Consider the following 57,671-nt stretch of genomic DNA (forward strand, 5'->3'; position numbering starts at 1 on the left):
TTTTTATGGAGTAAACATGCATGTCCAGGCCAATCATTACGCTTAATGGATTAAAGATAGTCATCATGTTGGGCATGTTGGTTCTCATTTTTACCGGTATCCGTTTTGCGGCTGAAATAATTGTCCCTTTTGTGTTAGCCGTGTTTATTGCCGTGGTACTTAACCCTATCGTCCAACTGCTGGTGCGCTGGCGAGTGCCGCGCGTTCTGGCTATCTCACTGCTTATCGGGGTGATTATCCTCGCGGCGGTTCTGCTGCTGGCAAGCCTGGGCACGTCACTTAATGAACTCACGCGTACCCTGCCACAGTACCGCTCTTCGCTGGCGGTTCCTTTATATAACCTTCAGCCGTGGATGCAACGCTTTGGGATAGGCGTCAGCCCTGACGAACTCATTAAGTATATTGACCCCAACGCCGCCATGACGCTGGTTTCCCGACTGTTAACCCAGCTTTCAAACGCGATGTCGTCTATTTTTCTGCTGTTACTGACGGTGGTATTTATGCTGCTGGAAGTCCCGCAGCTACCGGCAAAATTACAGCAAGTGATGTCGCGACCGACAGAAGGCATGGCAGCGATTCAGCGCGCACTCGACAGCGTTTCGCACTATCTGGTGCTGAAAACGGCGATCAGCGTGGTGACTGGGCTAGTGGTATGGGCCATGCTGGCGCTATTAGAGGTTCGCTTTGCTTTTATTTGGGGGATGCTGGCCTTTGCGCTTAACTATATTCCCAATATCGGTTCGGTGCTGGCGGCCATTCCACCGATCTTACAGGTACTGGTATTTGGTGGCTTTTATGATGCGTTAATCGTACTGGCGGGGGATTTGGTCATTAACCTGGTGTTCGGCAATATTCTGGAGCCTCGCATTATGGGACGCGGGCTGGGATTATCAACGCTGGTGGTATTCCTGTCGCTGATATTTTGGGGCTGGCTGCTCGGGCCGGTAGGAATGCTGCTCTCCGTCCCCCTGACAATTATTGTCAAAATTGCGCTGGAGCAAACCGAGGGCGGCAAAAGCATTGCCGTCTTACTTAGCGATCTAAGCAAATAACCGACTCAGAACAGCGATAACAATAGCGCGACGGGGAAACTAAACGGCCACGTTGCGCCAATTAAAAAGGCCGCAATCAGACGAATAGTCTTGCTTTCCTTGGTGAGAAACCAAGTAATTAACGCACAAATGACCGCCATCACAGCGTAAAAAATCAGCATTTGTTGATAGAGCGTCATCAATTTAGTCCTTACAATTGATTGTAAAAGCCGCGCAATATGCAATGTTTTTTGATGCATATCAAGTTTCACGCCGCTTTTCGCTTATGTTTTTTCCGAGTAGAGGGTTCGACTCCAGCCGAACTATACGCTTACACCAATTAATATCACGGTAACGGTACGCTACTATGGATTTTAATTCTGTGATAAGGCTTACGCTTAGCGTTTTGGTAGGGATGCAGCAAATTCCACAACGGCGGGGATCCTCGCACGTTGCCCTGGTGATGTCAAAAAAGGAAGGAAAAAACGGAAAGGTTCTTTCATCGTGCGAATAACGTATTTGTCATACAGCGCACAGACTATCCATCGGGGACTCATCGGTTTCAGCAACTCTGGTTCTGGCTATTCATTCAAAGACCGCACTGACGTGGGTGGCGTCTGAATCGCCGAAGCGTTCTCTGGAGGCCGGGGCAGCCCACAGGGATGTGGGCTGAGGGCGCGGCTTTACAGGGATGTTGCCTCGCGCCCGACCCGAAAGCCGCAAGAGATAAGCTGAGGGCATCGCGAAGCGACGATTTTGCCGCCAGAGCCTGGGGGTGCAGGGGGCGGCGGCGACTGGCCGCCCCTTGCGCGCTCTTTGCGCCTGTGCATGTTATAGGGCATGGCGTAAAAAAAGAGCGCAACAGGCGGCGATACTAAAAGTAGAAATCCCCTTAACTGACAAGCATGACATCACAACGAGGCTTTCTCTCTTTAGGCAATATTCGCTTAATGCTTAACCATGACATGGCGCACCACGGTGTAATCCTCCAGCCCGTACAGCGACATATCTTTGCCGTAGCCAGAGAGTTTTTGCCCGCCGTGCGGCATTTCGCTCACCAGCATAAAATGGGTATTAACCCACGTACAACCGTACTGCAAACGAGCGCTCAGGCGGTGCGCACGCCCGACGTCCTGCGTCCAGACAGATGACGCCAGCCCGTATTGCGAATCATTGGCCCACGCCAGCACCTGCGCTTCATCGTCAAACTCGGTCACACTCACCACAGGGCCGAACACCTCGCGCTGCACGATATCATCCCCCTGCCGCGCCCCGGCGAGCAGCGTCGGCTGGAAGAAATACCCCTTGCCCGCCACTTTCTCGCCACCGGTCACCACCTTAATGTGCGGCAACGCTTTCGCCCGCTCGACCGCCTCACTCACCCGGTTCAGGTGCGCAAGCGAGCTTAACGGCCCCAGTTCGGTGGCGCTGTCTTCCGGCGCACCAGTCTTAAGGCTGGCAACCGCTGCGCCCAGTTTTTCAACCAGCCGAGGGTAAATCCCCTTTTGCGCGTAAATTCGACAAGCAGCAGTACAGTCTTGCCCGGCATTGTAAAAACCAAACGTTCTCACCCCCTCGACAACCGCATCAATATCCGCATCATCAAACACAATCACCGGCGCTTTACCGCCCAGTTCCATATGCGTGCGCTTAATCGACGGTGCAGTATGCGCCAGAATATGTTCGCCGGTAGCGATTGAACCGGTTAACGACACCATCCGCACTTTGGCGTGGCCGGTAAGCGGGTCGCCAACGGTTTTACCGCGACCAAAGAGAATATTCAGCACTCCGGCAGGGAAAATGTCTTTCGCCAGTTCTCCCAGCGTTAGTGCGGTAAGCGGCGTGATTTCCGACGGTTTCATCACCACGCAGTTCCCCGCCGCCAGCGCCGGAGCCAGCTTCCATGCCGCCATCATAAGCGGATAGTTCCACGGCGCAATCGAGGCCACCACGCCGCACCGGCGAAAAAGCGAAACACATCCGCCACCGCCGGAATTTCATCGTTGACCACACAGTGCAACGGTTTGCCGCAGTTAAGCGACTCCAGCCGTGCAAAAGTATCGGCATGAGCGTCAATCACATCCGCCAGTTTTAACAAGCACTCGGCTCGTTGTTTAGGCGTGGTTTGCCCCCACTGAGCGAACGCCCGGTCGGCGGCGGTTACCGCCGCCTCGACTTGCGCCGCCGTGGCCTCGTTAATATTCAGCAAGACCTCTCCGGTCGCTGGGTTATAAACGGGTTGCGATTCGCCCTCACCCACGACCAGTTCACCATTAATCAATAAGTTATGTTGCATAGCACCGTCCTGTTATCGAATGTCGTTGGCGGTTCGTTAAAAATATCTTCTTGTTTAACCATAGACGTCGCGATGGCGACCACCTGTACGGCCAAAAACTATTTGCACAGGTTGTGACAAAGTGCGCATTCCGCAAAAATGGCCCGTGGAGCACAGATAATATGGATTATAGACAAGGAGTTACCAGCCACAGGTGATATCGATTTTTCCTATGATCGGCAGACAGAAATCCCCCGTTAAATACGGGGGAAATGACAAGAGGAATAAGTGAAAGGAATTAGTCCAGCATCTGGCGAATAAGTTTACCCAGCGTTTCTACCGCGCTGTCCTCACGTTCTCCCCAACCCCAGGCGGTGTTAAAACGGAAGAACGACGCCCAATTATCGGTGGTGGAGAACATTTTGCCCGGTGCAATACTGATGTGGTGCTCCAGCGCCTTCGCACTCAGCCGCCCGGCATCCACGCCCGCCGGTAACTCCAGCCATAAGAAATAGCCGCTGTCATTGTGATGAATGTGGACTTCCGGCGGCAGCGCACGCAAAAGCGACTGCCAGGCGAGCTGTTTACGCTCCGCAAGCTGGCGGCGCAGGCGTCTTAAATGGGCGTCATAACGTTTCGTTGCCAGGTAATCGACCAACGCCAGCTGCATAGGCGAGCTGGTAGAGAGCGTGCTCATCAACTGTAAATGCTGAATGCGCCGCGCGTGTTTCCCCGCCGCCACCCAGCCAATGCGAAATCCCGGCACCAGGCATTTTGAAAACGAGCTGCAATGCAGCGTCATATCGGTTTTATCCCACGCCTTCGCCGGCAGCGGTTTTTCACGGCCAAAATAAAGCTCGCTGTAGACGTCATCTTCAATCAGCGTGACGTTATGTTCGCTGAGAATGGCAATCAGCCGCGCTTTCTTTTCCGCCGTCAGGGTAAAGCCCAGCGGGTTCTGGCTATTGGTCATCAGCCAGCAGGCTTTTACCGGATACGTTTGCAGCGCTTGCACCAGCGCATCAAGATCGATGCCCTCTTTGACATCGGTCGCCACCGACAACGCTTTCAGCTTCAACCGTTCCAGCGCCTGCAACGCACCGTAAAAACAGGGATTTTCGACAATCACCCAGTCGCCAGGCTCAGTCACCGCCTGTAGGCTGAGGTTCAGGGCTTCCAGCGCACCGGCGGTAATCACAATTTCATCCGGCGAAATCGTCATCCCCTGCAACGCATAGCGCCGCGCGATGGCGTGGCGTAGCTCATCGTTACCCGGCGGCAGGTTTTCAATCACGCTCATGGCGGTCGCGGTTTTACTCACCTGCGCCAGCGAGCGGTTAAGCTGCGGCAAGGGGAACAGTTTCGGGTCAGGGAATGCCGAGGCGAACGGCAGCACCGAGGCATTGCGGCTCGCCTGCAAGACTTCAAAAATATAGGTGTTAATATCAACGGCGTTATCCGGCATCACCTGCGCCGGAGCGGCAAGCGGGCGCTGAGTCACCGGGCGTGGCGCAACGTAATAGCCCGACTGCGGGCGCGCGACGATTCTTCCCTGGCTTTCCAGCAACTGATACGCATGGCTTACGGTCATAAAACTCATGCCGCTATTCACCACCTGCTCACGTAGCGACGGCAGTTTGTCTCCTGGCTGCCAGACTCCGTGGGCTATCTGTTCCGTCATCTGCTCGGCGAGCCGCTGGTACTTTTTCATCCGCTATTCCGGTTACTCTTAATTAACGCCTATAGTATATCAGCGTTACAAAACATGCATTTTTATGTAACTGATATAGTCTCAGCCGCAAATGACGCCGCGCGCAAATAAAGGCGCAAAACCGAGAGAAAAGCGATAAACAGGAAGCTATTTACCGGAAACCAGCGTAGTGTGGCTTACCTCCCATAACCGGGCAAAATATATGCTTTATCTTAAAGGTATTAAAGCGCTGATCTCTCGAACGCTCGATCTCACCTGCCCGCACTGCGCACGACACTCGCCTCAATTATCATCGAAAGTGAAAAAAAACCGGGCAATGGTCTGCCCTTACTGCGGGACACTATTTCTCCCTTCTGAATGCCAGCGTTTAGGCTGACGAAAACGGCGGCTTTGTGAGTTCCCCCCCGTTCAAACACTGCAAAGCTCATAAAACTGTTATCAATTAATAGCGTCCTACTGTCTCTGCAACCCTGCGCTGGCGCGGCTTAGAATCTGGCTGAGTTATTTTTCCCTGCGGAGTGTGCATGTTCGGTCTTGATGCGTTTCACCTGGCGCGAATTCAATTTGCGTTTACTGTCTCGTTCCACATTATTTTTCCCGCGATCACCATCGGGCTTGCCAGCTACCTGGCAGTACTGGAAGGGCTATGGTTAAAAAGCCGTAACCCCGTCTGGCGATCGCTGTACCAGTTTTGGTCGAAGATTTTTGCCGTCAACTTTGGTATGGGCGTGGTGTCCGGGCTGGTGATGGCCTACCAGTTTGGCACTAACTGGAGCGGGTTTTCCGAGTTTGCGGGCAGCATTACCGGCCCACTGCTGACCTATGAAGTGCTCACCGCCTTCTTCCTTGAAGCCGGTTTTTTAGGCGTAATGCTGTTTGGCTGGAATCGCGTGGGGCCGGGGCTGCACTTCTTTGCGACCTGCATGGTGGCGCTCGGCACGATTATTTCAACCTTCTGGATTTTAGCCTCCAACAGTTGGATGCAGACGCCGCAAGGTTATGAAATCATCAACGGCCAGGTCGTACCAGTCGATTGGTTTGCAGTGGTCTTTAATCCGTCCTTCCCCTACCGCCTGCTGCATATGTCGATAGCGGCCTTCCTCAGCAGTGCGCTGTTTGTTGGCGCGTCGGCGGCGTGGCATCTGCTACGCGGCAATCAGTCGCCCGCGATTCGGATTATGTTTTCGATGTCGCTGTGGATGACGCTTATCGTTGCCCCCATTCAGGCGATGGTCGGTGATATGCACGGACTGAATACGCTTCAACATCAACCGGCAAAAATTGCCGCCATCGAAGGTCACTGGGAAAACCCGCCCGGTGAGCCAACGCCACTGCTGCTGTTTGGCTGGCCGGATATGCAACAAGAACGCACCCGTTTTGCTCTGGAGATCCCCGCGCTTGGCAGCCTAATCCTGACTCACAGTCTGGAAAAACAAGTTCCGGCATTGAAAGAGTTCGCCAAAGAGGACAGACCCAACTCCACCATTGTGTTCTGGTCATTCCGCATTATGGCGGGGCTGGGCATGTTGATGCTGTTGTTAGGCGTTGTCGCGCTGTGGCTGCGCAAACGGCAAACTCTGTATACCTCGCGGCCCTTCTTATGGTTTGCGTTGCTGATGGGGCCATCTGGGCTGATAGCGATCCTCGCCGGTTGGGTCACAACCGAAGTGGGCCGCCAACCGTGGGTGGTATATGGCCTCCAGCGCACGGCGGATGCCGTTTCCGCTCATGGCGACCTGCATATGAGCGTCAGCCTGCTGGCTTTCTTCGTGGTCTATAGCTCGGTATTTGGTGTCGGCTACAGCTACATGGTGCGTCTGATTCGTAAAGGGCCGCAGCCTTTCTCCCCACAACCGCACGGCACGCCTTCACGTCCACTGTCTGCCGCTATAACGCCAAATCCGCACCACGAGGAGCGCCCATGAACCTTGACCTCTCCATCATCTGGTTTGTGATTATCGTTTTCGCCACCCTAATGTATATCGTCATGGATGGCTTTGATTTAGGGATTGGTATTCTGTTTCCCTTCACCCGCCGCGCACAGGATCGTGACGTGATGGTCAACAGCGTTGCGCCCGTCTGGGATGGCAACGAAACCTGGCTGGTGCTGGGCGGCGCAGGGCTGTTTGGCGCCTTCCCGCTGGCCTATGCGGTGATTATCGACGCCCTGACAATTCCGTTATCGCTGATGTTGGTCGGCCTGATTTTCCGTGGTGTGGCGTTTGAGTTTCGCTTCAATGCCACGCCGTCGCATCGCCCGTTCTGGGATAAAGCCTTTATGGGCGGCTCCATTCTGGCGACCTTCTGCCAGGGTGTGGTAGTTGGCGCGGTGATTAACGGTTTTGAAGTCACGGGCCGAGCGTTTAGCGGCGGCGCGTTTGATTGGCTCACTCCGTTTACTCTGTTCTGCGGCGTGGGGCTGGTCATCGCCTATGCGTTGTTGGGCGCGACCTGGCTGGTGATGAAAAGCGAGGCGGCGCTCCAGACACAAATGCGCCGCAACGCCCGCTGGCTGCTGCTAGCACTGTTGGGGGTGATTGCGGTAATTAGCCTGTGGACGCCGCTGCGACATGCAAACATTGCCACGCGCTGGTTTACGCTGCCCAATTTTTATTATCTGCTGCCCGTGCCGTTGCTGGTTCTCACGGCAAGCGCCCTGCTGTGGCGGCAGTTGGGGGCTATCGACAGCCATGCGCAGCCGTTTCTTCTGACGCTGGTGCTGGTATTTCTCGGCTTTAGCGGGCTTGGGATCAGCATCTGGCCAGCCATTATTCCGCCATCAATCACTCTGTGGCAGGCCGCCGCACCGGTGCAAAGCCAGGAATTTATGCTGATCGGCGCGATTTTCATCATCCCGATTATCCTGGTGTACACCTTCTGGAGCTATTACGTTTTCCGTGGCAAAGTGCCGCAAGATGAGGGGTATCACTGATGAAAACAGCGTGGCTCACACGTATTTTCTGGCTGGTAACATTATGGGGCGGCAGCGTGCTCGCGCTGGCGGCGGTGGGCGGTTTATTCCGTTTATTAATGACCGCCGCAGGGTTTAAATCCTGACGGCTTTCATCGGGTGGCCAATGGCCACCCGATTGACATAGCCGCTACTTGCGCTTTGGCAACGTTTTTAGCAACTCATCCGCACTGACCGAGGCCACCACGCTTCCTGGCAGCGGCATTTTCAGAATGTGATTTTTGATTTTGCCAATCACATGCATTTCACACGGGCGGCAATCAAAACGCAGCGTCAGCACTTCATCCCCGTTAATCAACTGCATTGGTGTCGCCTTCCAGCTTTTAATCGAGCCTTTGGCCTGTTTCGGGCACAGGTTAAAGGCAAAGCGCAGACAGTGTTTGGTTATCATCACCGGCACATCGCCCTTTTCCTGATGCGCTTCGTAGGCGGCATCAATCAACTGAACGCCAAAGCGATGATAAAACTCCCGTGCCTTATGGTTGTAGACGTTGGCAAGGAAGCTCAGATGGCTTTCCGGGTACACCGGCGCAGGCTCCGCCACCGCTTTACGACGCCCACGAACGTAGGCCGCAAGGCGCGCGTTATCGAGCATTTCTACGGTTTCACGGCGCAGTTGGTTGAGCATACTGTTCGGCACAAACAGCGCTTCCGGCAGCATCACCTCGACGTGACGCGCGTAGTAGATCGTTTGCCCCAGTTTGGCGACACCGTCTTGCAGTTGGCTGAGCGCTTTCTCGGCGTTATTGGCCGCCGCGAATTCACCGTCCAGCGTCTGCGTCACGCTCACGCCGTCTTCACTGGTCATGGTCAGCACCAGTTGTTCCTGCCAGCCGGAAAGCGCAATATCGACCGCCACACGACGCTCGCTGGAGGTTTTCAGCAGCGCCTGCTGCCAGTTATGATCCAGGTTACGGTTTAAAACCTGGTGCGGGCGCACTTTAAACAGGTCAGCCGGCATTTCATTGGGCCACACGCGATAACGGTTTTCGCCGATTTTCTCTACCGTATTGGCACGAAAGCCCACCACTTCACGTTTGATAAGCACATTCAGGCCATCGCCGTTCGCCAGCGGTTCACTAACCTCAACGTCCAGTGAATCTTTGTTGACCTTTAATACTTCCCCCACCGGCAGACCAATAAATTTCGGCGAGTCGAAAGCACCGATATTCATCTGGCGCTGATTCACAAAGTAATCGGTGCTGCCACGATGGAAGGTTTTATCGGTTGACGGGACAAAGAAATGTTCCGTTCGCCCCGCCGACGCGCGCGATAAATCACCGCGTTGCTCAAGTTCGGCATCGAGCATTTGACGATAATGCGCGGTGATATTTTTCACATAACTCATGTCTTTATATCGTCCTTCAATTTTGAAGGAACGCACACCGGCATCAATCAATGCGCCCAGGTTGGCGGTTTGATCGTTATCTTTCATCGACAGCAGGTGCTTTTCAAACGCCACTACACGGCCCTGATCGTCTTTCAGGGTATATGGCAAGCGACACGCCTGTGAACAGTCACCCCGATTGGCGCTACGCCCCGTTTGCGCATGGGAAATATTGCACTGACCGGAATACGCCACGCACAGCGCGCCGTGCACAAAGAACTCAATGGTGGCGTCGGTGGCATCGTGGATAGCTTTAATCTGCTGAAGGTTCAGCTCGCGCGCCAGCACAATCTGGCTGAAGCCAACGTCAGAAAGGAATTTCGCTTTTTCGACGCTACGGATATCGCATTGGGTACTGGCGTGAAGCTCAATCGGTGGGATATCTAGCTGCAAAATGCCCATATCCTGAACAATCAGCGCGTCGGCGCCAGCTTCGTATAATTGGGTAATCAGCTTTTGCGCGGGTTCCAGCTCGTCATCATGCAAAATGGTGTTAAGCGTAATGAAAATTTTGGCCCCATAACGATGGGCAAACGGAACCAGTTCCGCAATGTCCTGCAAGCTATTGCTGGCGTTATGGCGGGCGCCAAAACCAGGGCCGCCAATGTAAACGGCGTCAGCACCATGAAGGATCGCTTCGCGGGCGATAGCCGTATCGCGAGCCGGGCTGAGTAATTCAAGAAGATAGTTCTGCTGGCGCATACAATCGAGGTTATCCAGTAGGGTCACAAAATGGCGGCTATTGTAGCCAGAAGCCGCCGGAACGAAAACAGTTTCACCGCCACATCGCGCTCATTTCCGGCAACACTTAGCCAAAATGAGCATTTCCGCAGGCGGCAGGCGTGGGTTACAGTCAGCCGGTATTTCGGACCTCCTCGTAACGACCACGTTATGATTCATTGTTGTGATTTGCCGCAGGCTTGCCTGCGGCTTTTTCTTTGGAATAATGAATAATAGAGTGGAAATGCACGGTCTGCTCGCCGCTGTTGCGATAAGCATGGGCTTCATCACCGGCAAAACGCAGGCCTTGCCCCGCCGCCAACGTGCGCCATGCGCCGTTGATGCGCATATCCAGCGTGCCGCTAATCACCACGACATGTTCAATAACGCCTTTTTCATGCGCACTAGACTCGCTGAGCGCCCCCGGTGCGAGGGTAATGGAGAAATGGTCAAAACACAGCTCCGCATCCCACGGGAAGACGGGCGTGACCACCATCGCCTGTTGCTGCGGGTCAAACGCCTGCTCATCGGACGGCTCTGTCGGGGTGATAAACAGCGAAAACGGTACGTTCAGACCAGTGGCGATTTTCCATAATGTCGCCACCGTCGGGCTGGACTCATTTCGTTCAATCTGCCCCAGCATGGCTTTCGACACGCCGGTCTCTTCTGCCAATTTTGACAGGCTCCAGCCGCGCTGCTGGCGCTGGGTTTTTAGCGTCGTTGCCAAATGTTGCGCAATATTCATTCAACCTCCCTTTCTTGCCTTGCCGAAGTATACCCCACTCAATCCTTGCAGGCTTAGTTCATCAGCTTCTGGTTGTGCGCTATAACGCACAATGCTACATTCTGCGGATGTTATAACGCACAAGAGATGATTATGCGCACCGCTTTTGTTCCTTTTCCAACCCTTCTGGCCGGATTTGTCGCCGTGCTGGTAGGCTACGCCAGTTCAGCGGCGATTATCTGGCAAGCGGCGGCAGCGGCAGGAGCCAGCGCGCTGCAAATATCCGGCTGGATGACGGCGCTCGGCCTCGCGATGGGCGTGAGCACGCTACTGTTAACCTTGTGGCGCAAAGTGCCTATTCTCACCGCCTGGTCAACCCCCGGCGCGGCGCTATTGGTTGGCGGGTTGCAAGGCGCGACGCTGAATGACGCCGTGGGAATTTTTATCTTTGCTAATGGCCTGATTGTGCTTTGCGGCCTTACCGGTTGGTTTGCCCGGTTGATGAAGCTGATACCGCATTCTCTGGCAGCGGCTATGCTGGCGGGTATTTTGCTGCGCTTTGGTTTGCAGGCGTTCGGCACGCTTGAAGGGCACTTGCTGCTGTGCGGCAGTATGTTAGCAGGTTGGCTGCTGTTTAAGGCGCTGGCCCCGCGCTACGCGGCTGTGGCGGCGCTGGTCGTCGGTATTGTGGTGGCAGCATTAAAAGGTGACGTTGTCACCAATTCATTAGCGCTGACCTTCGTGACGCCGCAGTTTATCGCCCCGCACTTCTCCCTGACCCAGTTATTGAGTATTGGCGTGCCGTTTTTCCTCGTGACGATGGCATCACAAAATGCCCCCGGGCTTGCCACATTGCAGGCTTCAGGTTACGCAGTGCCGGTTTCACCGTTGATTGTTATTACCGGTGCATTGGGTTTGTTACTCGCCCCTTTTGGCGTTTATTCGGTATGTATTGCCGCCATCACCGCCGCGATTTGCCAAAGCCCGGATGCCCACCCAGAGCCGCACAAACGCTGGCTAGCCGCAGCGGCAGCCGGTGTTTTTTATCTGCTGGCGGGGATCTTTGGCGGCTCGATTACGGCCTTAATGGCAGCGCTACCTGCCGTGTGGATCCAGATGCTGGCGGGACTGGCACTGCTGGGAACGTTGGGCGGTAGTCTGTTTCAGGCGCTGGCGTCGGCTCATGAACGCGATGCCGCGATGGTGACTTTCTTAGTCACCGCCAGTGGCATTACGCTTGCGGGCGTCGGCTCGGCATTTTGGGGGCTGATCGTGGGCGGCGTCAGCTTTGCGCTACTGTCCCGCAAGACCACTGCGTAACTGCGAAGGCGTGGCACCGGTGACCGCTTTAAAACGGTTGCTGAAGTGGCTGGCTGAGCTAAAGCCGCATTGCAAGGCAATATCGGTCAACGACTGCGTTGAGTGGCGCACCAGTTGTTGGGCGCGGGCGATGCGCCGTTGCATAACATACTGGTGCGGCGCGACGCCCGCCGACTGGCGAAACATGCGGGCAAAGTGATATTCGCTCAACGCCGCTTGCCCTGCCAGATCCGCCAGCGTTAACGGCTCTGCGAGATGCGCCTCAATATAGTCCAGCGTATTACGCAGTACGGCGGGAGCCAGCCCGCCGGTAACGGTAGGCAGCCGCCATTGCACACTGGAATAATGCTCTAACAGATGCGTCAGCAGCAAGGTGCTGGCACTGCTTAACGTGAGCTGATTCGCCGCCTGTTGCCAGTCACAACTGAGCAAAAACTGGCGGTACAGCAAGGCGATTTTCGGGTCGTCGCCAAAACTTTGCTCGTCCAGCGTCACCGCCGCCGGGCTACGATCCCAGATTTGCTCCCCCACGTGACGCAGGTGTTGATCGGTGCAATAAAGATGCACAAACGATAAGTCGCCGCGAATATCCCACGTCGATTCGCAATCTTTTGGCATCAGGCAGAAACGATCCGGCCCGCCGCCGTTTTTCCAGCCATGCGGCGTTTTTTGGTAGCTTTCGTAACCGTCGGCAACATACAAACTCAGGGTGTGATGATCGCTTTGCACCGTCAGGGTATCGAGTTTGTTGTACCAGGCCGCTAGCTGGATCCCGGAATTGAGCGCGACGGTTTCTCGCAGAACCGCTTTTTGACTCTGTAATCTTTCAAACGTCGCGTAGGAGGTAGTCATTCACATATCAGTCACGATTATCGATAGCCTCAGTCTAGGGGCTGTCGCCGCCGGATACCAGCCCTCACAGACCATCAGCACAAAAAACCGCAAGAATGTGTAAGTCACTCGCAACCTCCTGCAAGCCCAGGGGCTAAAAGCACGTCAGAGTATCGTTTTAGCGAAAGTGAAGTGAGGAACTATGAACGCGCTGCTGTATGCCCTGGTCGTTGTCATCTGGGGAACCACCTGGATTGCTATTTTCCTACAGCAAGGGCCAGTGCCTGAGGCTGTCTCTATTTTCTGGCGGTTTGCCATTGCCAGTATCACCATGATGACCATTTTGCTGGCGATGCGCCGCCTGCGCCCACTCACACTGCGTGATCATCTGTTCTGTGTGCTGCAAGGCTGCTGCGTATTTGGCTTTAACTTTCTCTGTTTCTATACCGCCGCCAAATGGATTAACACCGGGCTGGAGTCAGTGATTTTCTCAATGGCGGTGCTGTTTAACGCCATCAACAGCTTCCTGTTTTATCGCCAGACGCCGCCAAAGCGCTTTTATTTCGCGGCGCTGCTGGGGCTAAGCGGCATTATCACCCTGTTCTGGCACGACCTACGCGACGTAGGCATCAGCAGTACCCTGCTGGCCGGTATTTTACTGAGCGCGCTGGGGACTTACGGTTTCTCGCTGGGGAATATGCTCAGCCTGCGCCACCAGCGCCGTGGCCTGGAAACATTGACCACCAACACCTGGGCGATGCTATACGGCACGGTGATTATTGGCGTGATTGCCCTGCTGCGCGGCGATGATTTCACGCCGCAATGGACGGTCAGTTATCTGGGTGCGTTGCTCTATTTAGCGCTGTTTGGTTCGGTGATTGCGTTTGGCGTCTATTTCACGCTGGTAGGGCGCATTGGCGCCAGCAACGCCGCTTACAGCACCCTGCTGTTCCCTTTGGTGGCTTTGACGCTCTCAACGATTTATGAAGGTTATCAATGGCACGCTAACGCCATTATCGGGCTGGTATTAATTTTGCTCGGTAATCTGGTGATGTTCGCTCGACCATTCGCATGGCGTATTGCATTTACCCGTCACGCTTAAAAAAATAAAGGGCGACACCTTTGTGCCGCCCTTTTTTATTTAGCCAACGCTACCGCTATTTATTTCTGGTTTGGATTAAACTTAACGGCGTCAACCGCCATATCGTCAATAACCTGTTTCAACGTATCCAGCGTCAGTTGTGTACTTTGGTTAGAGAGGTCTTTCCCTTCTCCTTTACGCACTACTTTAATCACTGGCTTATTGGTTGCCGCGTCGATTAACTCAGCTTCGAAATATAAATTAGTATTCATCGTGCGGTGGCCCGTTGCGGCCTGAGTCCCTGCAACCACCATCGCAATTGGCACAACTTCGTAGAATTGCAGACCTTCTTTGCTGGAATCTACCGCCGTAATCGCCCCACGGAAGATAAGGCTACGCGGGCCAGCGGTGGCGACTAGCGTTTTACGTTCAGAAATCGATTTTTTCAGTTGCGTGTTGGTGTAATTCAGAATATCAGCCAGCGCTTTTTGCCCAACCTGAGTCGTCGGTTTCGGCACTGGGTAGTAGGTTACTGGGTTATAGACGACATTTTCATAATTGTTAGGGTTATAATCTGGAGAAATCCAACGTAGCTCCGTTTTTCCCGACGCTGTTGTTGCCTGTTTTAAACCCGAATAATCTTTTAAAAAGCCAGAATATTGCTCGGGCGTGGTGGTTTTTGACGCACAACCCGCTAATGCCAGAATGCCCACGAGGGCTGCTGCTTTGAAAAACACTTGAGTACGCATGAGGATAATCCCTGGTAAATGCACAGATGCCAGTAAGTTATAGCAAAGGAATCCGTTGTTTGTCGTAGCAAAAAATGGGGTAATTCTCATTATAAAAAAAAAAGCATTCATAAAATAACGGGCGAAAGCCCGTTATATAATTTTTATTTATGATTCTTTGCGTGCCAGCAGGGTTGCAAAACGTAATTTAATCCGATTGCCGTTTTCATCCGTGCGGTGTAATTCCCCCACGTCTTCGTTATATTTTAACAATTCCCAACCGGCGTAATAGTTTTTCAACTCTCCGGCTTTAAACGCAAATGGGAAGCCCACAGTGCACGGATAATCTTCGGTATCCATCGCGGCGACAATCAGGTTATAGCCACCGACTTTGGTGCAACGCTGCATGTTATCGATAAGCCCAGGAATGGTATCGGCGTTCAGGAACATCATCACCACGGTAGACAGGATAAAATCATACTCGCCGTCAAAGGTCAGCGCATTGAGGTCTTTCACCGCCGTTTGCAGGTTATCCAGCCCTTCCGCCTCGCGAATCGCTTGCAGGTTCTGAATGCTCATCGGGTTTTTATCCCACGCCGTCACATTATAACCGTTCGCCGCAAGGTACAGACTATTGCGCCCGTTCCCACAGCCTAAGTCCAGCGCTTTACCCGGTTTGATAATCGTGGCCGCATGAAGCACCTCTGAATGGGTGCGGGTCAGGCCGTATTTTTCAGTAAAGTAGTTTTCGTCACGAGTGGTCATTATTGATCCTTCGGTTTCATCAGCGTTGACGCGGCAACGCGCGTTAACAGTTTACCCTGAAGTAGCAGCAGCACCGTGCGCAGCAACAGCAGGCCAATCACAATATTGGTGAAGATAAACAGCGGCAGCGCCAGCGTATGGTAAAAGCCCGTGCCGCTCGCGTGACCAAGATGTAGCCCAGTGGAAGCCAGCGCGGAAATGCCGAATGAGAAGCTCCAGAACGAGGCATTAAATGCCTGACGTAAATACCACGGCATCAGGCGTAGCATAAACAGCAGTTGCAGTAAGCCGTAGCCGAACAGCATTTTGGCGAAAACATCGGCGTGACCGCCGTTAACGCTAAGCCAGGCATTACAGGCAACTAAAGCGGGAGCCAGTTGAATGCCGAGCGACGTCCGTAACGCCAGCGACAGTTCGCCGCCGCTGCGTAAGCGCTGGACGATAGCCGGTTCCAGCGTCAGCCACGACACCACGCCCGCCCCCAAAAACGCCAGCCCCGCATCATTAAAGCCAAGCGCACCACAGGCCATCGCGCTGATAAAGTTGTTGGCAACCGTCGGCAGATACAGCCCCGGCGTGGTGGCCTCCGCCGGATGCGCACCGCGCCACAACCCCGCCGTTTGCCAGGCGGCATAACTTAGCTGTAGGGTCACGCCCAGCGTAAACAGTACCAGCGCCAATGGCCGCAGCCACGGCGTGACCCCCATCGCCACCAGCATAGTGGTCGCCGGGAAAAGGCTGACAAAACTGCTGGCAATCGGATGGTGCATTTCCTGCCAGACGCTGTAGGGAAAACGCAGCGCACGAGTCACAAACGCCAGCGCTAATAGCGCCCACATCACTATTGCGAGTATCACCAGCCCTTCGCCAATATGCGGGCTTACCGGCCAAATCGTGCTGGCGTAACGCCACGCGAAGCCCATGCCAATCGTCCCCAGCACCATGCCAAAATAGCCCGCTGGCAGGTTAAGTACCTGGGCTTCGTCTTTTTCTTTATGCATTTTGTTTATTTATTCAAAAATTCTTTAAGTTGCATTTTAGATGATTCTTTAAAGCGGCGCTAGCGAGAAAATTTGCTACATTTACTTTACCCATTTGCCCAGAGGCTGCCATGAAAAAATACCGTCTTAGTGAGGATTCGCGCACTGTTCACGTTGGCACGCCAGGTGCAACAGAAAGTATCGTAGTACGCCAGATTATCGCACTACGTGACTTTGCCGATGTTTCGGCAGGTGCTTTCGGCGGTTGGGTCGATACGGAAAATGCGCTCAGTCAGGAGGGCGACTGCTGGATTTACGACCAGAACAGCCTGGTCTACGCTGGCGCGCAGATCAGCGGCGACGCTCGTTTAACACGCACTTGTGAAGTCAGCCAGGGGGCGCAAATCAGCGGTCACGCCTGGGTAGACGCCAGCCGTATCAGCCAGCACGCGAGGATTAGCGACCAGGCCTGCGTGCACGATTCACAAATTCACGGCAGTTGTCATATTTTTGGTGACGCCCAAATAGACGCGCAGTGCCAGATTGTGGGCGCAAAGGGGTTAACCGCTGACAACGACCGTCTATTACAAATCTACGACCACGCGCACCTCAGCCAATGTCGGGTGGCGCATCAGGCGCAAATCTACGGCAATGCCCTACTGCGTCATGCGTTTGTCGAACATCGCGCTGAAATTTATGACTGCGCAAAACTGGAAGGCAACGAGGAAAATAACATCTGGGTTTGCGATTGCGCCAAAGTGTACGGCAACGCGCACATTATCGCTGGGCTGGAAGAAGATGCGATCCCCACGCTGCGCTACAGCGCGCAGGTGGCTGAGAACGCAGTGGTGGAAGGCAACTGCGTACTCAAACATCACGTTTTAGTCGGCGGTAATGCACACCTTCGCGGCGGGCCAATCTTGTTAGACGATCATGTGTTGATTCAGGGCGAGGCGCGGGTGTCTGGCGATGTGTTGATCGAGTATCACATTGATATCACCGACCGCGTAGTGGTTGAAGCGTTGCCCGGCGAGGCCATTCACCTGCGCGGGCGAAAATCGCTTTCTGGGGCGCAGCGAATTACCCGCACCCCGCTGTTTGGCGCGCTATGACGCCGAGGGGTCGATAATGCGCGCGTAGATATTTTGGTCGTAGTACACGTCGTTGAGAAACTCAGCCTGACGCAAGCAGCCTTCAAGCGTAAAACCGTTACGCAGCGCCACCTGATTACTGCGCAGGTTATCGACCCGACATTTAATCACAAAGCGACGGACCACCCCACGCTCGGCAAAATAGTCGATAAACGCCTGCAACGCCGCCGACAAAATGCCCTTGCCCTGCGCGTGTTCATCCAGCCAGTAGCCGATATAACCGGTTTTGTTCGACACTTCAATCTGGTTAAACGACAGCACGCCCACCATCTCATCATGGGCAAAAATCAGGAACATTTTAGCGATACCGCGCTGGTGCAGCATCATATTGCCCTGCACGTTTTGCTGCGTGTCTTGTTCGCTTTTCACCCATTGCGGCCAGTTGAGCGTTTGCTGTAGCCACGTTTTATTGCGCATCACCAGTTGATGCAGCGCGGCAACGTGATCTTCGTTAACCGCATGTAGGCTAATTTCCGGCGTCGCAGTGATGATTTCAGCAGTGGTCATGGCGGGAGTCTCTTATTCGAAAACAAGCCCGGCGACAGGCAGCCGGGCTTTGGGCGGTTATTTCATAATGCGGTCGTCAACGTACTGACGTTTATCCGGCGCAGGCGGGAAATACTGATACAGCCAGGTTTCGCTGATAGCATCGCCACGGCAGCGCAGGAACAGGCGCATATCAACCGGCTCGGTGGAATCTGAGGTTGGATACCAGTCGAACAGAATGCGATAGCCGTCGAATGGCTCGACATACAAGATTTCTATCTGCTTCGCTTCACCACTGGAGAGCGTAATGACCGGTTCAATGCCCTTCGGCGCAGCGGCTTTCAGGTCGCCGCCGACGAAATCAATGGCAAAACGACGTGACCATTTTTCCGGGTAGTGCTCGCCCGGCGCCCAGCCTTCCGGGAAGCTGCCCATCCCCGTGCGTGTTGCCAGAACGCGCGCCAACGGTGAACGTACCGGCGGCATCGCACTCCAGTACAGACGATAGCTAAAGTTCAGCGTATCACCCGCTTTCATTGGTTTTTCCGGCTGCCAGAAGCAGACGATGTTATCCAGCGTTTCGCCCGTGGTCGGGATTTCCATCAGGCTGACGGCCCCTTTCCCCCACTGATTGCGCGGCTCGACCCACAGGCTCGGACGTTTGTTGTACCAGCCCATCACGTCCTGATAGTGGGTGAAATCGCGATCTAACTGGAGCAGGCCAAAACCTTTCGGGTTTTTATCCTGATAAGCGTTGAACTGTAATTTCTGCGGGTTATTCAGCGGGCGGCAAATCCACTCGCCGTTGCCCAGCCACATCGCCAGCCGATCCGAGTCGTGGATTTGCGGGTGAAGGGTGTCACAGACGCGGCGCTCATTGTTACCACAGCTGAACATACTGGTCATCGGCGCGATGCCTAACTGTTTGATATCTTTGCGCGCATAGAGGTGGTTTTCCACATCCATAATCACCTGGCTCTTGCCGCAGTCGACGACGAACTTGTAGGCTCCGGTGATGCTGGCGCTGTCGAGCAGGGCGTACACCGTAAAGCGAGTCGCGCCGGGTTTCGCCGTTTCAAACCAGAAGGAGGTGAAGTCCGGGAACTCTTCCAGGCTGTCGGTGTAGGTGTCAATTGCCAGGCCGCGCGCCGAAAGTCCGTACTGATAGGTGCTGTCTACCGCGCGGAAATAGCTCGCGCCCAGGAAAGCGACGATATCGCGGCGCGCCAGTTCGGGGGCTTTAAACACACGGAAACCGGCAAAACCGAGATCGGTCTGCCCTTCTAACTGTTTGGTGTCTACACCCGCATCGTTGTACTGGAACAGCTCAGGGCGGAAGTGAATTTCACGCGCCTGCTGGCTTGCGGGATCCAGTGAGAACATGCGCACCCGGCGGCGGAAACCCATTCCGACGTGGAAGAACTGGATATCTAGCTGACGGTCGCTGACGTTGTTCCACAGCGAATGTTGTGCATCGTACTGAATGCTGTTGTAAGCCTGCGGTGTTAAATTTGCTAGCGTTTCCGGCAGCGCGCGCGGCGCACCGCTCCACGGTTGGCGCGATAAATCGTGCGCCATAGATTGCAGCACGCCAAAGTCGAAGCGACGGGTTTGTCCGTCGGCAATATCAGACTCCTGCGCCAGTGCGGCCTGGGAAAACAGCGATGCAAAACCGGAAGTTCCGCACACGGCGGCAACAGCCATTGAAGATTTAATAAAGTGTCTGCGGTTCATGCCTGGCAAAGCGTCCTTTTATAGTCGGAATGCTGCAAAAGAAATACGGCGTTAACTGCGCCCACTCTAGACAAAATTGACTGATAATCCAATCGGTCACGAAACAAAATCTGCTAATCCAGGCTGACGTGGTGTTTCATGACGCGTTTAAACAACGCCATCCGCGCGCGCATAAAGCGGTTTTCGACCTTAAAGCCCGCCTGTTTATGCAGCCCGATGCGCAGCAACCTGTCTCGCCCCCGCACCGCCGCAGGCCAACGAACCGGCCCTGTCAGCACCGTGTGGTGCGCGCTGGCATCCCGCGCAAAGCTCAGCCAGTAGTCTGCCACCTTCGCGGCAAAATCGAGGTCACTGGCGGTAGCGTATGCGCACGACGGCATTATCTGCCCTAGCGTATCAAAGACATACGCCACTTCATTGCCGTGCCACGCGCCGTGCGGATAGGTGTCGTGTTCAGCCTGCGCGACATAATCAAACCAGTAGCGCCAGCAGGGTTGGTTAATTCGCTGTTGCGCCTGCATCACCACATACCCAAGCGTAGTGAACGCCATATCACGGCACACCTGTCGCCCCAACTCTTCATCCCCTTTCACGCCAGGATACAGCAGCTTGATAAGCCCTAAGCCAAAACGGCGCTCGCGACGCAGTTTTTGGATTTGTCCGGCTAAATCGATACCAAATACCGCCATGACGCTGGCTTCGTCACTATTAGAGCCGACCATCAACGGCATGGCGTGTTGTTTACCGGCAAAAAAGACATCGAGCATCGGCTGCGGCAGCACTGCATCGCCCGCAATCGGCGTGGGGCCAATGCTATACGGTGCTGCCAACGGCCAAAAGGCATCGGCAGGAATATCGCGTAGTTGTTGCGCCGTCGCCGACGGCAGATGGAGATGCTCGGCAATTTGCTCACCGCGCAACAACGCCGCTTCACGCGGGGTATCAGGCAAGGTATAGCCGCTCTGGATAATCGCTTTGTGGAATAGCCCCTTCGCTTTCGGTGACGCCAGTAGCGACAGCACACTACGCGCACCGGCAGACTCACCGAATAACGTGACGTTGTCACTATCTCCGCCGAAAGCCGCAATATTTTGCTGTACCCAACGCAGTGCGGCTATCTGGTCGAGCAAGCCAAAGTTATACAGCCGCTCGCCGTCTTCGCCTTCCAGCGCCGGATGGGCGAAAAAACCGAGATGCCCAAGACGATAATTGAGCGTCACCACCACTGCGCCACGCCTGGCCAGCGCTTTGCCGTCGTACGGCGGCAGGCCGCCCGCGCCAATGGTAAACCCGCCGCCGTGCAGCCACACCATCACCGGCAGCGAGGCGCTGCGTTCGGCGGGCGACCAGACGTTAAGATACAGGCAATCTTCCGAGAAATGCCCCGGATTACCGCCGCCAACCTGCTGGCAGTCGTCGCTGTTCTGCCAACTGGTGGCCGAGAACGCATCCGCCTGGCGAATACCTTGCCACGGCGTTACTGGCTGCGGCGCTCGCCAGCGTAAAGCCCCTACGGGTGGCGCGGCGTAAGGAATGCCGCACCACAGATGGATATCGTTGTCTGTGCGCCCTGCTAATGTCCCCTGTTGGGTGGTCACTGGCGTCGGGGAGTTCTGCATGGTCTTTTGTCCTTATGACTTTTTCCATGCAGAGTACGCGATTCAGAGCAGACCGCAACGCCGTTTGCTGCGCATCTCTGCGTCTTCGTACAGGCTAAACTCGTCCAGCACCGGGCGCCCCAGCGCCTGTTCAAAGGCGCTACGGCTGGCGTTACCGTGGCGATGCGTCTGGGTATCACCACCAAGATTCGACTGGAAAATCCCCGCCGCGCTCACCGGTAAAAAATCCTCGTAGGTAATCGTCTGCGCCACAATCCAGCCGCGTTCAATCAACGGCTGTGGATCATCACCTGGGTGAATAGCCTGGCGATGGGCATCGCCAGTGGGCGTGAGGCGGTAGCGGAACCATGCCAGACCTTGCTGGCGCAGGAGAAATTCGCTGTCCGGGAAGGCTTTGAAAACCGCCTGTAAATGCTGCTGATGGCTGAGATTGTCTTTACCGACGCCCGCTTCATTGAGCAATTTGTCGTACAACGCGCGGCCTTTTGGCGTTAGCGCCACACCACGCTGCTCTATCTCACCAAAACGGGCAGTATGCGTACCGCTCAGTTCACCGGCAAACTGCACCGGTTCTTCCAGCGCTTTAAAACTGGTCTGGCGTAACAATAGCGGCACTGCGCGCCGTGGCGGCCCTTCAATAACCGCTTTTGGCTCCATACCGTATTTCGCCATCAGCGATTGCACCTGGTCGATATCCAGCGTGCGCGGGGTGAGATGGTTAATATGGCAGCCCGGAAAGCAGACCACATCGGCAATCAGCCGATGTTGTTGATGCAACGCCTGGTAGGTGGCTTTATCCACCGTGGTGTGGCGATGCCAGCGGAAGGTTTCCACCGCTTCGCGCACGAATTCGCGGCCTTGCGCGGCGGTGAATGCCCCCTGCTGGTCGTGGATCGCCATCAGCGCCCGACAGCGTGCGGTAAAAATATCGCGCCGGGACAGGATTTGCGTCGCCTTTTGCCGCAGCGCTGGGTCATCAATCAATTCCAGACGCAGCAGCGAGGTAAAAATCCGAAACGGATTACGTAACAGCGCGGCGTCATCGATCGGGCGAAACGCGGTGGAATGCACCGGAACTCCCGCCACCGACAGGTCGTAATAGCCGACCGGTTGCATCCCCATAATGGCAAACATCCGGCACAGCGTGGCAAGTTCCTCCGCTGTCCCCACGCGAATAGCCCCATGACGTTCAACGTTCAGGCGCGCCAGTTCATCAGCATTCGCCAGTTGTTCATATAAGCGCGTGTTATTTTCCAGTACCGCCAGATTTACGTCAGCCACTAATGCCAGCAAAGTGCCATATTGCGGTACTTCTTGCTGATACATCGCCGACATTGCTTGCGAAAAATCTTCCCGAATATCATCTGCCGAAAGGGTGTGCGCCATGATGTCATGTCTCCTGTGACTATATTTGCAGTGTAGGAAAGGCCATGACGCTATGCGGTAAGAATTTACAAAGTGTGATCCCTGCTACTGAGTTGATTTAGCGAGTGAATATTTCTTAACCATAACTTTTGATTATTGAAAACACACCTTAAATTCACTTTAAATTAACAATACATTTACACACACTGTGCGTGGCAATAATAAAATACCCTACACGGAGCCACCTATGAGCACAAAATGGTCACCGCAAGAAGTGATTCATCGGGATTACAACAATCACCCTCCCGCCTACGCGCCGGGTTATAAAACCAGTGTGCTGCGTTCACCGCGTAATGCGCTGATCTCGCTGCAAAACTCGTTATCAGAAATCACTGGCCCGGTCTTTTCCCAGCAGGATATCGGCCCGCTGGATAACGACCTGATCCTAAACTACGCCAAAGATGGCCTGCCGATTGGTGAACGTATTATTGTTCACGGTTATGTGCGCGACGGCTTTGGTCGCCCGCTAAAAAATGCGCTGGTCGAAGTCTGGCAGGCCAATGCCGGTGGCCGTTACCGCCATAAGAAAGATCAGTATTTAGCGCCGATTGACCCGAACTTTGGCGGCTGTGGCCGTGTACTCACTGACGAAAATGGTTACTACTTCTTCCGTACCATCAAGCCAGGTCCGTACCCGTGGCGTAATCAGGTCAGCGACTGGCGTCCATCGCACATTCACTTCTCGCTGTTTGGCGAAGCCTTTGCCCAACGGCTGATAACCCAGATGTACTTTGAGGGCGATCCGCTGATTAAGCAGTGCCCTATCGTCAAAACTATCAATAACGATGATGCCGTTCGCACCCTGATTGCCGAGCTGGATACCCACGCTGCCGTGCCGCTGGACTGCCTGGCCTACCGTTTTGACTTAGTGCTGCGCGGCCAACGCGCGACGTTATTTGAGAACCGCACTCAGGGGGCTGCGCGATGAAAGAGTATTTGCCGGAAACCGCATCACAAACCGCCGGGCCGTATGTGCATATCGGCCTCGCGCCCGACGCCGCTGGGTTTCATATTTTCGAGAAGAATTTTGGTTCAAACCTGACCAACAGCCACACGCCGGGTGAACGTATCGCTATTGAAGGCCGAGTGTTTGATGGCTCCGGCACGCCAGTGCGCGATGTACTTATCGAGATTTGGCAGGCCAATGCCGAGGGGCGCTATCAGCACGTTGCGGATAACCAACAGGAAAAAGCGCTGGATGCTGATTTCCGTGGCTGGGGGCGCGCCTGTTCTGACTTTGACAGTGGCGTGTGGCGTTTCGATACCATCAAGCCAGGCCAGGTAGTGGGCCGCGATGGCCGGATGATGGCCCCGCACGTGAATCTGTGGGTGGTGGCCAGGGGGATCAACATTGGGCTGAATACGCGGATGTACTTCTCTGATGAATCCGAAGCGAACCAAAAAGATCCGGTACTTAACCTTATCGAATGGGAAGTGCGCCGCCAGACGCTGATTGGCCGTAAAAAGACGCGTGGCAACGAGACGGTTTATTGTTTCGATATTTACCTTCAGGGTGAGAAAGAAACCGTCTTCTTTGACGTGTAACTCGCCCGCCCCGATATCGTATAGCCTGCCTGCCCCAGGCCACCAGCAATACGATATCGGGTTCTTGCTATATACTAGCTCAGCGAACGCCTACGGCCCCCCACTTCAGCTACGATGAAGTTCAGCCCCATAACGGCGGCATGATATTATCCAGCTCACCTGCAAATTTGCTTCTGATAAAGGAGACCATGCGTGCTGATAACGTCGCTGTGCAGCTCAAAGCACCGTTCAGCCCCAGCAATCTGTTTCTCCAATCCTGCATGCGAGAAGAGAAAATGCCTGCATCCAGGTCATACGCTTTTTTCATTAGCGCATAGGCATAGAATCTCAACATTTCTGGAGATTCATACTCTGTGCCAAAAAATGCACTGGAAGAATATCGGGTAAATACCGCTGCCAGACACAACATTTTTTTTGCTTTCTGAGTGTCACTGGCCGAAGCAAGATCATACATATTTATGATTGCATTATAATGCGCGCTGTTCAGACTGTATTCGCCAGAAGCTGGTGAATACATAAGTTTGGGCGAGAATATTTCCCTAAGTTTTTTCTGATCATTTTCACTAACGAATTTTTTCCTTGAAAAACGGGTATTAAGAGCAGATAAAAAATGCGTCTCCATTGCCCCCAAATTTAGCATTCTAACCAACCGAGGAAATGTACCTGACATTTTCGTATACTGATAAGGTACATTGAACAACGGGAAATACACAGAAAAAAGCTTGTCTGCTGGAGGAGTTTCATTGCCGGCCAGGCAACAATTCCCCGCCCCCTTGTACAGATAGAATCGGCTCCATGTATCATTCTCAACTCTACCACGCAACATATTATCAAGCACCGCCTGAGATAACATCATAGCAGTTACATCATTAGTCTTTCCTGAAGACATAAGAATATAATTATCTGCGACCGGAGTTGACCAGTCAGGTTTTCCGCAATAATCACCAAAGTCACCATTATCACAGTAAGGCTTGATTTTTTCATGCTGCAAATAAATATCATAAAGCGAAGAGGATTTTTCTCGCATCTCCGGAGTACTATTTTCAGCCATTCCCTGAGCAATAATCTGGATAAAACCCCCATTAAGCCCAAACATTAACTCAGGCTTACAGCTAAATAATTTAACAGCCTGATTAAAAACACCTTCAGCATATGGAATCACCCTTCCCTCGTATTTCCTGAGGTTATTTTCGCAAAGAGTATTCATCGATTCAGAAATATAGCTATCAGATGTGTAAATATCCTTACTCAAAACATCCAGTATCGAAGTAACATTACCGGTGAGGTCAACCTTTGATTCTTTCAGAATTGTAATTAGCTCACGCGCCATTTGTAGTTTAATGTCAACGTACTGTGCATCAATGCTGTCTATCGCGGTCAGAATACTACCACTCAAAGGATTATTGATATGGTTTAAGTAACGGTCCAGAGATTCTAAATGCCTCAAGGAGAATTCCAGCAGAGGAGTCTTCATTTGGAGATGGCTCAGACGGGCTCCATTCAGCTTGGCTCCTGCCAGGTCAACACATCTGAGGCTGGCGCCATTCAAATCAGCGTCTTGCAGATTTGCATGATAAAAATTTACTCGGGACAGATTTGTGCCTGCCAGATTTGCCCGTTGTAGGTCGGCCCTCTGCAGTTGAGCACCTTTCAGATTGGCCAGCCTTAGATCGGCATCTCTCAGGACAACTCTCCCCTGTGCGTTACTCAGGTTCGCTCTACTCAGGTTTGCTCCTCTCATGTCTACACTATGCCTGAACATAACGTTGCTCATATCCACGTCGCTCAGAATAGCCTGTATTAGTTTTACGTTATCCAGACAAACATTCTGGAAATTTGCCCCACTCAGGTCAGCTCCAGACATATTTACGTCAGTCAAATAACGAGTACACGTTCCACCAAATATATTTTTTAGCCGAAAATCAGCCCCACTCAGATTAGCACCCTTCAGGATAGTTCCGTCAAGATTAGTGTCTTTCAGGTCAGCCCCTCTTAGGTCAAGCTCGCTTAGGTTCATGCCACTGAGATTAGCACCCCGCAATTTCATACGATTATCATCGGTTAATACCGCCGATGCAGGAGGAAGCCCACCCCAGGAACGCAAAAGAAGAGCGGTACAGATACGGTTGAATTCGCCTTTATCAATATCGGCACTTATATTTTCGCCGTTCCCGCTAACCTTAACCGTCACAGGACCGTCACTGTTATTTTCCCCCGGCTGTAAAAAGGTGATGGTATAACCTGAGAAATCAACGATGAGTGTCTCTGGAATATTAACTGGCTGGTGTTTTGTTGACGTCTGAAGAAGCGCCTGAGCCAGCGTTTTCGAGAAATCTTCATACGGCTGAGCATAGTGACTGCGTACAGCACCGCAAAAGAAAAAATTTAAAATATACTCGAGGATATTTCTCGGGTTGGTTAAATTATTCCGTGCTTTTTCGGTGGCGTTAGCCGCACAGTACTCAGCTATTCTCAGCATATCGCCAGAATTATTTATGCTATACGACATGATATTTTCCTTTAGTGTATGGCGTGCGTTGTCTATTCAATTCGAGGGAAGTAAAATTTCGCGGGAGAATTATTTAATAGATTCTTCTGTCTGGGGATAAATTTACACATATTCAAAATACTTTAATTCATTAAAATATTTGACAAGTCAGGTAATAAATGTATTTTCATTATCCGTTTACTGAGAATTTATTTGATAACCCTCGAAGCAGTATGTCGCTAACCATCAGGCTGCATCAGTGCCTGTTTGCTACGGTGGTGTTAATTTCGGGCATCGTCCACCAACCTGTCCATCCTGGCGTGCCGAACAAAGACACCCCTTGTTAAAGTAACGGCTAAACCAGCTGAGCATCTCCCCCCACACAATTGTTTAAAAAATGCACTGACGTACATTTTCGTACGGTTGGGCTTCAGACCCCTGTACAACAAAATGCTTGCTGGTTAAATGACATAAATGTTAATAATAATTTGCTAGCAAGTTATCAAATTTAAACAACTTCACTTGTCACCCATGCGGCTCTGTTTTTAACATCACTTATGGAAAAAAATGTTCTCTTTAGTCAGCGCATTCGTCTGCGCCATCTGCACACATTCGTGGCCGTCGCCCAGCAAGGAACTTTGGGGCGTGCGGCTGAGACTCTTAATCTAAGCCAGCCTGCACTTTCCAAAACACTCAATGAACTGGAGCAGTTAACCGGTGCCCGCCTGTTTGAACGTGGCCGTATGGGGGCGCAATTAACCTTGATGGGCGAACAGTTTTTAACCCATGCAGTGAAAGTTCTCGATGCCGTGAACACGGCCGGTCAGGCGTTAACACGTAAAGAAGGTGTTAATAATGATGTGGTGCGTATTGGTGCGCTTCCCACTGCGGCGCTAGGCGTGCTGCCTGCCGTCATTGGTCAATTTCATCAGCAACAAAAAGACGTCACCCTTCAGGTTGCCACCATGAATAACACCATGCTGCTGGCGGCGCTGAAATCCGGTGATATTGACCTCGGCATTGGGCGGATGTCTGATCCAGAACTGATGACTGGGCTGAACTACGAGCTGTTGTTCCTCGAATCATTAAAACTGGTGGTACGCCCCGATCACCCGTTATTGCAGGAAAATATCACTCTGAGCCGAGTGCTGGAGTGGCCGGTAGTGGTGTCGCCAAAAGGCACTGTGCCCCGGCAAAACGCCGAAACGCTGCTGCAAAGCCAGGGCTGTAAAATGCCGCCAGGCTGTATTGAAACGCTGTCAGCGTCGCTCTCACGCCAACTCACGGTAGACTTCAACTATATTTGGTTTGTTCCTTCCGGGGCGGTCAAAGATGATTTACGTCGTGGTACGCTCACTGCCCTGCCCATTGCAACTCAAGGCCAGGGCGAACCGATTGGCATCTTAACCCGTGTGGACGCGACGCTTTCTTCCGGTGCACAAACACTGCTGAGCGCGGTACGGAAATCGATGCCCGCCTGAGCCACCGCCTGGCCTCACGGGGGAGGCTCCCGTGGGGATTAAGCCGACTTATCGACGCGATCCCAGTTTAATTTCGGGAAAGCGTTAATCGCACTGGTCGGTGATAAATTAATGACGCGAATATTATTCTTTTTACAATATGATTGTGCGGTATCAAACGAACGACTAATATCATCGAAATCCAGATCAAGCCGGGTCGATAATTTGTCTTCAGGCGTTTCATAAAAACGCGGCGTGGAAAAATTATTCATATCTAAACCCGCAATATAGATCTCTTTATAGCCCAGAATACAGGCAATTTGCAGTGCCGGATAGGCGACCGTGCCATAATCAAATAAGCAGCGGTCAAGATCGTCGGAGAACCCGATTTCATTATACCAGTAATAATGTTCGTCATTCGGTTCAATCGCCATGGTCGGCTCCATAAATCGACGAATTCGGGTGCTTGAAGAGGTTTCAAAAATCTTGAACTGGCAGCGAATCTCATCCCAGGGGATGTATGAACAAATAGACTCCAGACTGGTGTATGCGCAAAACACAATCATGTCAGCCCGCGCCACCAGCGACTTGACCAGCTCCAGACGTTTAATCACAAAGTTTCTGTCGATTATCACGTACCATGAAAATGAGACTGACGGCATCGACAGCGCACCATTAACGCCTAAATAGTCAAAACGGTCGTTGAAAAAACTCGGCTCAATATTATTCACCGATGGCCCCGTCGCCATAATCACTAAAGGTTTGCTTCTTTCAACTCTATCCACAGCGACAGTATTTATTTTCTTATGTTTAAAATACACCGCTTCAATTGTGCCTGCGGGCGTTCTCTCTACTTTGAAATAGGGCCACAGATTTTTATTGTGTTTATATTGATGAGTATGGGTGAGTCGGTACGTTGTCTTACAAATCCATTTTGCAAATCTATCAATTCTTGTCATAAGAAGAGATTCCATTATGTTCCACTTATAGATAACGATAATGATTTAATACTTAAAATATTAAGTCGGCGTTATCTTACTGAGAACCCTAATGCCTGGATATCAGCGGTCTAGAAATTCAGAATTTAGCCCGATTCTGTACTGTATATGACCGCTAAAGCCCTACCAGCCCGCTCTCGCCCTGCGCAAAAATGCCCTGACTCACCTTTACGCCACCAATGTGCAATTAATGCGAAATTATTCATTAACAATTGCGCAATGTAATTTAACAGTTCTATCATAGCCATAAGTTAACCAAATGGTTCACATTGCATTTCGGATGTGCGCCTGAAACCGCTTTAGAAGCAAATATTCGTTTCATTCAAAATAATTACGCGACTACAACAACCCATTTGGTTCAGTCGCGAGTGTTTTTTGCTGTCGTAAGGAGAACAGCATGGCAACTGGCAACGTGCCGCGAGGATTCCCCCGAGTCCTTCAGTGGCTTCTTATTGCGCTGATGTTAATCATCGGCCTGGCTATCGGTGCGCTGGGGGCAAAGCTCGCCAGCGTAGGCGGTAGCGTCTTCTTTGCCCTGATGGGGCTGGTGATGGTCATTAGCGCCATTTTGATCGCGCGCAACCGTCGCGCAGGCATCGTGCTGTACGGCCTGGCGTTTATTGTCGCGGTCATCTGGTCGGTTAGTGACGCGGGCTGGGAATACTGGCCGCTGTTCTCACGGCTGTTTGCCTTTGGCGTGCTGGCGATGCTTTGTGCGCTCGTCTGGCCGTTTATGGCGAAAGTACAACCCGTGCAAAAAGGCCCTGCCTTTGCGCTGGCGGCGGTTTTCGCCGTGGTGCTGCTGACGAGCCTCGGTTGGATGTTCAAGCCGCAAACGCTGGTTTCTGCCTCTGAACCCGTACCGGTAAAACCGGTTGTTGCAGGTGAAGAACAGAAAAACTGGGAGCACTGGGGGAACACGACCCACGGCGACCGTTTTGCCGCGCTGGATCAAATCAACAAACAGAATATCGATAAACTTCAGGTGGCCTGGGTTGCCCATACCGGCGATATCCCGCAGAGCAACGGCTCTGGAGCGGAAGACCAGAACACCCCATTGCAGGTAGGCGACACGCTGTTTGTCTGCACGCCGTACAGCAAAGTGCTGGCGCTGGATGTCGATAGCGGTAAAGAAAAATGGCGCTACGATTCAAAAGCGACTGCGCCAAACTGGCAGCGTTGCCGTGGGCTGGGCTATTTTGAAGATACCCAGGCGCTGGCCTCACCGGCAACGGCTTCGCAGCCTGCCGCCTGCCCGCGTCGTTTGTTCCTACCAACGACCGATGCGCGTCTGATTGCAATCAACGCCGACAACGGCCAACTGTGTGAAGACTTTGGCGATCACGGCGTGGTGGATTTAAGCGTTGGGATGGGTGAAATCAAGCCAGGCTACTATCAGCAAACCTCGACACCGCTGGTAGCGGGTAATGTGGTGGTAGTTGGTGGACGCGTTGCCGATAACTTCTCCACCGACGAGCCTCCGGGCGTGGTCCGTGCCTACGATGTGCGCAGCGGTAAGCTGGCGTGGGCGTGGGACCCAGGTAATCCAGACATCACCGGCCTGCCGCCGGAAGGCCAAACCTACACCCGTGGGACGCCTAACGTCTGGTCAGCCATGTCTTATGATGCGAAGCTAAATCTTGTTTATTTACCGACCGGTAACGCCACGCCTGATTTCTGGGCTGGGGAACGTACTGCGCTGGACGATAAATACAGCTCGTCAATTGTTGCCGTGGACGCGACCACCGGTAAAGTGCGTTGGCATTACCAGACCACCCACCACGACCTGTGGGACTTTGACCTGCCTTCACAGCCGCTGCTGTACGACCTGCCGAACGGTAAAGGCGGTACAACGCCGGTGCTGGTACAAACCAGTAAACAGGGCATGATTTTCATGCTCAACCGTGAAACCGGTGAGCCAGTGGCGAAAGTCGAAGAACGTCCGGTTCCTGCGGGCAATGTCAGCGGCGAACGCTACTCTCCGACCCAGCCGTACTCTGTTGGGATGCCGATGATCGGCAACGAGACGCTGAAAGAGTCCGACATGTGGGGTGCAACGCCGGTTGACCTGCTGCTGTGCCGTATTCAGTTTAAAGAGATGCGTCATCAGGGCGTCTTTACCCCGCCGGGTGAAGACCGCTCTCTGCAATATCCTGGTTCGCTGGGTGGCATGAACTGGGGCAGCGTCTCGGTTGACCCAAACAACAGCCTGATGTTCGTCAACGATATGCGTCTGGGGCTGGCAAACTATATGGTTCCGCGCGCTAAGGTCGCGAAAAATGCCAGCGGCATCGAGATGGGGATTGTGCCAATGGAGGGGACGCCGTTCGGTGCGATGCGCGAGCGTTTCCTGTCTCCGCTGGGTATTCCGTGCCAAAAACCGCCGTTCGGTACGATGTCTGCGGTTGATTTGAAATCCGGTAAGATTGTATGGCAAGTGCCGGTAGGCACGGTGGAAGATACTGGCCCACTGGGGATCCGTATGCACATGCCGATTCCGATTGGTATGCCTACGCTCGGTGCGTCACTGTCTACACAGTCTGGCCTGCTGTTCTTCGCCGGGACTCAGGATTTCTACCTGCGCGCCTTCGATACCGCCACCGGTAAAGAAATCTGGAAAGATCGTCTGCCGGTCGGTAGCCAGTCTGGCCCGATGACCTATGTTTCGCCGAAAACAGGCAAACAGTACATCGTGATTAATGCCGGGGGCGCACGTCAGTCGCCGGATCGCGGTGACTATATTATTGCCTACGCATTACCGGATTCGAAATAATCCGTGGCCCCGCAGCCGTTCTGGTCGCGGGGCTTTTCCTGCCTTAGAACGTCTCCCAGTTATCTGTGCCCCCACTGGCTACCGCCGGGCGCGTTGGCGTAAACGCGGTTTTGACTGTGGCGGTTTTCGCTTCATTACGCTCATGACGTTGAATACGAAACGCGCCTACCGCCTGGGTTAAGCGCGCTGCTTGTTCTTCCAGCGAGGCCGCTGCCGCTGAGGCTTCTTCCACCAGCGAAGCGTTTTGCTGGGTGACATTATCCATTTCGGTTACCGCCTGGCTTACCTGCTGAATGCCACGGTTTTGTTCGTCGGACGCCGCCGCAATTTCCAGCATGATATCGGTGACGCGTTTTACCGCATCAACAATATCCGTCATCGTGGTTCCGGCGCGCACCACTTCGTCGGAGCCGCGTTCAATCAGCGTGACCGACTCGCTGATCAGCCCTTCAATCTCTTTCGCCGCCTGCGCGCTGCGGCTCGCCAGCGTGCGCACTTCGCTGGCGACAACCGCAAACCCACGCCCCTGCTCGCCCGCACGCGCGGCTTCCACCGCCGCGTTCAGCGCCAGAATATTGGTCTGGAAGGCGATGCTATTAATAACCGAGGTGATTTCCGAGATTTTCTTCGAACTGCTGGAAATACTACCCATAGTAGACACGACGCCAGACACCAACTGCCCGCCGCGCGTGGCTTTGCCAGAGGCATCTTCCGCCAGTTTGCTGGCGTGATGAGCGTTGTCGGCGTTTTGCTTCACCGTTGCGGTTAATTGCTCCATGCTGGCAGCCGTCTGTTCAATGGCAGCTGCCTGCTGCTCAGTGCGGGAAGAAAGGTCTGTGTTACCTACCGAGATTTCGCTGGTTCCACGATAAATTTCGTCAGCCCCCTGGCGCACCGTAGCGACGGTTTTCACCAGCTCATGCTGCATTTTTTGCAGATTCGCGTTCAGCATGCCAATTTCGCTACGCCCTACGGCCTCGTCGGGCATGGTCAGATCACCACTGGCGATTTGCGCGATCCGCGCTCCGGCGCGCTGCAACGGCACAATCACCACCCGATGCAGCGTGGTGAAGGTGATAATCGTCATCAGCAGTGCCAACACAAATGCGCCAATCATAAAGATAATGCCCAGGGTGGTGCGGCTGTGCGCCTGCTCTGCAAGGTGGTTCGCGCGCGCGGTACGAATCTCAATCACTTTCAGGCGCACATCGTTATAGGCGTCATCCAGCGTGCGGGCCTGTTCACTTTCGTAATTGATAATGGCCTCAAACATGCCGTTTTGAGCATATTTGAGCATCGGTTTCATTCCTTCAACATAGGCGCTATAACGCTGGTTCATTTCGGCGTCCAGCGCTTCATCCGCAGCGGTTTTCACGCCACGGTCGGTGTAGATTTTGAAGCCATCCTGCGAGCGTTTAATCCATGTTTGTGCCGCCGCGATGTTTTTCTTCATGCTCTCCATTTCAGCGATCCGGCTGTCTGCCCCAGCGTGAATCATCATCAAACGCGCTTCACGCAGATAGTTAGCGCTGTCGGATAGCCCCACGCGCACCTGTAGCTCATGGGTAACATCACGCTGGTCAATATCCGCCTGCCACATAAAGTAGCCCGCCAGCCCCGAACTCAAGCCAAACAGCAGCAAAACCCCACCCAGCACCAAGCCAAAAAACGGCACTAACCGAATGTGATGTAAAAAACTGACTTTTTGCGCGCGAGGCTGCGCAGCTTTTATTTCCATGAGGTCACTCTCTTGTACTTGGGGTAAGTAGAAGAGTCATCGGCCATAGCCGCTGTTTTGTTATCAGGAAAGTAGCAAAACGTAGGACGGGTCACACTTCAGAAAACCAGCGGGAAGGCTCCCGCTGGTGGCAAGCATTATTTATCGCCGAAATGAATAACGGTGCGGATAGATTTGCCTTCATGCATCAGATCAAACGCGTCGTTGATCTTATCGAGCGGCAGACGGTGCGTGATAAACGGGTCGAGCTGAATTTTGCCCGCCATCGCCTCTTCAACCATCCCCGGCAACTGGGTGCGGCCTTTTACGCCGCCAAACGCAGAACCACGCCAAACGCGACCGGTCACTAACTGGAACGGACGGGTTTTGATTTCCTGCCCTGCACCCGCGACACCGATAATGATACTTTCGCCCCAGCCTTTATGACAGCATTCCAGCGCAGAGCGCATCACATTGACGTTACCAATACATTCAAAACTGAAGTCAACGCCGCCGTCGGTCAACTCGACAATCACATCCTGAATCGGCTTATCGTAGTCTTTCGGGTTGATAAAGTCGGTCGCGCCCATTTCAGCCGCCAGGGTAAACTTCTCTGGGTTGGTATCCACCGCCAGAATACGGCCAGCTTTCGCTTGTACCGCGCCCTGAATCACCGCCAGACCAATACCGCCGAGGCCAAACACCGCCACGGTATCGCCCTCTTTAACTTTTGCCGTGTTGTGAACTGCGCCGATACCGGTAGTCACGCCACAGCCCAGCAGACACACTTTGTCCAGCGGAGCCTGTGGGTTGACCTTCGCCAGCGAAATCTCTGCACATACGGTGTATTCACTAAACGTACTGGTTCCCATGTAGTGATAAATCGGCTCGCCGTTATAAGAGAAACGGGTTGTGCCATCCGGCATTAGCCCTTTGCCCTGGGTGGCGCGAACGGCCTGGCAAAGGTTGGTTTTACCGGATTTACAGAACTTACACTCGCCGCATTCAGCGGTATATAACGGAATAACGTGGTCGCCGGGTTTCAGGCTGGTGACGCCTTCACCGACTTCAACCACCACACCACCGCCTTCGTGGCCCAGCACCGCCGGGAAAACGCCTTCCGGGTCATCGCCAGAGAGTGTGAACGCGTCGGTATGGCAAACGCCGGTATGGGTGATTTTGACCAGCACTTCGCCCTTTTTCGGCGGCGCGACATCAATTTCAACAATTTTCAGCGGCTGACCGGGGCCAAACGCAACTGCAGCACGTGATTTCATAGCTGTCTCTTCCGTTGTGATAATTATTTTAAATAGGATCGTAGCAGTTGGCCGACTTCAGCCATGCGAACCGCTCGCTGATCTGGCGTAGTTTCTCCACTCACCAGTTCATCTTTGAGATGCATCTCGACCATTTCGCCCATCAGGCCATTGGCCGCCCCGCGAATAGAGGCAATTTGTTGCAGGATAGTCAGACAAGAGTCACCAGACTCCAACGCGCGTTCCAGCGCCTCGACCTGCCCCTTGATACGGCGAACCCGGCCTAATGCCCTTTTTTTGTCTTCAGGTGAATGCGGCATAGCCCCTCCGATAATATAGGGGGGTATACTATCAAAGTTTGCATCATTGTAAAACAGGCGTTAGCGCTTTTGGATTGTCTTTAACCTTCACCCGCTCCAGCGTTCTGTTCCCTCATCAGCAATCCTTGCTGAACCTCAGGTCAATAGCTGATTGGCTTTAGGGCCTCAGCACGGTTATCTCATTATCCTGCAATATGCGGCTAAACGGCTCTCTCAGCGGCTTTTTATCTGAACAAACATATTGTGATGACAGCTCTGAATGCATTCCAATATCGCATCAGTAATCATCTGATTTAAAAGATGTTTATTGATATAAAACCGAATAGTTATGCCTCGGGGAACTTATTTATTTTTTTGACACAAGGATGATGGACATGAAAAAACTTTTCTTAGCGGCGACGTTAAGCGCGTTATTAGCCAGCCATAATGCGCGCGCCGGAGAAAGTTATCTGGTCTATAACCCACAAAATGTCGCTGTCTTTCAGGTACGCTTCTTTGACATTAACGATGGCCCATTTATTCTGGGTTGGCCGCAGCCTTTTGAGTCCACCTGGAATCTGAATCAGCAGCAGAAAGAAAAAATACTCAATGCCATGCTTTACTGGGCTGAAGTTATCACCCCCTGGGAGGGACAATTGCCCGCCGTTATCAATGTCGGGACGTTTGACATTGAGAACGCCGCAGGATTCAGCCCTTCGGCATCTAATGACGTTATCAGCCTGACGCAGTTACAGGGGGCTTTAAACGGTATTGATACCGGAGATTTACTCTTCGACTCCCATGCCCAATTCATTATGGGGAAACTGGATTTCGATACCATTCCTTATCTGCCCGCGCAAATTCCGCGCACCGGAAAGACCGATTTAGCCAGCGTCGCCATTCATGAACTGGCCCACGGCTTGGGTATCGCCAGTATGGTAACCGAGCGCATGAATAAGCCATATACCCCCCTCTTCGAGTCCATGCCTTTCGATACCTGGACCCGCCATCTACGGGATGATAACGGCAATCCAGCCCGTCCAGGGCAGGTGATACTGTGTACGGGGTGCAATAACCCGTTTGATCCGCAAGGCTTTGATGTCCGGCTCGATAAAGGTTATTTCGCCGGTAAACACGTTGATGAAGTGCTGGCAGGCGCGATGCCTGGCGTACCGGTAAAAATATTGTCGGAGAGTGGTTGGGTTGATACTAACTATATGAGCCATATCGAGCTGAAAAACAGCATGATGAGCCACCAGAACTACCGCAATTACACCGTGTTTATGGAGGCGGAACTGGCGTTGCTACAGGACATGGGGTATCTGATTGACCGACGTAACTTCTTTGGTTTCTCGCTCTACGGCGATGGACAAACGTTGGTTAACCACAATGGCTATTCGATGCGTAACTCGCAAGGCGATGGCTATCTGCCAGGCTTGTATAATACGGCGACTTTAGGGCTTGGGCTGCATGTTTATGGCAGCAATAACCACATCTTCCAGCAAGCAGATCTGTTGACCATAGGGGCCGGCGGGGCCGGTATCCGTATCGATGGGCAACATAACACGCTGAACATAGAGCCTGGAACCCATGTTTATGCCGATGGGATCAATGGCCGTGGCGTGATGTTTACTTACGGCAAACTGCATAATCTTATTCAGCGTGGCGACGTTCAGGCACTGGGAGCCAATGGCATCGCTATTAGCTTTGATTTTGGCAATAACCTCCTGGGAAACGAGGTGGATTATCGTGGTTCCTGGATCCATACCGTGGATGAGAATGCCGTCGAATTATTACCTGAGTTGCAGGGCGCGCTGGTCAATAACGCCAATATTAGCGGGCGGGTTGCCGGTAAAGGCGCGGCAATTTATATGTCGCCAAATGCGCTGGTCAGCAATATCAATATATTAAATGGCGCCCGGCTGGAAGGGAATATTTACTCAGATTATAACCAGCGGGATGACAATGGGCAGCAGCGACTGACGCAGTTCTCTTTTGGGCGCCTGGCCAATGCATATGGGGTAGCAACGGATAAGCCGGACCCTAATTTCAGTTTGCACTACAGTGGGAATATTGAAGGTATCAATAACCTGGCATTGAGCGCTGTCGGCGGTAAGACCTCACTGAACGGTCAACAACAGATTTACAGTATGTATATCGCCCCCGGAGCCACATTATCCGGCAACAGTAGCTACGCCCTGAACCCGGAAGGACGCTTTATCAATGACGGTACCCTTTCGCCGGGTAATTCATTTGGGCAAATCAATATCGTGGGCGCTTATCAACAAGGCGCTAACGGGCAGTTGCGGTTGGAGATCGATGGTCACGGTGGACATGATACCCTGGTGGTTGACGGTGACGCGCAATTTAACGGTCAACTGACGTTTGCACCGCAGCCGGATTGGTATGCGCCAAACTGGCAACTGGATACGCAAGAGATGTTAAAAACCGCCTCACGCAGCGGCACATTCAGTGAGGTGAACAGCGAGCTCCACTCCCCTACACTCATGCTACAGCCCAAGCCTTTGGGAGAGGAGAGCTGGCAGCTATCAATACTGCGCGCCGCCAACGCTTACAGCCAGTACGCAGCGAACAATAATGCGCACCGCGTAGGCCAGGCATTAGACAAAATTGTCTCGACCGCCGATGCAGATATCCAGCCATTGTACCGCGCGCTGGATTTCTCGGCCTCCGATGGCTCAAGCATCAGCAATGCCTTACAGCAACTGACTCCCGCCGCTTACAGCGCGATGTTCACCAGTTCGCTTAATCGTGAACATCAGATATCGCAGATAATCAGCGGGACTCGCTCTATTGGGACGCCAACACCATCGGCACAAGGCGAATGGCGCAGCTTTGCCATTCCCTTTGGCAGCGGCTTCTGGCAACAGCGCCAGGGTAACAGCGTCGGCTACGACGCCAACAGCTATGGCATCGTATTTGGGGCGGAAAAACAAAACGATCGGGATAACAACTGGGTTTATGGCTTCCACGGCGCGGCCAGCGGCCAGTCGGTAACGGTAAAATCGCCTGAAACGGCGAGTGGCAAAACCTCCGCCTTCAATCTGGGTATTCAGGCGCGTTATGGCGCTGAAAATCCTGAAGGGGTCTACCTATTCGGCAATAGTCGATTCGGTATTGAAGACAGCCATCTGGATCGCCGCCTTCATGTTGAAAGCTACAACGCAAGCCACTCTGCCAGTTGGACGGGATTGTCCGGTTCTCTTATGGGCGGCGGGGGATATCGTTGGGCGCTGAATGATAATGTGAGCGCCGGGCCAGTCACCGCGTTAAATTACACCACCTTACATCGCCCAAGCGTGACGGAACAGGGCGATGATGGCAGCAGACTGCGCCTGGGCGTGAAAAACTTCAACTCCCTGCAATCGAGTATCGGTGTGAACGGTAACGTGAATATGCCCCTCGCGTCAGGCGAGGAACTCGCCGCCAGAGCGCAACTGACCTGGGATCATGAACTCCTGGATGACGATGTGGCGCAACAGGCCTCTTTTGCCCACTACCGCAGCAGCGGGTTTAGCGCCAGGAATCAGGTGTCAGGCCGCGATGCTATGGGGGTTAAGGCTGGAGTGAGTTATAAAATCAACGCGGATGTCGAACTAGGCGCAGAGGTTGAAAGCGAAGTCTTCCGATCCGGCTATGACTCAATCGCGGGTAATCTTTCCGCCAACTGGCGTTTCTGATAGCGAAGGATAAGCGCCCTGTCCGGCCTACACGGTCATATTTTGTAGGTTGGATAAGGCGCACCGCACTCTCAAAATGACATGGACAGACGGCAGGAAGCCGGAGAGGCCTCAAGTCTGCCCAAAACAATGACACCGAACACTCAGGATTGTAAGGTCGCCAGACGCGCCGCGAAGCCAACGAAGACCAGGCCAATCAGGCTGTTGCCGATTTTGGCCAACTTCTTGCGCGTTTTGACATAGCGGGTCACCAGTGAGCCGGAGACAATCAGGAAGCTCAGATAGGTGAAACTCACCAGCTCCAACGTTAACGCCAGAATAAAGAACGCCAGCCCCGGCGTTTTGGCCTGTACATCGATAAACTGCACGAAGAACGACACGTAAAACAGAATCGCTTTGGGGTTGGTCAGGCTCAAGGTGAGCGCACGTTTAAATACCGCATGGCCCGATTCAGTGTGTTCCGAATGCCCGCCGTTCTGGCGTTTCAGCGTACTCCAGAGAATCTTGCCACCGAGATAGAGCAGATAAATCGCCCCCAGATAGCGCACCAGGTTAAACAGCACTGGTGTCGTTTTGATGAGCGTCGCCACCCCCGCGAAAGAGAGGAACATCAGCACCGCATCGCCGATGAACACCGCCAGCGCCGCCATATATCCGGTGCGGATACCGTGCGACACGCCGGTTTTCAGGACAAAAAGTGTGTTCGGCCCAGGGACAAGAATAATGAAAATCGCCCCGACCAAATACGTCCAGTAATTCAGTACGCCAAAATCTGCGAACACCCTGTCCTCCCTCACACCTACGTAACAAAATCGATGGCGTATGGTAACGCAGAGGCCAGGGAGATTAAAGCCTTGTTAGCGCTTGCGCGGCATCATGCGTAACAGCGTGTTATCCTTCCATATATAGTGGTGCGCCAGCGCGGCAAGCGCATGCAGGCCAATCAGCCAGTAGCCGATATTCGCAAGCAAAATGTGGTACTGCTTGAGCGAGTCCACCAGCTCAAAATTGCTGTCAGCGGCGTGCGGCATGGTGAGGCCGAAGGCCAGCCACGGGTTGCCCCGGTTATACATCATCACCAGGCCAATCAGCGGTAGAATAATAAACAGCAGGTAAATCGCTAAATGCCCCAGATGCGCCAGTCCGGTCATCATCGGCTTGGGTTTCGGGATTATCGGCGGTGCGGGGCGCTTCAGGCGGATCAGCAAACGGGCCACCATCAGCACCAAAACGGATATGCCGCAGGATACATGCACCATATTGATTAACGGTCGGTCGCTGCGGGGGAAAAAGCCACGCAATTCCATCGCTGCATAGGCCACTACCACCAATAAAAAGACCAGCCAGTGAATGGCAATTTGTAAGCGGGAATATTTGTCGTTCATCGCCGAAAGCACTCAAGAAATTAACATAAAAAGCAAAATAGCCGCCATTGACTAAAAATTCATTAACTTTTTCATATCCATACAAATTAATTTTGCCTTCGGACATTGCCCTTGCTGGCAGACTGAACTATGCCTGGACAAGAGCATAAAATCATTGGCATTGCGTTCACGCACCAAAATGGCGTCATCGATTCGCACCACAGGGAGAAGTGCCCCATTTTACGCTGGCGCAGCGTGCTAAAACTCACACTTTTACAGGGAGTAACTTAAACCGTGAATACCCAGGATTCATTACTCACCCGCATGGCTGATGCCGTTAACAGCGCAATCACCTTTCCTGTCTGGCCCGACGGCGATGCACCGGGGGCGCAAAGCAGCCGCGTGATGTTAACGCTGGAAAACTACCACACGGGACAAAGCCCCTTAGACCGCGCCGTCACCGGTATTCGCGCACCAGAAATCACCGTTTACCGCCCGCAGCAACCCAACGGCATCGGTATTTTAGTCACGCCTGGCGGTTCCTATAAACGCGTGGCGATAGATAAAGAAGGCACGGCGCTCGCGCCTGATTTCAACGCCAATGGCTATACGCTATTTGTAATGACCTACCGTATGCCCGGCGACGGCCATCGTGAAGGCGCAAACGCGCCGCTGGCGGATGTACAGCGTGCCATGCGCGTTCTACGCAGCCAGGCGGCAAGATGGCAGCTCGATCCGAATAAAATGGGTGTGCTGGGGTTTTCTTCCGGCGGTCACGTGGCGGCAAGCCTCGGCACGCGTTATCAGGAAGTGGTTTATATTCCACAGGATGAAGCCGATAACGTTTCCGCGCGCCCGGCATTTATGGCGTTAGTTTATCCGGTTATCAGTATGGACAGCGAATTCGGCCACTCTGGCTCGCGTCAGGAGTTAATCGGCGACTCACCCAGCACCGCGCAGCGCCAGCATTACTCGCTGGAACAACGGGTTGATGACACCACGCCGCCCACGTTTTTACTCCATGCCGTTGACGACCCGGCGGTAAAAGTTGAGAACAGTGTGGCGTTGTTTAACGCCTTACACGCGCGGCAGATCCCCGTCGAGATGCATCTGTTTGAGCAGGGGCGGCACGGTTTTGGTCTTCGTGATGCGCAAGGGCTGCCGCTGGAAGTCTGGCCACGGCTGATGATGAACTGGATTGCCAGCAAGATGTAACACCGTTTGCGCCAGCCACGGCGCAAACCTCCAGCGATTACGCCAGTGAACGGCTGGCGAGCGCTTGCCGAAGCAGTGGGTCAGAAAAGAGAGTCTGCCAGGCCGCTTCCACCTCCGCCGGAATATCGACATGCGCAATAAACCCTTTCCCCTGCGGGCCGTAACCCTGCGCATCATCGCGCAGGCGCGGCAACTCACCGAGGATCAGCGACAAATAACGTTCAACCGACCATAGTCCGATGGCCGGTTGACAGTAATCAACGCCCTTCACCGTGTTCTGCAAGCGTGGCACATAGCCGGGATAGCTCAGCCAGCACGGTGCGGGCGTGACGTCCTGCCACACCCGCGCGAAAGTCGCCATCGTGCGCCGCTGCATGGTCGGGTCTTGCACCACAGTGGCTTGCGCATACGCCATCCCCTTTTCCTCCAGCATTCGCCGGGTAAACCACGCATTTTCACCGCAGTTGGTGGATTGGTCTTCAACCACAATACGCGCCGGCGGGATCTGCCAAAAACGCTGAGCTATCTCCGCCAGCAACGTCGCCTCCGGTTGGCCGTTTTGCGCGATGCTGTGATAGCGCGGATGTTGAGCTATCGCGTCATACAGGAACGAGGTTGAGTGACCTATGCCGCCGCTAATCAGCAGCACCGCGCCGCTTTCGCTCGCCAGACGGCAGGCGGCGTCGATGGTTGGCATAACGGCATTGCCCGCCAGCACCACCAGCGGGCTTTGCGCTGGTTTCGGCTGACCTGCCATATCATTTTGCGCCAGCCAATGGCCCAGTAAATTAGCCGCGTCCAGCGTGGCCTGTGGTAAATGTGACAAACTCATCGCCCGTTCTACTCCCGTGTTCGCGGTAAATTGCGCGGAGATCGTCGCGCGCATTCACTAATTTGTAACCGTGATGAAATAACCAGAAACGTCTAAAAACACTGCGGTTGCACCTGAATAATACGCTATTTATTCGCAGATATTCGGAATTTAATGGCAACATAAAACAATATAGCAGTCACAAATAATGAAAATGAGGCTCCTTTTGCCTCGCAAATTTCAATACTCCGCTTGCCAAAGATAACTCTCATATCTAAGTTTCTTAACAAACACGCAACCTTTTTCACAATTCAGGTTGCACCTTACAGCGCAAAGGTGACACCGAATGTTAACCCACTGTGGCGGGAGTGATTCTTCATGACAATACAAGAAAGCAGCACCACGATCCTGAAAAAGAATAAGAGGGTTTTAATTGCCAGCCTGACAGGCAGCTCCATTGAATGGTTTGACTATTTTCTGTACGGCACAGCGGCGGCATTGGTGTTCAACAAGATTTTCTTCCCGATGGTTGACCCGGTTATCGGCCTGATTCTCTCGTATCTGTCCTTCTCGCTCACCTTCTTTATCCGCCCGATTGGCGGCGTTATTTTCGCCCATATTGGCGACCGGATCGGGCGTAAAAAAACGCTGGTGCTCACACTCTCGTTAATGGGCAGTGCCACCGTGATGATTGGCCTGTTGCCAACTTACGACATGATTGGTATCTGGGCGCCTATTTTGCTCATCCTGATGCGCATTATCCAGGGGATCGGCATTGGTGGCGAATGGGGCGGCGCGCTGCTGCTGGCCTATGAATATGCGCCGGAAAAACGCAAAGGTTTCTTCGGCAGTATTCCGCAGGCGGGTGTCACCATCGGCATGTTAATGGCGACGTTTATTGTCTCGCTGATGACGCTGTTTAGCGAAGAACAGTTCTTGTCCTGGGGCTGGCGTATTCCGTTTTTGATGAGCGCCGCGCTGGTGTTGATTGGGCTTTGGATCCGTAAAGATATCGACGAAACGCCAGAGTTTAAAAAAGTGAAGCAGTCTGGTCAGGTGGCTAAAGCACCGCTGCGCGAGACGCTGACGCATCACTGGCGTGAAGTGATCATCGCCGCAGGGCTAAAAGTGGTTGAAACCGCGCCGTTCTATATTTTCTCGACTTTTGTGGTCAGTTACGCCACCACCACCCTCACCTATCAAAAATCACAGGTGCTGGAGGCGGTGACGCTAGGCGCGCTGGTGTCCACGGTGATGATCCCGCTAATGGGGCTGTTGTCCGATAAAATCGGTCGCCAACGGATGTATGCCATCAGCGTGGTGCTGTTAGGGCTGTTTATCGTGCCGTGGTTCCTGTTGCTTAACACCGGCACGACCTGGGGCATTATGCTGGCGACGGTGATCACCTTCGGCATTTTGTGGTCGCCGATTACCGCTGTGCTGGGCACGTTGTGTTCTGAAATATTCAGTGCCAACGTACGCTACACGGGCATCACGCTGGGTTATCAGATTGGCGCTGCGCTGGCGGGTGGCACAGCGCCACTGATTGCGACCGGCCTGCTGGCAAAATATAACGGTGACTGGGTTCCGGTGGCGTGGTATCTCGGTGCGACGGTGGCGATTTCCCTGACGGCGATTTTCTTTGCCAGCCGCAGCAAGCGCCAGACGGCAACGGTAAACGCGCAAACCAGCCAGATTTAACCGCACTTAATGGCCTGCTCCCGCAGGCCATTTTCCTCTCGCGCCCCAACACACAATCACTTCCCGATTACATTTATTTTTCATATTCACTTGAATTATGATTAGCGGCGAATTTAAAATCATTAGAGATCTAATGATTATGATGATTTTGCCATGGATAACCGCCAGCTCACTTTTTCCCATCTTCTTTACCTCACCGCCCATCACTGGCGGCTGGCGGTCGATCGTCGGCTAAAAGGTTTAGGGATGAGCCAGGCGACCTGGGTTGCCGTCGCCAGCATTGCCCGCAACGAACGCCCGCTTTCGCAAAGCGAGCTGGCGCAGGATTTAGGCGTAGAAAGCGCCACCGTCGTGCCGCTGATTAATAAACTGGTGGCCGCCGGACTGGTCGAGCGAGTAATAACCGAAAGCGACAAACGCAAACGCCTGCTGGTGGCCACCGAAAAAGGGCTGGCGCTGTATCACCAGGTCAAAACCATTGCCGATGAGCTACGCGAAGAGATCCTGACCGCCATTACGCCTGAAGAACAAGAGCAAACCCGCAAGGTGCTGACCAAGCTGCTGCGCGAGGTGGAGAGGAAATAATGCGCCCGCCACGTCACGATCCTTATGCGCCACATGACTGGGCCCCGCATGAGAAACCCGCCATTCTCGGCTCGCCGTCTACGCCGATTCACAGCACACCTAAACGCCTGGCGTATGGCATCGTCGGGCTGCTGGTCTGCCTGACCGGCGCGTTAGGCAATGCCGTCGTCACCGCCAACTTACAGAACCTGCAAGGCTCTTTCGCCGCCTGGTCCACGGAGATTGCCTGGCTGCCAGCGGTCTATGTGATGACCAACGTGTCAATTAACCTGCTACTGGTGAAGTTTCGCCAGCAGTTCGGGCTACGGGCGTTTACCGAAGGTTTTCTGGTGCTGTACGTGCTGGTGACGTTCTTCCACCTGTTCGTCAACGATCTCAGTTCCGCGCTGATGGTACGCGCCGCACACGGTATGGTGGCGGCAGCGCTTAGCTCACTGGGGATTTATTATCAGGTGCAGGCCTGGCCGGCGAAACATCGCCTTAAAGCGCTGACGATTGGTATCACCGGTTCATCGTTGGCCATCCCCCTCGCCCGCCTGTTCTCCACCGAGTTACTGCAAATTGACGAGTGGCGCGGGCTGTATTTCTTTGAGCTGGGGCTAGCGCTGGTGTCGCTGGCCTGCGTTGTCGCGCTGAAACTGCCGCCGAGCGATCGCCAAAAGGTCTTTGAGAAAAAGGACTTTATTACTTTTATTCTCCTCGCTCCCGGCATGGCGCTGGTCTGCGCGGTGCTGTCATTGGGCCGCCTGGACTGGTGGTTTGAAGCGCCGTGGATTGGCTGGTCGCTGGCGGCGGCCGTGGTGCTGATCGTCACGGCGATTACTTTTGAACACAACCGCAGCAACCCGCTGCTTAACACGCGCTGGCTTTCCAGCGGCAGTATTCTGCGCCTGGGGCTTATCATGGTGCTCATCCGCATTGTTCTGGCGGAGCAGAACACGGGGGTTATCGGTTGGTTGCAGTACGTGGGGTTGCAAAACGAGCAGATGACCGCGCTGGCGTGGTCGATATTTGCCGGGATCGTCTGCGGGATTGTCGCCAGTTGCCTGACGCTTAACCCACGCCGCCTGTACTGGCCTACCGCGACCGCACTGGCGCTGATTATGATTGCCTCGCTGCTTGATAGCCAGTCTACCAGCCTGACGCGACCGGATCAGTTGATGTTCAGCCAGTTCTTGCTTGGCTTTGGCAGCGCCTTTTTCCTTGCCCCCGCAATGCTCGCCGGGATTGGTGGCGTGGTGGCTGACCAACGAAATCTGGTGAGTTTTTCCGTGCTGTTCGGCATGAGCCAGAACATTGGTGGCCTGCTCGGTTCAGCGATTCTCGGTACGTTCCAGACCTGGCGGGAGAAGTTCCACTCCAGCCAGCTTGCTGACCAAATAACCTCACTGAACCCACTGATTACCGAGCGCTTGCAACAGTACGCTCAGCAGTACCAAAGCCAGCTTGGCGACAGCACCTTGCTGAACGTGCAAGCCAGCGCCCTATTGCAGACCGCCTCGACACTTGAGGCCAATATTCTCGCCTATAACGATACTTACCTACTGACGGCGGCCATTTCTGCCGCCACACTGCTGTGGGTATTCTGGCGACTATTGCGACTGCGCATTACCGCCCATATCGCGCTAAAACGTGCGACGGGCAGCAAATAACAACACGCTATCTGGAGTCGTTATGAGTCAGCAGGATGCAGCCCAACAACAGGCCAACACCCGCAATAATATCCGCGTGGTTTCCATTTTCACGGCGGCAGCTATCGGCCTGGTCGGTGTTTTGGTCATTCTCTACGCCTGGCAGTTACCGCCGTTTACCCGTCACAGCCAGTTTACCGACAACGCCTACGTGCGCGGGATGACCACCTTTATTAGCCCGCAGGTCAACGGTTATGTCACCGGCGTCAATGTACAGGACTTTAACCTGGTCAAAAAAGGCCAGGTGCTGTTCCAGATTGATGACCGGATTTACAAGCAGCGCGTTCATCAGGCGCAGGCGCAGTTGGCGATGAAAGAGGCGGCGCTAAAAAATAACCAACAACAGCGTAAAAGCGCCGAGGCGGTAATTGCACGCAACGCTGCCGTGCTGCAAAACGCGCAGGCACAAAACCTGAAATCTCAGACGGATTTAAAGCGTGTGCAGGAATTAACCGCCGACGGTTCGCTGTCGATTCGTGAGCGCGACGCAGCCAGAGCCAGCGCCGCACAAGGGACGGCAGATATCGCCCAGGCAAAAGCCACGCTTGAAATGTCACGCCAGGATTTGCAGACCACTATCGTCAACCGCGATGCGCTGATGGCCGATGTTGAAAATGCCAAAGCCGCGCTGGAGTTGGCGGAAATCGACCTGAAAAATACCCAGATTATCGCCCCAACCGACGGCCAGCTTGGGCAGGTTGCCGTGCGTCTGGGGGCGTATGTCACCGCCGGTACGCACCTCACGCCATTAGTGCCGCCGCAGCATTGGGTGATAGCGAACCTCAAAGAGACTCAACTCGCCAGCGTGCGCGTCGGCCAACCGGCAACGTTTAGCGTCGATGCGTTAAACAGCGAGCAATTCCACGGCACGGTGCAAAGTATTTCTCCAGCGACCGGCGTCGAGTTCAGCGCCATTTCACCGGATAACGCCACCGGTAACTTCGTGAAAATCGCCCAGCGTATTCCGGTACGCATCGCGGTTAATGACGGGCAGCAAAACCTTCAGCGCCTGCGCCCCGGAATGTCGGTACAGGTGACGATTGATACCCGCGCGGAGGCTAAAAAATGATCCGCCCCGTGGCTTTTGCCCTGCTCTTTGCGTTGGTCGGTTGCCAGTCGGCAGATGTTCAACGCGCCACGTCTGGCCTGGCGATCCCCGCAGCATGGCGTGCCGATATTGGCCCTTCAAGCAAAGTAGAAGGTGTGTGGTGGCGTAATTTTCACGACAGCGCGCTCAACCAGTATGTAGACCAGGCGCTGCGTTATAACAGCGATGTCTTGATAGCCCGTGAGCGCATCAATGAATATCAGGCGCGCGCCTATGCCGCCGATGGCAGCCTGTTTCCAACGCTGGATGCATCACTGACTGGCACACGTGCGCATGCACAATCTGCCGCCACCGGTTTGCCGGTTCACAGCACACTGTACAAAGGCGGCCTGACCGCCAGCTATAACGTGGACCTCTGGGGCGCAAACCGCAGCGCCGCCAGTGCCGCAGAGGCAAGTCTGGAGGCGCAAAAAGCGGCCGCCGCCGCCGCAGACCTGACCGTTGCAACCTCGGTGTCCGTCGGTTATATCACCCTACTGTCGCTTGATGAGCAATTGCGGGTAACGGAGCAGACGCTGGCCTCGCGTGAAGATGCCTATAAGCTGGCGAAACGCCAGTATGAAACCGGCTATACCTCGCGCCTGGAGCTGATGCAGGCTGACTCTGAATGGCGATCCACCCGTGCGCAAGTCCCGCAGTTACGCCATCAAATCGCGCAGCAGGAAAACGCCCTCAGCGTGCTGCTGGGCAATAATCCAGGTGCGGTGGCGCGCCATGAGTTTGCCCAACTGACCGCGCTCACCCTCCCGACGCAACTGCCTTCTGACCTGCTCAACCGCAGGCCGGATATCGTTCAGGCCGAGCGTCAACTGCTGGCGGCGGATGCCACGCTGGCCTCCTCGAAAGCGCAACTGTTGCCGTCGATTAACCTGACCGCAACGGGGAATCTTCAGGATCGAACGCTGGCGGATCTTGTGGATAATCCGCTACGGTTATGGAGCCTCGGCGGCAGTATTTTAGCCCCATTGCTCAACCGCCAGGCGCTGAATGCGCAAGTGGATGTATCGATGGCGCAACGTAATCAGGCGCTATACGGCTATGAAAAAACCGTCCGTAGCGCGTTCAAAGAGGTGAACGATAGCCTGGACGCGATCGCCCGCTACGGCGAACAGCTCACCGAACTCCAGGGGCAAGAAGGCGTTGCTCAGGAAACGTTGCGTATCGCGCAGAACCGCTATCGCAACGGCTATTCATCCTATCTTGATGTGTTAGACGCCCAGCGCACGCTGTTTGCCACGCAGATAAGCGTGGTGCAGGTGAAAAATAATCTGCTGCTGGCGCAAGTTGATCTTTACCGCGCGTTGGGCGGGGGTTGGAACGCATAAAAAACCCGGCCGCTTACGCTAACCGGGTTTCGGCGCTGACAAAGGTCGTAGCCCGCGTCAGGCGCTAATTTGCTCCATAGCCTGCAAAATCCGCTTGTCGGAAATCGGATACGGCGTACCAAGCTGTTGAGCAAAGAAGCTGACGCGCAGTTCTTCAATCATCCAGCGAACTTCCTGCACGTCGTCATCTTCCCGTCGCGAAGGCGGCAGTTTGTTCAGCCACTGCTGCCACGCCTGTTGAACGCTTTCGACTTTCAGCATCTGTGCGCGGTCGCGGTGTGGGTCAACCGCCATTTTTTCCAGACGTTTTTCAATCGCTTGCAGATAACGCAGCGTGTCACCCAAACGGCGGAAGCCGTTGCCGGTGACAAAGCCGCGATACACCAGGCCGTTCATCTGCGCTTTCACGTCCGACAACCCCAGCGCCATCGTCATATCGACGCGGCCTTTAAGGCGTTTATTAACGTTGAAAACGGCTGTCAGAATTTGCTCAACCTGTTTCGCAATGTCCACGACGGTATCGTTCAGTTCTGCGCGCACTTTTTCATGTAATGCGGCAAAACCGGCCTCTGTCCATACCGGGCCACCGGCTTCGTCGATAAGTTTATCTACGCCGCAGGAGATGCAGTCGTCAATCAAATCCAGCACTTTGCCGTAGGGGTTAAAATAAAGCCCCAGTTTGGCTTTATTCGGCAACTTCTCGTGCAGATATTTAATCGGTGACGGGATGTTCAGCAACAGCAGCCGACGCAGGCCGCGCCACATGGCCTGTTGTTGCTCCAGCGGGTTATCAAACAGCTTAATCGCTACACTGTCACGTTCGTCCACCAGCGCAGGCCAGGCTTTCACTTTATAGTTGCCGCGTTTTTGTTCATAGCGGTCTGGCAGGTCGCCAAAGCTCCAGATATGCAGGCCGTTTTGCTCGATGCCATCGTCGGCAACCGCCGAGAGTGTCTCCTGCACTTTGCCTTTCAGCCCGTCTTTCAGCGCCTGTAATGAGCGCCCTTCCTGAAGTTTCTTGTTCTTGTCATCCACCACGCGGAACGTGATTTTAAGGTGATCGGGAACCTGATCCCACTGCCAGGCTTCGCGGTCAACGGTCACACCGGTCATCCGGCGCAGTTCGCGCTCAAGTGAATCGAGCAACGGCAGCTCCAGCGGCGTCACACGCCCCAGGAAGGCTTCGGCGTAGTTTGGCGCTGGCACAAAGTTGCGGCGCACCGGTTTTGGCAGCGATTTGATCAGCGCGATAATCAGTTCACGGCGCAAGCCAGGGATCTGCCATTCAAACCCGCTTTCATCCACCTGGTTGAGCAGCGGTAGCGGAATATGTACCGTTACACCGTCCGCGTCTGCGCCTGGTTCAAACTGATATGTCAGGCGTAGTTTGAGGTTGCCCTGATGCCAGAAGTTCGGGTAGTCCAGTTTACTGACCTGCTCCGCCCCTTCTTTGATCAACATACTCTTTTCAAAGTTGAGCAAATCTGGCGTTTCACGGCTCGCCTGTTTCCACCATTTATCGAAATGGCGCGCGGAGATCACCTCATGGCTGATGCGCTGGTCATAAAATTCAAACATCGTTTCGTCATCCACCAGGATGTCGCGACGGCGTGATTTATGCTCCAGTTCTTCAATTTCGCTGCGCAGTTTCAGGTTATCGCGGAAGAACGCATGGCGAGTCTGCCAGTCACCTTCCACCAGCGCGTGGCGGATAAACAGCTCACGACACAGCACGGGGTCAATCTGGCTGTAGTTCACTTTACGCGCGGCGACAATCGGCAAGCCGTAAACCGTGACTTTTTCGGTGGCCATCACCGCGCCCTGCGCGCGTTCCCAGTGCGGTTCACTGTATGAACGTTTGATCAGGTGCTGGGCGACAGGTTCGACCCATTCAGGATCGATTCGCGCGGCAATGCGCCCCCACAAACGGCTGGTTTCCACCAGCTCCGCCACCATCGTCCATTTTGGCGGCTTCTTAAATAAGCCAGAACCCGGGAAGATGGAGAAACGGGCGTTACGCGCGCCGGTAAATTCCTGTTTATCGGCATCTTTCATACCGATATGGGAAAGCAAACCAGTCAGTAAGGCGATGTGGATTTCGCGATATTCCGCAGGCTCACTGTTCACCGGGATCCCCAGTTCTTTCACCACCTGGCGGAGCTGGGTGTAGATATCCTGCCATTCACGAACGCGCAAATAGTTAAGGAAATCGGTTTTACACTGGCGGCGAAACGCATTCGACGACAGCGCTTTTTGCTGCTCACCGAGGTAGTTCCATAGGTTAACAAACGCCAGGAAGTCAGACTCTTTGTCGTGGAAACGACGATGTTTTTCGTCGGACGCCTGCTGTTTGTCCATTGGGCGTTCGCGCGGGTCTTGAATCGACAGCGCCGAGGTAATAATCATCGCTTCGCGCACACAGCCGTGTTTTTGCGCTTCCAGCACCATACGCGCCAGGCGCGGGTCAACCGGCAGTTGTGAAAGCTGGCGGCCTAACGGCGTCAGTTTATAGGCGCTGGCCTGTTCGTCAGTGGTGATGGCGCCCAACTCTTCCAGCAAGCGCACGCCGTCCTGGATGTTGCGTTTATCCGGCGCTTCTACAAACGGGAACGCGGCGATATCGCCAAGCCCCAGCGCGGTCATCTGCAAAATAACGGACGCCAGGTTGGTGCGCAGAATTTCTGGGTCGGTAAATTCCGGGCGCGACAGGAAATCATCTTCAGAATAAAGACGAATACAGATCCCTTCCGAGACACGACCGCAGCGGCCTTTACGCTGGTTAGCGGAAGCCTGTGAAACAGGTTCAATCGGCAGACGTTGCACTTTGGTGCGGAAGCTATAGCGGCTAATACGCGCCGTGCCCGGGTCAATCACGTATTTAATACCCGGTACGGTCAGCGAGGTTTCCGCCACGTTGGTGGCCAGCACAATACGTCGCCCACTGTGCGACTGGAACACGCGGTTCTGTTCACTATTGGAAAGGCGCGCGTAAAGCGGCAACACTTCGGTGTGGCGCAGATTGAGCTTATTTAAGGCATCAGCCGTGTCGCGAATTTCACGTTCGCCGCTCATAAAGATCAGAATGTCGCCTGCGCTTTCACGCCCCAGCTCATCCACGGCGTCAAAAATCGCCTGAAGCTGGTCACGCTCGGTGTCATCGGCATCTTCGACAATCGGGCGATAGCGCACTTCCACCGGATAGGTACGGCCAGAGACTTCAATAATCGGCGCATTGTTGAAATGGCGCGAGAAGCGTTCCGGGTCGATGGTTGCCGAGGTGATGATGATTTTCAGATCAGGGCGACGCGGCAGCAGCTCTTTCAGATAACCAAGCAGGAAGTCGATATTCAGGCTGCGTTCGTGCGCTTCATCAATAATGATGGTGTCGTACTGCATCAACAGCCGGTCTTGCTGGATTTCCGCCAGCAGAATACCGTCGGTCATCAGCTTGACCATGGTGTTGTCGCTGACGTGGTCGCTAAAACGGACTTTATAGCCAATGCAACCGCCCGGCTCCGTTTTCAGCTCTTCAGCAATACGGTTAGCGACGGTGCGCGCCGCCAGTCGGCGTGGCTGAGTGTGACCAATCAGCCCTTTAATCCCGCGCCCAAGCTCCATGCAAATTTTCGGTAGCTGCGTCGTTTTACCGGAACCCGTTTCCCCTGCCACAATAACCACCTGGTTATCACGCACAGCGTTCAGGATGTCTTGTTTCTTCTGGCTAACCGGCAGGTTTTCCGGGTACTCGATTGCCGGACGTGCGGCTTCGCGTAGCACGACTTTACCGGCTGCCTGTTCGATTTCTTTTGCCATCTCCTGGTAAATGGCCTGTTGAGCATCAGGATTTTTAACTTTCTTAACACCGTGCAGACGGCGGGAAAAACGTTGTTTATCCCGCAGAGTCAGCGCGTCAAGGCGCTGGCTGAGCTGCGCAAAAGTGATTTTTTGTTGTTCGGTCATAGTGTTATTGGGCAGCATACTGCCAGGAAATTGTTCTTATAAAGTATCGCTCTAGAGTACCACATTTGCCCATTTGGTGCCTTGTTCAAAAAAACTGATAATAGAATTCGATATATTGCGCTATCCCTGTGGCAGGAATGTGAATAGAGTGTCATCAAGCAACAGGGCGCCGCCCGTCAATCAAATATAAGGAATTACCTATGAGTAAAGTATTGGTTCTGAAATCCAGCATCCTGGCAGGCTACTCTCAATCAGGTCAGCTGTCCGACTATTTTGTTGAACAGTGGCGCGAAAAACACTCTGCCGATCAGATTACCGTGCGTGACCTGGCTGCAAACCCTATTCCGGTACTGGATGGCGAGCTGGTTGGTGCGCTGCGCCCAAGCGACTCCCCACTGACTCCACGTCAGCAAGAAGCGCTGAACCTGTCCGACGAGCTGATTGCTGAGCTGAAATCTCACGACGTTATCGTGATTGCCGCGCCGATGTATAACTTCAACATCCCGACGCAACTGAAAAACTACTTTGACCTCGTAGCGCGTGCCGGTGTGACCTTCCGTTATACCGAAAATGGCCCAGAAGGCCTGGTCACCGGTAAAAAAGCGATTGTTATCACCAGCCGTGGCGGCATCCATAAAGATACCCCGACTGACCTGGTAACACCGTACCTGTCGACTTTCCTCGGCTTTATCGGGATTACCGATGTGAACTTCGTGTTTGCAGAAGGGATTGCTTACGGCCCGGAAATGGCAGCCAAATCCACGGAAAACGCGAAAGCTGCGATCGACGGTCTGGTTGCTTAATCACGCCATCTAACGCGATAAAAAGAAAAACCTACGACCCGCAATGGCGTAGGTTTTTTTTATAGCTATTCAGCAATGCGCCATAGCTGCCACATTAATTGCGCGCGGAGAATCCTAACATCACCCTTTCGCGGCAATGCTATCAAGCGTCGCCAGCACCTCAGCGGATAACGTCAGATTCGCCGCTGCCATATTTTCACGCAGATGCGCCACCGACGATGTTCCAGGGATCAACAAAATATTCGGTGAACGGTGCAGCAACCAGGCGAGCGCTACTTGCATCGGCGTCGCGTTAAGTGCACGAGCCACATCGTTCAGCGTGGCGGATTGCAGGGGTGAAAAACCACCGAGCGGGAAGAACGGAACATAGGCAATGCCGTCCTGCGCCAACGCGTCAATTAGTGCATCATCGCCGCGATGCGCAATATTGTACTCATTCTGTACGCAAACAATTTCCGCAATATTACGCGCTTCAGCCACCTGCGTTGGCGTGACGTTACTCAGGCCAATGTGCTTCACCAACCCTTGCTGTTGCAGTTCTGCCAACACAGTAAAGGTGTCTTCAATGGAGCCTTCTCGCGGCGCATGACCGTCACCCATCATCACGCGCATGTTGACGACATCAAGAACATCCAGCCCCAGATTACGCAGGTTATCGTGTACCGCTTGTTTCAGCTCCTGCGGCGAAAATGCCGGTAGCCAGGAGCCGTCGTCCCCCCGTCGCGCGCCAATTTTGGTGACAATCACCAAATCATCAGCATAGGGATGCAGGGCTTCGCGGATAATCTGATTAGTCACATGCGGGCCGTAGAAATCACTGGTATCGATGTGATTAACGCCCAGTTCCAGCGCTTCACGGAGTACGGTAATCGCCGCGTGGCGGTCTTTCGGCGGGCCAAATACACCGGGGCCAGCAAGCTGCATCGCACCGTAACCAAGGCGATTAACGGGAGTAGAACCAAGGGAAAACGTAGCGCTATAGGTCATAACGTCCTGCCTGTTTCATGATGAAAGTGGTTCTATTCTTATCCATCACTGTGCCCTGCTCAAGGAGATGTACGGCTTTATTTTATGCCATTTCATTACGGGCGCGTTTTCTTTGGCTCTAACCATTGACTGTATGTGTATACAGTATTATTTTGTCACTTATCTTTATAAAGGAGAAAGTGATGTTTATCGAGCTAGTCTATGACAAGCGCAATTTTGAAGGGCTGCCGGGCGCAAAAGAGATTATCTTGCAGGAGCTTACCAAACGCGTGCACCGTATCTTCCCGGAGGCGGATGTGCGGGTTAAGCCGATGATGACGTTGCCTGCCATCAACACCGATGCCAGCAAGCATGAAAAAGAGCAGATAAGCCGTGCCGTTCAGGAGATGTTCGAAGAAGCGGATATGTGGCTAGTCACAGAATAATGAAAGACAACACCACGGTTATCGGCAGGCCATTTGTTTCCTGTCGATAATCGGTTTCCCCCTCTGACACGCCCTGTTTAATTCACCCACGGTTATTGTCTTTTTTAATGATATATCGCCAATACTGAAACTCATTTACAGTGTAAATATACTTTTAAAATTATTTACCCTTCAATTCATTTGCCTGCTAGTGACTTAATCATCTCTAGCTAATCTGCATAAAGTAGTCATTTCAAATAATTTCACCTACTTTAATTTGATTCTTTCAAAATCACTTGATGAGACCAAACACAATCACAACATTAAAATTACAATTACCTCATAAATACGCTTAGACCTAATGATTGATCGCGAAAAACGATCAATTAAAAGCAACTAAGAGGTGTTGACTATCATCATGCCTATCTGTAATGTTCCGCATCCTTTTGCCCATAACATGACGTCAACGTTGAGTATAATTTGTATAAATCGATTGTGATTTTCTAAAATGATAAAAAAATTAAACTTCTCAAAACCCCTCAACATCATATTTTCAGGTGTCCTCTGCACGCTTATTGCGGTTTGGCTTATCATCAGCGCAAGCCAATGGTCGGACATTACGGACTCGTACCATAAGATTAATAGCAAACACATTAATAACGTGTCCCTATTTATTCGCGATGCACTACATAATTATGAGTATGCACTTGATGAGATAATCAATGCCTCACCGGATTTCTCTCTTACCAGCTATAACGAGAATAGATCCAACGTCAAGAAATTATTAATGACACAACTAAAGATGATGCCTAATGTATTAGCCATAATAGAGGGCGATGCAAAGGGGAATTATATACGAGTGCCATCATTAGATAAGAGCCTGCGTGGCATTAATGAGTACGACCCGCGTACTCGCCCGTGGTTTCATAATGCCTCTGCTGACTCGGAAAAAGCATTATTTACCAGCCCATATGATGACTATGTTTTAAACAAAAAGATTATTTCAATCTCTCGCCCTATTCTGCGAGAAGACTCGTCAACGTCCGGTGTGTTAGCCCTGGATCTTGACCTCGATTTTCTGGTGAAAATCCTGCATGACCTGACACCACCGGTTTCTGGCGATACGTTCATCCTTGCCAGGGATGGCCTTCCGGTCATCAAGCCATTGCGTTTTCAGGATGACAGTATGTACAGCGAGTTCTTAAAAAAATCCGTTGAGAATGATGGCTATTTCTATCATGAGGCAACCCATTCTTATTATTACTACAAAAGTATTGCCAATCCGAAATGGGTCATTTTTTATAAAGTCGATAAAAACACCCTAAATGGACTGGCGTTTCATGAAAGTATAAAGGTGACCTATGGGGTCGGCTTTGCGCTGATCATTCTGATTTTTTCCTGGTGGGGAGTAAAATCCATCGTGGACAGTATTTTCATGTCCATTGCGAGTAGCCTGCGCTACGGAAAATTCGAAGGCCTGGATGCCGCCTCATTATTACTCAATGAGCTACGTAGTACGTCAGAGCATATTGAGACGATCACCGAAAAAACGCTGACGGATAGTCTAACCGGATTACGTAACCGCCGCTCTTTCGATACCGATCTTGAAAAAATTGAGCATCATAAAAAGAGCTTTATTGCCATGATGGATATCGATAACTTTAAGCAGGTTAATGACGTTTACGGTCATGCCACCGGTGATGTGGTTCTTAAATCGGTCGCCACATTGGCGATTGAAGAACAATCTAATAATGTCATGTTTTATCGTTACGGGGGTGAGGAGTTCGCCGTTATATTTAAACACAGCGAGCTTGACGAAGCCTATGAAACATTAGAACGCCTGCGAAAAAAAGTCGAACAACGGCAATTCAGAGAGCCGGGGCTTAATGTCACGCTCAGCGTGGGGCTGTGCAGTTTACATAATATCTCGGTTACCGAGGCCGTTGAAAAAGCCGATAGCCTGCTGTATGAAGCGAAAAAATCCGGTAAAAATAAAACGGTGATTAACGTATAACCGCGTCGCGGGTTCCGGTGGCGGCGACAGGCATCCGGCATCATCAATGCATTATACCGCTCAGAAACGGGGCATCTTCAGCCTGTACTAAAAGTATCGCGGGCGTTTGTGGCGTGAAATCGGTTTGCACCAACCACGCCACACTCTCCGTTGATGGAGGATTCTTGGCATTCGTTTCGCTCCCTCGCCCATTGCCGCGAGAAATTTAGGGGTATTCCTGCCAGACGGTTTGCATTTTTTTACGTTATATAATCAAATATACACCGTATATTATCCCCTCCTAACTGAGCGATTCATGTCTACATTACAACGTTTACTCCTGAGCCTGACGCTGGCCTGCGCTAGCCTGGCCGCCGTCCCTGCGGCACATGCCGAACGCACCGTGACCGACCAACTTGGCCGCCAGGTAACACTGCCTGATACCGTTAACCGGGTGGTGGTGTTACAGCATCAAACGCTGAATCTACTGGTGCAGCTCAACGCCGCTGACGATATCGTCGGTGTACTCAGCAGTTGGAAAAAGCAGC

The 57,671-nt window shown here is 53.2% G+C and carries 45 protein-coding genes and 1 pseudogene (1 of these 46 cut by a window edge); 23 read left to right on the top strand and 23 right to left on the bottom strand.

The window, feature by feature from the left end:
* Nucleotides 1-20 precede the first annotated feature (20 nt).
* Nucleotides 21-1,052, top strand: a complete 1,032-nt coding sequence (locus tag AC6I4B_RS12550) for an AI-2E family transporter (RefSeq protein ID WP_497765529.1) — start codon at nt 21-23, stop codon at nt 1,050-1,052.
* A gap of 5 nt (nt 1,053-1,057) precedes the next feature.
* Here the strand turns inward: AC6I4B_RS12550 and AC6I4B_RS12555 are convergent, their stop codons facing one another.
* From AC6I4B_RS12555 to AC6I4B_RS12565, 3 genes and pseudogenes are all read right to left on the bottom strand, one after another.
* Nucleotides 1,058-1,231: a GhoT/OrtT family toxin gene (locus tag AC6I4B_RS12555; protein WP_497772138.1), complete on the bottom strand. Its 174-nt coding sequence runs from the start codon at nt 1,229-1,231 to the stop codon at nt 1,058-1,060.
* Between the two features lie 747 nt (nt 1,232-1,978).
* Nucleotides 1,979-3,327, bottom strand: a pseudogene (locus tag AC6I4B_RS12560) (gamma-aminobutyraldehyde dehydrogenase).
* 277 nt (nt 3,328-3,604) lie between these two features.
* The gene (locus AC6I4B_RS12565; RefSeq protein ID WP_497765530.1) at nt 3,605-5,017 is read right to left on the bottom strand and encodes an aminotransferase-like domain-containing protein; all 1,413 of its coding nucleotides are present in this window, start codon (nt 5,015-5,017) and stop codon (nt 3,605-3,607) included.
* Between the two features lie 202 nt (nt 5,018-5,219).
* Between AC6I4B_RS12565 and AC6I4B_RS12570 the strand changes: the two genes are divergently transcribed.
* From AC6I4B_RS12570 to AC6I4B_RS12585, 4 genes are all read left to right on the top strand, one after another.
* A complete protein-coding gene (locus AC6I4B_RS12570) occupies nt 5,220-5,393 on the top strand; it encodes a YnfU family zinc-binding protein (protein WP_497765532.1) in 174 nt (57 codons plus the stop codon).
* Between the two features lie 148 nt (nt 5,394-5,541).
* The gene (locus AC6I4B_RS12575; RefSeq protein WP_497765533.1) at nt 5,542-6,942 is read left to right on the top strand and encodes a cytochrome ubiquinol oxidase subunit I; all 1,401 of its coding nucleotides are present in this window, start codon (nt 5,542-5,544) and stop codon (nt 6,940-6,942) included.
* The gene (gene cydB / locus AC6I4B_RS12580; protein WP_497765535.1) at nt 6,939-7,949 is read left to right on the top strand and encodes a cytochrome d ubiquinol oxidase subunit II; all 1,011 of its coding nucleotides are present in this window, start codon (nt 6,939-6,941) and stop codon (nt 7,947-7,949) included. Before AC6I4B_RS12575 ends, cydB begins: the two co-directional genes overlap by 4 nt.
* Nucleotides 7,949-8,074 (top strand): DUF2474 domain-containing protein, encoded by a 126-nt coding sequence (locus AC6I4B_RS12585; RefSeq protein WP_497765536.1) that lies wholly within the window; start codon nt 7,949-7,951, stop codon nt 8,072-8,074. Before cydB ends, AC6I4B_RS12585 begins: the two co-directional genes overlap by 1 nt.
* A 44-nt stretch (nt 8,075-8,118) precedes the next feature.
* Here AC6I4B_RS12585 and AC6I4B_RS12590 read toward each other — a convergent pair whose 3' ends face one another.
* The gene (locus AC6I4B_RS12590) at nt 8,119-10,077 is read right to left on the bottom strand and encodes a peptidase U32 family protein (RefSeq protein WP_497765537.1); all 1,959 of its coding nucleotides are present in this window, start codon (nt 10,075-10,077) and stop codon (nt 8,119-8,121) included.
* Between the two features lie 187 nt (nt 10,078-10,264).
* Nucleotides 10,265-10,840 carry a helix-turn-helix domain-containing protein gene (locus tag AC6I4B_RS12595; protein ID WP_497765539.1) on the bottom strand — a complete coding sequence of 192 codons (576 nt, stop codon included), beginning with the start codon at nt 10,838-10,840 and terminating at the stop codon, nt 10,265-10,267.
* A 132-nt stretch (nt 10,841-10,972) separates the two neighbouring features.
* Here AC6I4B_RS12595 and AC6I4B_RS12600 point away from each other — a divergent pair, with 132 nt between their 5' ends.
* Entirely contained in the window at nt 10,973-12,139 is a 1,167-nt protein-coding gene (locus tag AC6I4B_RS12600; protein ID WP_497765540.1) for a benzoate/H(+) symporter BenE family transporter, read from the top strand.
* On the opposite strand, the gene AC6I4B_RS12605 is transcribed toward AC6I4B_RS12600, so the two are convergent.
* Nucleotides 12,113-12,991 carry a helix-turn-helix domain-containing protein gene (locus AC6I4B_RS12605; protein ID WP_497765542.1) on the bottom strand — a complete coding sequence of 293 codons (879 nt, stop codon included), beginning with the start codon at nt 12,989-12,991 and terminating at the stop codon, nt 12,113-12,115. The two genes, AC6I4B_RS12600 and AC6I4B_RS12605, sit on opposite strands and share 27 nt — an antisense overlap.
* A gap of 181 nt (nt 12,992-13,172) precedes the next feature.
* Here AC6I4B_RS12605 and AC6I4B_RS12610 point away from each other — a divergent pair, with 181 nt between their 5' ends.
* Nucleotides 13,173-14,072 carry a DMT family transporter gene (locus AC6I4B_RS12610; protein ID WP_497765543.1) on the top strand — a complete coding sequence of 300 codons (900 nt, stop codon included), beginning with the start codon at nt 13,173-13,175 and terminating at the stop codon, nt 14,070-14,072.
* A 59-nt stretch (nt 14,073-14,131) separates the two neighbouring features.
* Here the strand turns inward: AC6I4B_RS12610 and AC6I4B_RS12615 are convergent, their stop codons facing one another.
* From AC6I4B_RS12615 to tehA, 3 genes are all read right to left on the bottom strand, one after another.
* Nucleotides 14,132-14,800, bottom strand: coding sequence for a DUF3313 domain-containing protein (locus AC6I4B_RS12615; RefSeq protein ID WP_497765545.1), 669 nt, complete (start codon nt 14,798-14,800; stop codon nt 14,132-14,134).
* Nucleotides 14,801-14,947: 147 nt separating this feature from the next.
* A complete protein-coding gene (tehB, locus tag AC6I4B_RS12620; RefSeq protein ID WP_497765546.1) occupies nt 14,948-15,544 on the bottom strand; it encodes a tellurite resistance methyltransferase TehB in 597 nt (198 codons plus the stop codon).
* A complete protein-coding gene (tehA, locus tag AC6I4B_RS12625) occupies nt 15,544-16,545 on the bottom strand; it encodes a dicarboxylate transporter/tellurite-resistance protein TehA (RefSeq protein ID WP_497765548.1) in 1,002 nt (333 codons plus the stop codon). Before tehA ends, tehB begins: the two co-directional genes overlap by 1 nt.
* Before the next feature lie 110 nt (nt 16,546-16,655).
* Here tehA and ydcK point away from each other — a divergent pair, with 110 nt between their 5' ends.
* Nucleotides 16,656-17,636 (top strand): YdcK family protein, encoded by a 981-nt coding sequence (ydcK, locus tag AC6I4B_RS12630; RefSeq protein WP_497765549.1) that lies wholly within the window; start codon nt 16,656-16,658, stop codon nt 17,634-17,636.
* On the opposite strand, the gene rimL is transcribed toward ydcK, so the two are convergent.
* The 4 genes from rimL to hglS all read right to left on the bottom strand — a co-directional run bounded on the left by rimL (nt 17,631) and on the right by hglS (nt 22,900).
* A complete protein-coding gene (gene rimL / locus AC6I4B_RS12635; protein ID WP_497765551.1) occupies nt 17,631-18,182 on the bottom strand; it encodes a 50S ribosomal protein L7/L12-serine acetyltransferase in 552 nt (183 codons plus the stop codon). The two genes, ydcK and rimL, sit on opposite strands and share 6 nt — an antisense overlap.
* Nucleotides 18,183-18,239: 57 nt before the next feature.
* On the bottom strand, nt 18,240-19,895 hold the full coding sequence (locus tag AC6I4B_RS12640) for a glucan biosynthesis protein D (RefSeq protein ID WP_497765552.1): 1,656 nt from the start codon (nt 19,893-19,895) through the stop codon (nt 18,240-18,242).
* Nucleotides 19,896-20,008: 113 nt separating this feature from the next.
* The gene (locus AC6I4B_RS12645) at nt 20,009-21,514 is read right to left on the bottom strand and encodes a carboxylesterase/lipase family protein (RefSeq protein WP_497765554.1); all 1,506 of its coding nucleotides are present in this window, start codon (nt 21,512-21,514) and stop codon (nt 20,009-20,011) included.
* Nucleotides 21,515-21,556: 42 nt separating this feature from the next.
* Complete coding sequence (gene hglS / locus AC6I4B_RS12650; protein WP_497765555.1) at nt 21,557-22,900, bottom strand: 2-oxoadipate dioxygenase/decarboxylase HglS; 1,344 nt, start codon at nt 22,898-22,900, stop codon at nt 21,557-21,559.
* A 226-nt stretch (nt 22,901-23,126) separates the two neighbouring features.
* Here hglS and pcaH point away from each other — a divergent pair, with 226 nt between their 5' ends.
* The gene (pcaH, locus tag AC6I4B_RS12655) at nt 23,127-23,867 is read left to right on the top strand and encodes a protocatechuate 3,4-dioxygenase subunit beta (protein ID WP_497765557.1); all 741 of its coding nucleotides are present in this window, start codon (nt 23,127-23,129) and stop codon (nt 23,865-23,867) included.
* Nucleotides 23,864-24,484, top strand: a complete 621-nt coding sequence (gene pcaG, locus AC6I4B_RS12660; protein ID WP_497765558.1) for a protocatechuate 3,4-dioxygenase subunit alpha — start codon at nt 23,864-23,866, stop codon at nt 24,482-24,484. Before pcaH ends, pcaG begins: the two co-directional genes overlap by 4 nt.
* A gap of 121 nt (nt 24,485-24,605) precedes the next feature.
* On the opposite strand, the gene AC6I4B_RS12665 is transcribed toward pcaG, so the two are convergent.
* Entirely contained in the window at nt 24,606-26,993 is a 2,388-nt protein-coding gene (locus AC6I4B_RS12665) for a pentapeptide repeat-containing protein (protein ID WP_497765560.1), read from the bottom strand.
* Nucleotides 26,994-27,529: 536 nt separating this feature from the next.
* Between AC6I4B_RS12665 and AC6I4B_RS12670 the strand changes: the two genes are divergently transcribed.
* Nucleotides 27,530-28,453 carry a LysR substrate-binding domain-containing protein gene (locus tag AC6I4B_RS12670; protein WP_497765561.1) on the top strand — a complete coding sequence of 308 codons (924 nt, stop codon included), beginning with the start codon at nt 27,530-27,532 and terminating at the stop codon, nt 28,451-28,453.
* Between the two features lie 38 nt (nt 28,454-28,491).
* On the opposite strand, the gene AC6I4B_RS12675 is transcribed toward AC6I4B_RS12670, so the two are convergent.
* Complete coding sequence (locus AC6I4B_RS12675) at nt 28,492-29,391, bottom strand: WaaZ-like lipopolysaccharide core biosynthesis protein (RefSeq protein ID WP_497765563.1); 900 nt, start codon at nt 29,389-29,391, stop codon at nt 28,492-28,494.
* 436 nt (nt 29,392-29,827) lie between these two features.
* Here AC6I4B_RS12675 and AC6I4B_RS12680 point away from each other — a divergent pair, with 436 nt between their 5' ends.
* Nucleotides 29,828-32,203, top strand: a complete 2,376-nt coding sequence (locus tag AC6I4B_RS12680; protein WP_497765564.1) for a glucose/quinate/shikimate family membrane-bound PQQ-dependent dehydrogenase — start codon at nt 29,828-29,830, stop codon at nt 32,201-32,203.
* Between the two features lie 43 nt (nt 32,204-32,246).
* Here the strand turns inward: AC6I4B_RS12680 and AC6I4B_RS12685 are convergent, their stop codons facing one another.
* The 3 genes from AC6I4B_RS12685 to AC6I4B_RS12695 all read right to left on the bottom strand — a co-directional run bounded on the left by AC6I4B_RS12685 (nt 32,247) and on the right by AC6I4B_RS12695 (nt 35,496).
* Nucleotides 32,247-33,941 (bottom strand): methyl-accepting chemotaxis protein, encoded by a 1,695-nt coding sequence (locus AC6I4B_RS12685; protein ID WP_497765566.1) that lies wholly within the window; start codon nt 33,939-33,941, stop codon nt 32,247-32,249.
* A 137-nt stretch (nt 33,942-34,078) separates the two neighbouring features.
* Complete coding sequence (locus AC6I4B_RS12690; protein ID WP_497765567.1) at nt 34,079-35,197, bottom strand: S-(hydroxymethyl)glutathione dehydrogenase/class III alcohol dehydrogenase; 1,119 nt, start codon at nt 35,195-35,197, stop codon at nt 34,079-34,081.
* Between the two features lie 23 nt (nt 35,198-35,220).
* On the bottom strand, nt 35,221-35,496 hold the full coding sequence (locus AC6I4B_RS12695; RefSeq protein WP_497765569.1) for a metal/formaldehyde-sensitive transcriptional repressor: 276 nt from the start codon (nt 35,494-35,496) through the stop codon (nt 35,221-35,223).
* A 374-nt stretch (nt 35,497-35,870) separates the two neighbouring features.
* On the opposite strand from AC6I4B_RS12695, the gene AC6I4B_RS12700 reads away from it, so the two are divergent.
* A complete protein-coding gene (locus AC6I4B_RS12700; protein WP_497765570.1) occupies nt 35,871-39,176 on the top strand; it encodes an autotransporter outer membrane beta-barrel domain-containing protein in 3,306 nt (1,101 codons plus the stop codon).
* 143 nt (nt 39,177-39,319) lie between these two features.
* Here AC6I4B_RS12700 and leuE read toward each other — a convergent pair whose 3' ends face one another.
* Together leuE and cybB are read right to left on the bottom strand one after the other, a co-directional pair.
* Entirely contained in the window at nt 39,320-39,958 is a 639-nt protein-coding gene (gene leuE / locus AC6I4B_RS12705) for a leucine efflux protein LeuE (protein ID WP_497765571.1), read from the bottom strand.
* A gap of 75 nt (nt 39,959-40,033) precedes the next feature.
* Nucleotides 40,034-40,561 carry a cytochrome b561 gene (gene cybB / locus AC6I4B_RS12710; protein ID WP_497765573.1) on the bottom strand — a complete coding sequence of 176 codons (528 nt, stop codon included), beginning with the start codon at nt 40,559-40,561 and terminating at the stop codon, nt 40,034-40,036.
* Between the two features lie 303 nt (nt 40,562-40,864).
* Here cybB and AC6I4B_RS12715 point away from each other — a divergent pair, with 303 nt between their 5' ends.
* Nucleotides 40,865-41,755: an alpha/beta hydrolase gene (locus tag AC6I4B_RS12715; RefSeq protein ID WP_497772139.1), complete on the top strand. Its 891-nt coding sequence runs from the start codon at nt 40,865-40,867 to the stop codon at nt 41,753-41,755.
* Nucleotides 41,756-41,792: 37 nt separating this feature from the next.
* On the opposite strand, the gene AC6I4B_RS12720 is transcribed toward AC6I4B_RS12715, so the two are convergent.
* Nucleotides 41,793-42,587 carry a YdcF family protein gene (locus AC6I4B_RS12720; protein WP_497772141.1) on the bottom strand — a complete coding sequence of 265 codons (795 nt, stop codon included), beginning with the start codon at nt 42,585-42,587 and terminating at the stop codon, nt 41,793-41,795.
* A gap of 357 nt (nt 42,588-42,944) precedes the next feature.
* On the opposite strand from AC6I4B_RS12720, the gene AC6I4B_RS12725 reads away from it, so the two are divergent.
* The 5 genes from AC6I4B_RS12725 to AC6I4B_RS12745 all read left to right on the top strand — a co-directional run bounded on the left by AC6I4B_RS12725 (nt 42,945) and on the right by AC6I4B_RS12745 (nt 48,976).
* The gene (locus AC6I4B_RS12725; RefSeq protein ID WP_497765575.1) at nt 42,945-44,267 is read left to right on the top strand and encodes an MFS transporter; all 1,323 of its coding nucleotides are present in this window, start codon (nt 42,945-42,947) and stop codon (nt 44,265-44,267) included.
* 153 nt (nt 44,268-44,420) lie between these two features.
* The gene (locus AC6I4B_RS12730) at nt 44,421-44,852 is read left to right on the top strand and encodes a MarR family winged helix-turn-helix transcriptional regulator (RefSeq protein ID WP_497765577.1); all 432 of its coding nucleotides are present in this window, start codon (nt 44,421-44,423) and stop codon (nt 44,850-44,852) included.
* Nucleotides 44,852-46,504 carry an MFS transporter gene (locus tag AC6I4B_RS12735; RefSeq protein WP_497765578.1) on the top strand — a complete coding sequence of 551 codons (1,653 nt, stop codon included), beginning with the start codon at nt 44,852-44,854 and terminating at the stop codon, nt 46,502-46,504. The genes AC6I4B_RS12730 and AC6I4B_RS12735 overlap by 1 nt, the downstream gene beginning before the upstream one ends.
* A 22-nt stretch (nt 46,505-46,526) precedes the next feature.
* Nucleotides 46,527-47,612, top strand: a complete 1,086-nt coding sequence (locus AC6I4B_RS12740; RefSeq protein WP_497765580.1) for an HlyD family secretion protein — start codon at nt 46,527-46,529, stop codon at nt 47,610-47,612.
* On the top strand, nt 47,609-48,976 hold the full coding sequence (locus AC6I4B_RS12745; protein ID WP_497765581.1) for an efflux transporter outer membrane subunit: 1,368 nt from the start codon (nt 47,609-47,611) through the stop codon (nt 48,974-48,976). The genes AC6I4B_RS12740 and AC6I4B_RS12745 overlap by 4 nt, the downstream gene beginning before the upstream one ends.
* 57 nt (nt 48,977-49,033) lie before the next feature.
* Here the strand turns inward: AC6I4B_RS12745 and hrpA are convergent, their stop codons facing one another.
* The gene (hrpA, locus tag AC6I4B_RS12750; RefSeq protein WP_497765583.1) at nt 49,034-52,936 is read right to left on the bottom strand and encodes an ATP-dependent RNA helicase HrpA; all 3,903 of its coding nucleotides are present in this window, start codon (nt 52,934-52,936) and stop codon (nt 49,034-49,036) included.
* Nucleotides 52,937-53,136: 200 nt separating this feature from the next.
* On the opposite strand from hrpA, the gene azoR reads away from it, so the two are divergent.
* Nucleotides 53,137-53,739, top strand: coding sequence for an FMN-dependent NADH-azoreductase (azoR, locus tag AC6I4B_RS12755; protein ID WP_497765585.1), 603 nt, complete (start codon nt 53,137-53,139; stop codon nt 53,737-53,739).
* Nucleotides 53,740-53,859: 120 nt separating this feature from the next.
* Here azoR and AC6I4B_RS12760 read toward each other — a convergent pair whose 3' ends face one another.
* A complete protein-coding gene (locus AC6I4B_RS12760; RefSeq protein ID WP_497765586.1) occupies nt 53,860-54,726 on the bottom strand; it encodes an aldo/keto reductase family oxidoreductase in 867 nt (288 codons plus the stop codon).
* A gap of 182 nt (nt 54,727-54,908) precedes the next feature.
* On the opposite strand from AC6I4B_RS12760, the gene AC6I4B_RS12765 reads away from it, so the two are divergent.
* The 3 genes from AC6I4B_RS12765 to AC6I4B_RS12775 all read left to right on the top strand — a co-directional run.
* Nucleotides 54,909-55,151 (top strand): DinI family protein, encoded by a 243-nt coding sequence (locus tag AC6I4B_RS12765; RefSeq protein WP_497765588.1) that lies wholly within the window; start codon nt 54,909-54,911, stop codon nt 55,149-55,151.
* 487 nt (nt 55,152-55,638) lie between these two features.
* Nucleotides 55,639-57,144 carry a sensor domain-containing diguanylate cyclase gene (locus tag AC6I4B_RS12770; protein ID WP_497765590.1) on the top strand — a complete coding sequence of 502 codons (1,506 nt, stop codon included), beginning with the start codon at nt 55,639-55,641 and terminating at the stop codon, nt 57,142-57,144.
* A gap of 295 nt (nt 57,145-57,439) precedes the next feature.
* A protein-coding gene (locus AC6I4B_RS12775) for an ABC transporter substrate-binding protein (protein WP_497765591.1) crosses the window boundary here: on the top strand, nt 57,440-57,671 show its 5' portion. The gene runs 836 nt beyond the window's last position; the window shows 232 of its 1,068 coding nt (coding positions 1-232); it begins with the start codon at nt 57,440-57,442; its stop codon lies beyond the right edge, outside the window.

The sequence above is a fragment of the Kluyvera fluvialis genome (genome assembly GCF_059725275.1).

Excerpts from the sequence above, each read along its gene's own strand:
- AC6I4B_RS12550 (WP_497765529.1), top strand. The coding sequence starts at position 21 with ATGTCCAGGCCAATCATTACGCTTAATGGATTAAAGATAGTCATCATG.
- AC6I4B_RS12555 (WP_497772138.1), bottom strand. The coding sequence starts at position 1,231 with ATGACGCTCTATCAACAAATGCTGATTTTTTACGCTGTGATGGCGGTC.
- AC6I4B_RS12565 (WP_497765530.1), bottom strand. The coding sequence starts at position 5,017 with ATGAAAAAGTACCAGCGGCTCGCCGAGCAGATGACGGAACAGATAGCC.
- AC6I4B_RS12570 (WP_497765532.1), top strand. The coding sequence starts at position 5,220 with ATGCTTTATCTTAAAGGTATTAAAGCGCTGATCTCTCGAACGCTCGAT.
- AC6I4B_RS12575 (WP_497765533.1), top strand. The coding sequence starts at position 5,542 with ATGTTCGGTCTTGATGCGTTTCACCTGGCGCGAATTCAATTTGCGTTT.
- cydB (WP_497765535.1), top strand. The coding sequence starts at position 6,939 with ATGAACCTTGACCTCTCCATCATCTGGTTTGTGATTATCGTTTTCGCC.
- AC6I4B_RS12585 (WP_497765536.1), top strand. The coding sequence starts at position 7,949 with ATGAAAACAGCGTGGCTCACACGTATTTTCTGGCTGGTAACATTATGG.
- AC6I4B_RS12590 (WP_497765537.1), bottom strand. The coding sequence starts at position 10,077 with ATGCGCCAGCAGAACTATCTTCTTGAATTACTCAGCCCGGCTCGCGAT.
- AC6I4B_RS12595 (WP_497765539.1), bottom strand. The coding sequence starts at position 10,840 with ATGAATATTGCGCAACATTTGGCAACGACGCTAAAAACCCAGCGCCAG.
- AC6I4B_RS12600 (WP_497765540.1), top strand. The coding sequence starts at position 10,973 with ATGCGCACCGCTTTTGTTCCTTTTCCAACCCTTCTGGCCGGATTTGTC.
- AC6I4B_RS12605 (WP_497765542.1), bottom strand. The coding sequence starts at position 12,991 with ATGACTACCTCCTACGCGACGTTTGAAAGATTACAGAGTCAAAAAGCG.
- AC6I4B_RS12610 (WP_497765543.1), top strand. The coding sequence starts at position 13,173 with ATGAACGCGCTGCTGTATGCCCTGGTCGTTGTCATCTGGGGAACCACC.
- AC6I4B_RS12615 (WP_497765545.1), bottom strand. The coding sequence starts at position 14,800 with ATGCGTACTCAAGTGTTTTTCAAAGCAGCAGCCCTCGTGGGCATTCTG.
- tehB (WP_497765546.1), bottom strand. The coding sequence starts at position 15,544 with ATGACCACTCGTGACGAAAACTACTTTACTGAAAAATACGGCCTGACC.
- tehA (WP_497765548.1), bottom strand. The coding sequence starts at position 16,545 with ATGCATAAAGAAAAAGACGAAGCCCAGGTACTTAACCTGCCAGCGGGC.
- ydcK (WP_497765549.1), top strand. The coding sequence starts at position 16,656 with ATGAAAAAATACCGTCTTAGTGAGGATTCGCGCACTGTTCACGTTGGC.
- rimL (WP_497765551.1), bottom strand. The coding sequence starts at position 18,182 with ATGACCACTGCTGAAATCATCACTGCGACGCCGGAAATTAGCCTACAT.
- AC6I4B_RS12640 (WP_497765552.1), bottom strand. The coding sequence starts at position 19,895 with ATGAACCGCAGACACTTTATTAAATCTTCAATGGCTGTTGCCGCCGTG.
- AC6I4B_RS12645 (WP_497765554.1), bottom strand. The coding sequence starts at position 21,514 with ATGCAGAACTCCCCGACGCCAGTGACCACCCAACAGGGGACATTAGCA.
- hglS (WP_497765555.1), bottom strand. The coding sequence starts at position 22,900 with ATGGCGCACACCCTTTCGGCAGATGATATTCGGGAAGATTTTTCGCAA.
- pcaH (WP_497765557.1), top strand. The coding sequence starts at position 23,127 with ATGAGCACAAAATGGTCACCGCAAGAAGTGATTCATCGGGATTACAAC.
- pcaG (WP_497765558.1), top strand. The coding sequence starts at position 23,864 with ATGAAAGAGTATTTGCCGGAAACCGCATCACAAACCGCCGGGCCGTAT.
- AC6I4B_RS12665 (WP_497765560.1), bottom strand. The coding sequence starts at position 26,993 with ATGTCGTATAGCATAAATAATTCTGGCGATATGCTGAGAATAGCTGAG.
- AC6I4B_RS12670 (WP_497765561.1), top strand. The coding sequence starts at position 27,530 with ATGGAAAAAAATGTTCTCTTTAGTCAGCGCATTCGTCTGCGCCATCTG.
- AC6I4B_RS12675 (WP_497765563.1), bottom strand. The coding sequence starts at position 29,391 with ATGACAAGAATTGATAGATTTGCAAAATGGATTTGTAAGACAACGTAC.
- AC6I4B_RS12680 (WP_497765564.1), top strand. The coding sequence starts at position 29,828 with ATGGCAACTGGCAACGTGCCGCGAGGATTCCCCCGAGTCCTTCAGTGG.
- AC6I4B_RS12685 (WP_497765566.1), bottom strand. The coding sequence starts at position 33,941 with ATGGAAATAAAAGCTGCGCAGCCTCGCGCGCAAAAAGTCAGTTTTTTA.
- AC6I4B_RS12690 (WP_497765567.1), bottom strand. The coding sequence starts at position 35,197 with ATGAAATCACGTGCTGCAGTTGCGTTTGGCCCCGGTCAGCCGCTGAAA.
- AC6I4B_RS12695 (WP_497765569.1), bottom strand. The coding sequence starts at position 35,496 with ATGCCGCATTCACCTGAAGACAAAAAAAGGGCATTAGGCCGGGTTCGC.
- AC6I4B_RS12700 (WP_497765570.1), top strand. The coding sequence starts at position 35,871 with ATGAAAAAACTTTTCTTAGCGGCGACGTTAAGCGCGTTATTAGCCAGC.
- cybB (WP_497765573.1), bottom strand. The coding sequence starts at position 40,561 with ATGAACGACAAATATTCCCGCTTACAAATTGCCATTCACTGGCTGGTC.
- AC6I4B_RS12715 (WP_497772139.1), top strand. The coding sequence starts at position 40,865 with ATGGCTGATGCCGTTAACAGCGCAATCACCTTTCCTGTCTGGCCCGAC.
- AC6I4B_RS12720 (WP_497772141.1), bottom strand. The coding sequence starts at position 42,587 with ATGAGTTTGTCACATTTACCACAGGCCACGCTGGACGCGGCTAATTTA.
- AC6I4B_RS12725 (WP_497765575.1), top strand. The coding sequence starts at position 42,945 with ATGACAATACAAGAAAGCAGCACCACGATCCTGAAAAAGAATAAGAGG.
- AC6I4B_RS12730 (WP_497765577.1), top strand. The coding sequence starts at position 44,421 with ATGGATAACCGCCAGCTCACTTTTTCCCATCTTCTTTACCTCACCGCC.
- AC6I4B_RS12735 (WP_497765578.1), top strand. The coding sequence starts at position 44,852 with ATGCGCCCGCCACGTCACGATCCTTATGCGCCACATGACTGGGCCCCG.
- AC6I4B_RS12740 (WP_497765580.1), top strand. The coding sequence starts at position 46,527 with ATGAGTCAGCAGGATGCAGCCCAACAACAGGCCAACACCCGCAATAAT.
- AC6I4B_RS12745 (WP_497765581.1), top strand. The coding sequence starts at position 47,609 with ATGATCCGCCCCGTGGCTTTTGCCCTGCTCTTTGCGTTGGTCGGTTGC.
- hrpA (WP_497765583.1), bottom strand. The coding sequence starts at position 52,936 with ATGACCGAACAACAAAAAATCACTTTTGCGCAGCTCAGCCAGCGCCTT.
- azoR (WP_497765585.1), top strand. The coding sequence starts at position 53,137 with ATGAGTAAAGTATTGGTTCTGAAATCCAGCATCCTGGCAGGCTACTCT.
- AC6I4B_RS12760 (WP_497765586.1), bottom strand. The coding sequence starts at position 54,726 with ATGACCTATAGCGCTACGTTTTCCCTTGGTTCTACTCCCGTTAATCGC.
- AC6I4B_RS12765 (WP_497765588.1), top strand. The coding sequence starts at position 54,909 with ATGTTTATCGAGCTAGTCTATGACAAGCGCAATTTTGAAGGGCTGCCG.
- AC6I4B_RS12770 (WP_497765590.1), top strand. The coding sequence starts at position 55,639 with ATGATAAAAAAATTAAACTTCTCAAAACCCCTCAACATCATATTTTCA.